Annotated in this window: 44 protein-coding genes (1 of these 44 cut by a window edge); 20 read left to right on the top strand and 24 right to left on the bottom strand. The window is 71.8% G+C overall.

The annotated features are described in order from the left end of the window. From ACZ6D7_RS02410 to ACZ6D7_RS02385, 6 genes are all read right to left on the bottom strand, one after another. Positions 1–81 carry the 5' end (the start) of an IucA/IucC family protein gene (locus ACZ6D7_RS02410; RefSeq protein ID WP_469482516.1) on the bottom strand. It extends 1,689 nt beyond the left edge of the window, so the window shows 81 of its 1,770 coding nt (coding positions 1–81); its start codon is at positions 79–81; the stop codon falls past the left edge of the window. Then, a complete protein-coding gene (locus ACZ6D7_RS02405; RefSeq protein WP_469482514.1) occupies positions 78–608 on the bottom strand; it encodes a GNAT family N-acetyltransferase in 531 nt (176 codons plus the stop codon). Before ACZ6D7_RS02405 ends, ACZ6D7_RS02410 begins: the two co-directional genes overlap by 4 nt. Then, the gene (locus tag ACZ6D7_RS02400; protein WP_469482510.1) at positions 605–1,888 is read right to left on the bottom strand and encodes a lysine N(6)-hydroxylase/L-ornithine N(5)-oxygenase family protein; all 1,284 of its coding nucleotides are present in this window, start codon (positions 1,886–1,888) and stop codon (positions 605–607) included. Before ACZ6D7_RS02400 ends, ACZ6D7_RS02405 begins: the two co-directional genes overlap by 4 nt. Then, the gene (desA, locus tag ACZ6D7_RS02395) at positions 1,872–3,314 is read right to left on the bottom strand and encodes a lysine decarboxylase DesA (RefSeq protein ID WP_469482508.1); all 1,443 of its coding nucleotides are present in this window, start codon (positions 3,312–3,314) and stop codon (positions 1,872–1,874) included. Before desA ends, ACZ6D7_RS02400 begins: the two co-directional genes overlap by 17 nt. A 253-nt stretch (positions 3,315–3,567) precedes the next feature. Next, positions 3,568–4,377 carry a siderophore-interacting protein gene (locus ACZ6D7_RS02390; RefSeq protein ID WP_469482506.1) on the bottom strand — a complete coding sequence of 270 codons (810 nt, stop codon included), beginning with the start codon at positions 4,375–4,377 and terminating at the stop codon, positions 3,568–3,570. Positions 4,378–4,513: 136 nt separating this feature from the next. Next, positions 4,514–5,563: an ABC transporter substrate-binding protein gene (locus ACZ6D7_RS02385; protein ID WP_469482504.1), complete on the bottom strand. Its 1,050-nt coding sequence runs from the start codon at positions 5,561–5,563 to the stop codon at positions 4,514–4,516. Positions 5,564–6,191: 628 nt separating this feature from the next. On the opposite strand from ACZ6D7_RS02385, the gene ACZ6D7_RS02380 reads away from it, so the two are divergent. The 3 genes from ACZ6D7_RS02380 (at position 6,192) to ACZ6D7_RS02370 (ending at position 17,090) form a co-directional block, all read left to right on the top strand. After that, positions 6,192–9,692 carry a LamG-like jellyroll fold domain-containing protein gene (locus tag ACZ6D7_RS02380; RefSeq protein WP_469483000.1) on the top strand — a complete coding sequence of 1,167 codons (3,501 nt, stop codon included), beginning with the start codon at positions 6,192–6,194 and terminating at the stop codon, positions 9,690–9,692. A 220-nt stretch (positions 9,693–9,912) separates the two neighbouring features. Continuing rightward, the gene (locus ACZ6D7_RS02375) at positions 9,913–16,548 is read left to right on the top strand and encodes an RHS repeat domain-containing protein (RefSeq protein ID WP_469482502.1); all 6,636 of its coding nucleotides are present in this window, start codon (positions 9,913–9,915) and stop codon (positions 16,546–16,548) included. Between the two features lie 86 nt (positions 16,549–16,634). Further along, positions 16,635–17,090, top strand: a complete 456-nt coding sequence (locus ACZ6D7_RS02370; RefSeq protein WP_469482500.1) for a hypothetical protein — start codon at positions 16,635–16,637, stop codon at positions 17,088–17,090. A 34-nt stretch (positions 17,091–17,124) separates the two neighbouring features. Here the strand turns inward: ACZ6D7_RS02370 and ACZ6D7_RS02365 are convergent, their stop codons facing one another. Genes ACZ6D7_RS02365 through ACZ6D7_RS02350 form a run of 4 tightly spaced genes read right to left on the bottom strand, consistent with a single transcriptional unit; the run spans position 17,125 to position 22,791 of the window. Further along, positions 17,125–18,285, bottom strand: a complete 1,161-nt coding sequence (locus tag ACZ6D7_RS02365; RefSeq protein ID WP_469482498.1) for an acyl-CoA dehydrogenase family protein — start codon at positions 18,283–18,285, stop codon at positions 17,125–17,127. 5 nt (positions 18,286–18,290) lie between these two features. Then, the gene (locus ACZ6D7_RS02360) at positions 18,291–19,232 is read right to left on the bottom strand and encodes a hydroxymethylglutaryl-CoA lyase (RefSeq protein WP_469482495.1); all 942 of its coding nucleotides are present in this window, start codon (positions 19,230–19,232) and stop codon (positions 18,291–18,293) included. After that, positions 19,229–21,160: an acetyl/propionyl/methylcrotonyl-CoA carboxylase subunit alpha gene (locus ACZ6D7_RS02355; RefSeq protein ID WP_469482493.1), complete on the bottom strand. Its 1,932-nt coding sequence runs from the start codon at positions 21,158–21,160 to the stop codon at positions 19,229–19,231. Before ACZ6D7_RS02355 ends, ACZ6D7_RS02360 begins: the two co-directional genes overlap by 4 nt. A 14-nt stretch (positions 21,161–21,174) precedes the next feature. Then, positions 21,175–22,791, bottom strand: coding sequence for a carboxyl transferase domain-containing protein (locus tag ACZ6D7_RS02350; RefSeq protein WP_469482490.1), 1,617 nt, complete (start codon positions 22,789–22,791; stop codon positions 21,175–21,177). Between the two features lie 96 nt (positions 22,792–22,887). Between ACZ6D7_RS02350 and ACZ6D7_RS02345 the strand changes: the two genes are divergently transcribed. The 3 genes from ACZ6D7_RS02345 (at position 22,888) to ACZ6D7_RS02335 (ending at position 25,734) form a co-directional block, all read left to right on the top strand. Next, positions 22,888–23,484 carry an SACE_7040 family transcriptional regulator gene (locus ACZ6D7_RS02345; RefSeq protein ID WP_469482488.1) on the top strand — a complete coding sequence of 199 codons (597 nt, stop codon included), beginning with the start codon at positions 22,888–22,890 and terminating at the stop codon, positions 23,482–23,484. A 175-nt stretch (positions 23,485–23,659) separates the two neighbouring features. After that, a complete protein-coding gene (locus ACZ6D7_RS02340) occupies positions 23,660–24,817 on the top strand; it encodes an acyl-CoA dehydrogenase family protein (RefSeq protein WP_469482485.1) in 1,158 nt (385 codons plus the stop codon). A 35-nt stretch (positions 24,818–24,852) separates the two neighbouring features. Further along, entirely contained in the window at positions 24,853–25,734 is an 882-nt protein-coding gene (locus ACZ6D7_RS02335) for an acyl-CoA thioesterase (RefSeq protein ID WP_469482483.1), read from the top strand. Positions 25,735–25,756: 22 nt separating this feature from the next. On the opposite strand, the gene ACZ6D7_RS02330 is transcribed toward ACZ6D7_RS02335, so the two are convergent. Both ACZ6D7_RS02330 and ACZ6D7_RS02325 read right to left on the bottom strand, forming a co-directional pair. Then, the gene (locus ACZ6D7_RS02330) at positions 25,757–26,545 is read right to left on the bottom strand and encodes a phosphatase (protein ID WP_469482481.1); all 789 of its coding nucleotides are present in this window, start codon (positions 26,543–26,545) and stop codon (positions 25,757–25,759) included. Between the two features lie 62 nt (positions 26,546–26,607). Continuing rightward, positions 26,608–28,074, bottom strand: a complete 1,467-nt coding sequence (locus ACZ6D7_RS02325; RefSeq protein ID WP_469482478.1) for a helix-turn-helix domain-containing protein — start codon at positions 28,072–28,074, stop codon at positions 26,608–26,610. A gap of 186 nt (positions 28,075–28,260) precedes the next feature. Between ACZ6D7_RS02325 and ACZ6D7_RS02320 the strand changes: the two genes are divergently transcribed. The 3 genes from ACZ6D7_RS02320 to ACZ6D7_RS02310 are packed head-to-tail and all read left to right on the top strand — an operon-like array spanning position 28,261 to position 32,434. Beyond that, positions 28,261–29,727, top strand: a complete 1,467-nt coding sequence (locus tag ACZ6D7_RS02320) for a sodium:solute symporter family protein (protein WP_469482476.1) — start codon at positions 28,261–28,263, stop codon at positions 29,725–29,727. 56 nt (positions 29,728–29,783) lie between these two features. After that, positions 29,784–30,752, top strand: coding sequence for an agmatinase (gene speB, locus ACZ6D7_RS02315; protein ID WP_469482474.1), 969 nt, complete (start codon positions 29,784–29,786; stop codon positions 30,750–30,752). Further along, positions 30,749–32,434 (top strand): thiamine pyrophosphate-binding protein, encoded by a 1,686-nt coding sequence (locus tag ACZ6D7_RS02310; protein WP_469482472.1) that lies wholly within the window; start codon positions 30,749–30,751, stop codon positions 32,432–32,434. The genes speB and ACZ6D7_RS02310 overlap by 4 nt, the downstream gene beginning before the upstream one ends. 7 nt (positions 32,435–32,441) lie before the next feature. On the opposite strand, the gene ACZ6D7_RS02305 is transcribed toward ACZ6D7_RS02310, so the two are convergent. Both ACZ6D7_RS02305 and ACZ6D7_RS02300 read right to left on the bottom strand, forming a co-directional pair. Next, complete coding sequence (locus ACZ6D7_RS02305; RefSeq protein WP_469482470.1) at positions 32,442–32,675, bottom strand: hypothetical protein; 234 nt, start codon at positions 32,673–32,675, stop codon at positions 32,442–32,444. A 28-nt stretch (positions 32,676–32,703) separates the two neighbouring features. Beyond that, positions 32,704–32,844: a hypothetical protein gene (locus tag ACZ6D7_RS02300; RefSeq protein ID WP_469482468.1), complete on the bottom strand. Its 141-nt coding sequence runs from the start codon at positions 32,842–32,844 to the stop codon at positions 32,704–32,706. A 186-nt stretch (positions 32,845–33,030) separates the two neighbouring features. Here ACZ6D7_RS02300 and ACZ6D7_RS02295 point away from each other — a divergent pair, with 186 nt between their 5' ends. After that, positions 33,031–33,687, top strand: a complete 657-nt coding sequence (locus ACZ6D7_RS02295; RefSeq protein ID WP_469482466.1) for a hypothetical protein — start codon at positions 33,031–33,033, stop codon at positions 33,685–33,687. A gap of 3 nt (positions 33,688–33,690) precedes the next feature. Here ACZ6D7_RS02295 and ACZ6D7_RS02290 read toward each other — a convergent pair whose 3' ends face one another. The 3 genes from ACZ6D7_RS02290 to ACZ6D7_RS02280 form a co-directional block, all read right to left on the bottom strand. After that, complete coding sequence (locus ACZ6D7_RS02290) at positions 33,691–34,041, bottom strand: peptidase inhibitor family I36 protein (RefSeq protein WP_469482464.1); 351 nt, start codon at positions 34,039–34,041, stop codon at positions 33,691–33,693. Positions 34,042–34,200: 159 nt separating this feature from the next. Beyond that, on the bottom strand, positions 34,201–35,004 hold the full coding sequence (locus ACZ6D7_RS02285) for an endonuclease I family protein (RefSeq protein ID WP_469482462.1): 804 nt from the start codon (positions 35,002–35,004) through the stop codon (positions 34,201–34,203). Positions 35,005–35,195: 191 nt separating this feature from the next. Beyond that, positions 35,196–37,520 (bottom strand): mannosyltransferase YkcB-related protein, encoded by a 2,325-nt coding sequence (locus ACZ6D7_RS02280; RefSeq protein WP_469482461.1) that lies wholly within the window; start codon positions 37,518–37,520, stop codon positions 35,196–35,198. A 157-nt stretch (positions 37,521–37,677) separates the two neighbouring features. Here ACZ6D7_RS02280 and ACZ6D7_RS02275 point away from each other — a divergent pair, with 157 nt between their 5' ends. The 5 genes from ACZ6D7_RS02275 (at position 37,678) to ACZ6D7_RS02255 (ending at position 45,471) form a co-directional block, all read left to right on the top strand. Then, positions 37,678–38,532, top strand: a complete 855-nt coding sequence (locus tag ACZ6D7_RS02275; protein WP_469482459.1) for a serine hydrolase — start codon at positions 37,678–37,680, stop codon at positions 38,530–38,532. 62 nt (positions 38,533–38,594) lie between these two features. Beyond that, on the top strand, positions 38,595–39,665 hold the full coding sequence (locus ACZ6D7_RS02270; protein ID WP_469482457.1) for an esterase-like activity of phytase family protein: 1,071 nt from the start codon (positions 38,595–38,597) through the stop codon (positions 39,663–39,665). 97 nt (positions 39,666–39,762) lie between these two features. Continuing rightward, a complete protein-coding gene (locus tag ACZ6D7_RS02265; protein WP_469482455.1) occupies positions 39,763–43,491 on the top strand; it encodes an ABC transporter ATP-binding protein in 3,729 nt (1,242 codons plus the stop codon). A gap of 82 nt (positions 43,492–43,573) precedes the next feature. Further along, positions 43,574–43,966 carry a hypothetical protein gene (locus ACZ6D7_RS02260; RefSeq protein WP_469482453.1) on the top strand — a complete coding sequence of 131 codons (393 nt, stop codon included), beginning with the start codon at positions 43,574–43,576 and terminating at the stop codon, positions 43,964–43,966. Between the two features lie 95 nt (positions 43,967–44,061). Then, entirely contained in the window at positions 44,062–45,471 is a 1,410-nt protein-coding gene (locus tag ACZ6D7_RS02255) for a S28 family serine protease (RefSeq protein ID WP_469482451.1), read from the top strand. A gap of 12 nt (positions 45,472–45,483) precedes the next feature. Here ACZ6D7_RS02255 and ACZ6D7_RS02250 read toward each other — a convergent pair whose 3' ends face one another. The 3 genes from ACZ6D7_RS02250 to ACZ6D7_RS02240 form a co-directional block, all read right to left on the bottom strand. Continuing rightward, complete coding sequence (locus ACZ6D7_RS02250; RefSeq protein WP_469482998.1) at positions 45,484–46,092, bottom strand: hypothetical protein; 609 nt, start codon at positions 46,090–46,092, stop codon at positions 45,484–45,486. A 96-nt stretch (positions 46,093–46,188) separates the two neighbouring features. Then, a complete protein-coding gene (locus ACZ6D7_RS02245) occupies positions 46,189–47,991 on the bottom strand; it encodes a glycoside hydrolase family 3 protein (protein ID WP_469482449.1) in 1,803 nt (600 codons plus the stop codon). Positions 47,992–48,269: 278 nt separating this feature from the next. Beyond that, positions 48,270–49,175: a LysR family transcriptional regulator gene (locus ACZ6D7_RS02240; RefSeq protein WP_469482447.1), complete on the bottom strand. Its 906-nt coding sequence runs from the start codon at positions 49,173–49,175 to the stop codon at positions 48,270–48,272. Positions 49,176–49,263: 88 nt separating this feature from the next. Between ACZ6D7_RS02240 and ACZ6D7_RS02235 the strand changes: the two genes are divergently transcribed. From ACZ6D7_RS02235 to ACZ6D7_RS02220, 4 genes are all read left to right on the top strand, one after another. After that, complete coding sequence (locus ACZ6D7_RS02235) at positions 49,264–50,232, top strand: EamA family transporter (protein ID WP_469482445.1); 969 nt, start codon at positions 49,264–49,266, stop codon at positions 50,230–50,232. 21 nt (positions 50,233–50,253) lie between these two features. Beyond that, positions 50,254–50,706 carry a DUF5707 domain-containing protein gene (locus tag ACZ6D7_RS02230; RefSeq protein ID WP_469482443.1) on the top strand — a complete coding sequence of 151 codons (453 nt, stop codon included), beginning with the start codon at positions 50,254–50,256 and terminating at the stop codon, positions 50,704–50,706. Positions 50,707–50,805: 99 nt separating this feature from the next. Next, the gene (gene aroA / locus ACZ6D7_RS02225) at positions 50,806–52,041 is read left to right on the top strand and encodes a 3-phosphoshikimate 1-carboxyvinyltransferase (RefSeq protein WP_469482441.1); all 1,236 of its coding nucleotides are present in this window, start codon (positions 50,806–50,808) and stop codon (positions 52,039–52,041) included. Beyond that, the gene (locus ACZ6D7_RS02220) at positions 52,038–52,673 is read left to right on the top strand and encodes a GNAT family N-acetyltransferase (protein ID WP_469482439.1); all 636 of its coding nucleotides are present in this window, start codon (positions 52,038–52,040) and stop codon (positions 52,671–52,673) included. The genes aroA and ACZ6D7_RS02220 overlap by 4 nt, the downstream gene beginning before the upstream one ends. A gap of 225 nt (positions 52,674–52,898) precedes the next feature. Here ACZ6D7_RS02220 and ACZ6D7_RS02215 read toward each other — a convergent pair whose 3' ends face one another. Continuing rightward, positions 52,899–53,843 (bottom strand): LysR family transcriptional regulator, encoded by a 945-nt coding sequence (locus ACZ6D7_RS02215; protein ID WP_469482437.1) that lies wholly within the window; start codon positions 53,841–53,843, stop codon positions 52,899–52,901. 50 nt (positions 53,844–53,893) lie between these two features. Here ACZ6D7_RS02215 and ACZ6D7_RS02210 point away from each other — a divergent pair, with 50 nt between their 5' ends. Next, positions 53,894–54,496, top strand: coding sequence for an RBBP9/YdeN family alpha/beta hydrolase (locus ACZ6D7_RS02210; RefSeq protein ID WP_469482435.1), 603 nt, complete (start codon positions 53,894–53,896; stop codon positions 54,494–54,496). A gap of 16 nt (positions 54,497–54,512) precedes the next feature. Here ACZ6D7_RS02210 and ACZ6D7_RS02205 read toward each other — a convergent pair whose 3' ends face one another. From ACZ6D7_RS02205 to ACZ6D7_RS02195, 3 genes are all read right to left on the bottom strand, one after another. Continuing rightward, a complete protein-coding gene (locus tag ACZ6D7_RS02205) occupies positions 54,513–55,856 on the bottom strand; it encodes an MFS transporter (RefSeq protein ID WP_469482433.1) in 1,344 nt (447 codons plus the stop codon). Between the two features lie 151 nt (positions 55,857–56,007). Further along, positions 56,008–56,802: a sugar phosphate isomerase/epimerase family protein gene (locus ACZ6D7_RS02200; RefSeq protein WP_469482431.1), complete on the bottom strand. Its 795-nt coding sequence runs from the start codon at positions 56,800–56,802 to the stop codon at positions 56,008–56,010. Positions 56,803–56,843: 41 nt separating this feature from the next. Then, entirely contained in the window at positions 56,844–57,653 is an 810-nt protein-coding gene (locus tag ACZ6D7_RS02195; protein WP_469482996.1) for a S1 RNA-binding domain-containing protein, read from the bottom strand. Positions 57,654–57,671: the final 18 nt, after the last annotated feature.

The raw sequence follows: 57,671 nt of genomic DNA, 5'->3' as shown, positions 1-57,671 counted from the left end.
GAGGGCCTTGCGGACCAGCTGGCGGTTGGCCTGCTCCCAGCGCTCGGGGGAGAGGTGGGCCACGGCGTCGGCGAGGCTCATGCGGGCACCCCCACGGCGTCGGTGAACTGCTCACGGGTGCAGAAGCTCAGCAGCGCCGGCTTCTCCGGCTTCTGGATCTCGCGCTCGGGCACGAACCCGACGGCCTCGTTCAGGGCGTGCACGGCCGTGTTGGACACATCGGGCTCGACGACGACCCGGGAGGTGGCCGGGTCCTCGAAGAGGCGGGCCATCACGGCGGTGATGACGGCGCGGGTGAAGCCGTGCAGGGGCGTGTCGGTCGCCGGCACCAGGAAGTGCATGCCGACGTCACCGGGCCGCGGCTCGTACAGACCGACCAGTTCGCGGTGGCGGGGGTCGTAGTACTCCATCAGGAAGGCGGGCTTCCCGTCGCGCAGCCCGAGCAGGGCGTGGTGGTGCTCGTCGGCGGCGATCTCCATGTAGGCGCGCTCGACGTCCTCCAGTTCGGCGTCCTGCATCATCCAGTACGCCGCCTTGGGGTGCGTGACCCAGGAGTGCAGCAGCTCGGCGTCCTTCAGGGGGTCGAGCGGGCGGAAGGTGAAGGTCATACGGAGAACTCCTGGAACGCGATGGTCTTCTCGACCGGGTAGTACTCGCTGCCGAGCAGCTCGCTGATGATGGAGCTGTTGCGGTACGGACCCATGCCGAGGTCGGGGGACGTGATGCTGTGCGTGTGCACACCGGCGTTCTGGAGGAAGACGCCCCGGCCCGTGGTGTCGATCGCGTAGTTGCGGGCCACGTCGAAGTTGCCCTGGGAGTCGCGGACCAGACGGTCCTGGATCGGGGCGAGGAACTCGGGCTCGGCGTAGTGGTAGCCGGTGGCCAGGACCAGTCCCTGGGACTCGAGGGTGAAGTCCTTCTCCTGCTCCTCCTGGCGGAAGGAGAGGGAGTAGGTGCCGTTGTCGTACGTCGCGCCTTGGAGCGCGGAGTTGGTCAGCAGCCGTGTGGGCACCGGACCGCCGAGGTTCTTCTGGTACAGCAGGTCGAAGATCTCGTTGATCAGGTCGCCGTCGATGCCCTTGAACAGGCCCTTCTGCTGGGCCGTGAGCCGGTAGCGGGTGGCCTCGGGCAGCGCGCGGAAGTAGTCGATGTACTCCGGCGAGGTCATCTCCAGCGTGAGCTTGGTGTACTCCAGCGGGAAGAAGCGCGGGGAGCGGGTGACCCAGTTCAGCCGGTAGCCGTGGACGTCGATCTCGCTGAGGAGGTCGTAGTAGATCTCGGCGGCGGACTGCCCGGAGCCGACGAGGGTGATCGAGTCCTTCTTCTGCAGCTCCGCCTTGTGCGCCAGGTAGCGGGAGTTGTGCAGGAAGTCCCCGCCGAGGTCGCGGCAGGTCGCCGGGACGTACGGGGTGGTGCCGGTGCCCAGGACCAGGTGGCGGGCGCGGTAGACGTCCCCGTCGGTGGTCCGTACGGCGTACAGCGCGTCGCCCTCGTCGTACGTCACCTCGGCGACGGTCGTCGAGAAGCGCACGCTGGTCAGCTTGTTCGCGGCCCAGCGGCAGTAGTCGTCGTACTCGACGCGCAGCGGGTAGAAGTTCTCGCGGATGTAGAACGAGTACAGCCGGCCCTTCTCCTTCAGGTAGTTGAGGAAGGAGTACGGCGAGGTGGGGTCCGCCAGGGTGACCAGGTCCGACATGAACGGCGTCTGGAGGTGGGCGCCCTCGAGGAACATGCCGGCGTGCCACTCGAAGTCCGGCTTGGACTCCAGGAAGACGCCGTCGAGCGCGTCGATCGGTTCGGTGAGGCAGGCGAGGCCGAGGTTGAAGGGGCCGAGCCCGATGCCCACGAAGTCGTAGGTGGTGCTGCTGGGCTCAGGAAGCGCGGTCAAGGGACTCTCCCAGGTACTGCTCGGCGTGGCCGGCGATCAGGTCGAGGACGGCGGCGATGTCGTCCGGCGTGGTCTCGGGGTTGAGCAGGGTGAATTTCAGGTAGTGGCGGTCGCCCACCTTGGTGCCCGCGACCACCGCGTCACCGGAGGCGAACAGGGCCTTGCGGGCGTGGAGGTTGGCGCGGTCGATCTCGGCCGGGTCCTTCACCGCCTGCGGGATGTAGCGGAAGACCAGGGTGGACAGCGTCGGCTGGACGACGACGTCGTAGCGGGGATCGGCGGCCAGCAGCCGCCAGCCCTCGACGGCCAGGTCGCAGACCTCGTCGAAGAGCTGTCCGATGCCGTCGGCGCCCATGGTGCGCAGCGTCATCCAGAGCTTGAGCGCGTCGAAGCGGCGGGTGGTCTGGAGGGACTTGTCCACCTGGTTGGGGATGCGCTCCTGCACCATCCGGCGCGGGTTGAGGTACTCGGCGTGGTAGGTGGCGTGCCGCAGGGTGGCCGCGTCCCGGACCAGCACGGCGGAGGAACTCACGGGCTGGAAGAAGGACTTGTGGTAGTCGACGGTGACGGAGTCGGCGCGCTCGATGCCGTCGATGCGGTCCCGGTACTTCACGGAGGCGAGCAGGCCGCAGCCGTAGGCGGCGTCCACGTGCATCCAGGTGTCGTACTGGGCGCACAGCTCGGCGATCTCGGGCAGCGGGTCGATGGAGCCGAAGTCGGTGGTGCCGGCGGTGGCGACGACGGCCATGGGGACGAGGCCGGCCTCCTTGCAGCGCTCCAGCTCACGGGCGAGCGCGACGGTCTGTATGCGCTTGTCGTGGTCCACGGGGATGGACACGACCGCGTCCTGGCCGAGGCCGAGCAGTTTCGCCGACTTCTTCACGCTGAAGTGGCTGACCTCGGAGGCGAAGATCCGCAGGTCGGCCAGGCTGTCGCTCTTGGCCTCCTCGCGGGCCAGCAGCAGCGCCTGGAGGTTGGACTGGCTGCCGCCGGAGGTGAACACGCCGTCGGCGGCCGGGCCGAGGCCGATGCGCTCGTTCGTCCAGTCGATCAGCTTGCGCTCGATGAGGGTGCCGCCGGCCGACTGGTCCCAGGTGTCCAGGGAGGAGTTGACGGCGGACAGGACCGCCTCGCCGAGCACCGCCGGTATGACGACCGGGCAGTTGAGGTGGGCGAGGTAGCGGGGGTGGTGGAAGTAGATCGCGTCGCGGAGGTACACGTCCTCCAGCTCGTCCAGGACCGCCGCGGTGTCGTGCAGCGGCTTGTCCAGGTCGATGTGCTCGATGCGGGGGGCGAGGGCGTCGACCGTGACGCCGGTGAACGGACGGTCGGTGGCGGCGAGTTTGGCCGCCACCCGCTCGACTCCTTCGGTCACGGAGCGGCGGTAGTGCTCCGCGGTCGTGTCATTGAGCAAGTGCGAGCGCATGGTGGGGGTCCTCCGGTGGGGACGGTCCGGTGCGGGACGGGCCAGGGCCGGAACCTCGGCTTCAACTTAGGTTAGCCTAACCTAAGGCGCGAAAGGTGGATCCTGGGCCTGCCGTGACTGTGATCACGCTTGCAACTGGGCGAGCGCGAAGGGGAGTTACGGGCGAAGGGGGTGCGTGCAAGGGGGGTACGGGCGAAGGGGGACAGCCGAAGGGGAGTGTGAAGGCGAGTGTGAAGGCGAGTGTGAAGGGGCGTCACTCCTGTTCGCGGAGCTGCTCCTCGGTCAGGCCCTCGCGCCAGTAGCCGACGAAGGTGACGCGCCGTCGGTCGATGCCGCGCTCGCCGACGAAGTGCCGGCGCAGCGCCTTCACACACCCCGACTCGCCCGCGATCCAGACGTACGGGTGCTCGGCGGACGGCAGGGCGAGTCCGGGCAGCAGCTCCAGGGCCGATCGCCGGACGAGCCAGGTGACCTGGGCGTCCGCGGCGGTCGTCAGCTCCTGGACGTCCCCGGCGTCGTCCACTTCCAGCCACGCCCGGACCGGCAGGCCGGCGGGGAGCGACTCCAGGATCGAGGTGATCGCCGGGAGCGCGGTCGCGTCCCCCCACAGGACCACCAGGTCGGTGTCCTGCGGCGGACGAAACCGGATGGCCCGGTTGTCGGCGATCGCCGGGCCGAGCAGCAGCACGCGGTCGCCCGCGCCGGCCTCGGCGGCCCAGCGGGACGCGGGACCGGCGGGGGTGTGCAGCACGAAGTCGATGTCGATCTCGTCGGGATCGCGCCGCAGGGCGCGCAGGGTGTACGAGCGCATCACCGCCCGTACGTCGTCGGGGAGTTCCCGCCAGCCCTGCCACCAGCCGTCGCCCAGATCGAGCGGAACGTGCGGCTCGCGCTGGCCCGGGTGCGGCAGGAACAGCGACAGGGACTGGTCGTACCCGTCGGAGAAGAAGTGCCGCAGCTCCTCCCCGGCGAAGGAGACCCGGACCAGCGACGGCGAGAGCCGCCGGGTCCGCACGACGTGGAGGGAGAAGAACCGGAACGGGGCAGTGACGGTCGCGTTCATGGGGGTGCGTTCCTCGGGCGTGGGGAAGGGCAGCTCACCAAGAGGCGCGGGGCTGCGTCGACATGCGGCTCCGCCGCGGGGGCGCGACCGGTCACCACCGGCCCGCAGTTCACCCGCGACGCGAGCCACCGCTCGGTCAGCTGACCTTCTTGGCGTTCTCGAGCGCCTCGGCGAGGTTCTCCAGAAGCGGCACACACTTGTCGTACGACAGGATCGGCTCGGGCGAGCGCGCGATGACCTGACCGGCCTTCACCGCGGGCAGCTTCTTCCAGGTCGCCTCGGTGATGTCGGCGGGCTGGATGGTCGAGGAACGGTCGTCCATCATGATGATGTCGACCGCGTACTTGTCGACGTTCTCCCAGCTCAGCGACTCGTACCAGCCGCCGCCCTCGGCCTTCGCGCTCTCCGGCGGCTCGACGAAGTTCACGCCGAGGGCCTTGAAGTACTCCAGGTCGATGGAGAGGTTGGTGCCGGAGACGTAGAACAGCTCGGCGCTCGCGGAACCGGCCATCACCTTGATCTCGGGCTTGGCCTTGGCAGCGGCGCGCAGCCGGGTGGCCGCGTCCTCGAAGCGCTTCTTGGCGTCGGTGACCGCGGCCGCCTTCATGTCCGCGCCGAGGGACTCGGCCAGCTCCCACATGCGCTCCAGCGGAGCGGTGAGCTGACGGTCGTAGACGGAGACGCCGACGCTCGGGGCGAGCTTGGCGATCTTGTCCTTGGAGGCCTCGGGGACGTACCAGAGGGTGCCGGCGTTGTCGAACATGGTGGAGATGAGGACGTCGGGCGCGAGCGCGGCGTACTTCTCGACGTTGAACTCGTCCCAGACGTTGCCCAGGATCTCGACCTTGGTGACGTCCATGTCGCCGGCCTGGACGTCGGCCTTGCCGTCGGCGGTCTTGGTCGGGCCGAAGACGCCCTTGACCTGGATGCCGTAGTCGTGGAGGGCGGCGCCGACACCGGTGAACGCGACGATGTTCGCGGGTATCTTGTCCAGCTTCACCGTGGTGCCGCGGTCGTCCTTGAAGGTCCAGGGACCGGACTTGGCGGAGGCGCTCGCGGACGATTCCGAGCCACTGCTTTTCGCGTCGTCGTCCCCGCAGGCTGCGAGGACGGCACCGAGGCCGAGGGCGCCACCAGCGGCGAGGATGCCGCGGCGGGTGAGGTGGTTGGCTCTGGCGTTGGACATGAGGGTGGCTGCTTTCGGACGTGCGGGATCACCGCCGGGACAAGTCGAAGGTAGGTTAGCCTAACCTCAGATCTTGTCCAGGCCTGGGATGCTGTGATCCGCAACCCTGTGAGATGTCTGTGCCGCCCCCACTTCAGTGAAATCACCTGATGTAAAAGGGGAGTTGGCTCCATATGACCCCCCGTGAGAACGGCGGCACATCCGTCTTTCATTCACCCTTCGCGCACCTTTCGTCACCAGCCGGACTTGCACCTTTCGCCCCGCAAAGAGGGTGCTCGGTCAAACGTGATCATCCGCACACTTGATCAGGGAACGCGAACACTTTTAACTGGCCCCGCAAATATGAAGATCGGATGAGGAAACCGGGGGATACGTGCGCAAACGCTCGCGCAACGGGGCCTGGGGGCACCGGAGAAGAAGACCCAGCACGCTCACCGCGTTCACGACCGGGATCACATCGTTCGCCCTGCTCGCGTCGCTTCCGACGTTCGCAGCAACCGCCACGGCCGCACCGGCCCGGACGTCGTCGACGTCCTCCACGACCACCCACGGCGGCGCCGCCGAACGCGCGGCGGCCACCGGCGAGCAGGTCGAGGTCACCGGCGAACGCACCGAGTACTCCACCACCATGGCCAACCCGGACGGCAGCTTCACGCTCGTGCAGTCCGCGGTCCCGCAGCGCGTCCAGGGCGACGACGGCTCCTGGCGGCCGGTCGACACCACGCTGGAACGCCGCCCCGACGGGTCCGTCGGACCCAAGGGCGCCGTCGTCGACCTCGCCTTCTCGGGCGGCGGCAGCGGCACCGGCCTGATCCGCCTCGGCAACGAGCAGGGCAGCCTCCGCCTCGACTGGCCGGGCCGGCTGCCCGAGCCCCGGCTCGACGGCGACAAGGCCGTCTACCCCGACGTGCTCGACGGCGTGGACCTGGAACTCACCGCCACCGCCGAGGGATACCGCGAGGTCCTCGTCGTCAAGTCCGCCCGGGCGGCGGCCGATCCGGCGCTCGAACACATCGCGCTCACCGCCTCCGCCACCGACCTCGACGTGCTGCCCGGCGCGGGCGGCGGTCTGCGCGCGGTCGACGCCGACGGCAACACCGTCTTCAAGGGCCCGGCGGGCCAGATGTGGGACTCCGCGAGCGGGACCGGCGAGTCCGGCGGCGCGAGCACCCAGCTGCTGACCGCCGACGCCGAGGACACCCCGGCCGGAATCCCCGACCCCGTCGAGCAGGGCACCCAGCCGCACTCCGGCGACGCCAGCGCGGTGATGCCGGTCCAGGTCCAGGGCGACACCGTCGCGGTCACGCCCGACCTCGGCCTGCTGCGCGGCGAGGACACCGTCTACCCCGTCTACATCGACCCGTCGGTGGGCCTCGGGGTGTCCGAGCGGACCGTGCTGTCCTCGGACGGCGACAAGTTCTGGATGTTCAACGGGGACTACGGCGTCGGACGCTGCAGCGTCTCGGGCCCGTACTGGTGCGGCAACAACTACACCAACCGCATGTACTTCGAGTTCTCGCCGGCCAAGCTGGCGGGCAAGTACGTCCTGGACGCGACCTTCCGCGCGTACGAGACCTGGTCGTTCAGCTGCGACCCCCACTGGGTCGACCTGGAGCGCACCAACAACATCTCCGAGGGCACCAGGTGGCCGGGCCCGGACCAGCTGGACCAGATGGGCGACCGCTACATCTCGGCCGGCCGCGGCTCCCAGTGCAGTCCCGAACAGCCCGACCAGTGGGTCGAGTTCAACGACAACCCGGACGAGGCCGACGAGAACCTCGCCTCCACCGTGCGCAAGTTCGCGGACGGCAAGATCAACCGGCTCACGTTCATGCTGCGGGCCAAGGACGAGTCCGACCCCGATGCCTGGAAGCGTTTCGACGACAACGCTGAGCTCAAGGTCAACTACGCCTTCAAGCCCGGCGTGCCCACCGACGTCGGCCTGATCCCCGGCGACGGCACCACCGCCTACTGCAAGACCTCGTCGTCCGACCCGCTGATCGTCACCCGCGTCGACCCGATGGTGCAGGCCCGGGTGCAGACCAAGGTCGAGCACAACCTGGGCGACGAAGAGGGCTCCCTCCAGGCCGAGTACGTCATCGAGCGCGGTGACGACGCCGCCTGGCACCAGGTGTGGTCCGACTACCGACCGGACTCCGGCTGGGACCCGGACGGCACCCTGGAGAAGATGCGCACCACCAACCGAGCCGACGGCGGCCTGTACCGGCTGCGCTCACGCACCCAGTCGCACTGGTCGTACGGCGGCAAGTCCGGCGACCTGTTCTCCTCGTACTCCTCCTGGTGCTACTTCAAGATCGACTCGACCGCGCCCAAGGCGCCGACGATCACCACCGGCACCCCGTACACCGAGTGCACCACCAACCTCTGCGAGGGCAAGGGCGGTCCGGGCGTCCCGGGCAGCTTCACCTTCAAGCCCAACGCCGTGGACAAGGACATCACCGGCTACCGCTGGCGGCTGCTGACCACCTCGGCCAAGGAGGCCAAGCCGGTCACCGGCACCACGGTCACCGTGCCCAACGTCACGCCCTCCCTCTCCGGCACCCAGGTGCTCTCCGTGGAGGCCAAGGACGTCCGCAACCGCTGGGGCGCCCCCGCCGAGTTCAGCTTCAAGGTCGCCCCGGCGGCCGGCGCCTCGGGCAGCTGGCACTTCGACGACGCCGCGCCCGGCTCGGGCGTGACCGTCGCCAAGGACACCGCCACCGAGGGCACCCGGCACGACGCCACCCTCTACACGGCCGGCGCCGGCTGGTCCTCCCTGGCCCGCCGCGGCGACACCGACTACTCGCTGTTCCTCGACAGCTCCGACCCGGCCAACCAGCAGGCGTACGCGGCCACCGCGACCCCCGCGGTGAACACCAAGGACTCCTTCACCGTCTCCACCTGGGCGTACCTCACGGACAACGCGTCCACGCACGTGGTGATGGCGGCCCCGGGCACCAACGCCTCGGCGTTCACCCTGTACTACTCGGCGTCGCTCAAGAAGTGGGTGTTCAACCGCACCGCGGCCGACGTCAAGGAAGGCCAGTCGTATCTGCGGTCGGTCGCGGACACCGCGAACCCGCCGCTGAAGGTCTGGACGCACCTGGCCGGCGTGTTCGACACGAAGAACGACGCCGACAAGACGAACGACACCATCCAGCTGTTCGTCAACGGCCGTCCGCAGGGCAAGCCCGTGGTCCTCAACGCCCTGTCGACCGCCTACACGCCGTGGGTGTCCTCCGGCGGCCTCCAGTTCGGCCGCTCGATGGTCGGCGGCGTGTACGGCGAGCACTTCCGCGGCCGCCTCGACGAGGTGAACGTCTGGCAGCGCATCCTGACCCCGGACGAGATCACTCAGCAGGCGCAGCTCCTGGAGAACGGCGTCGCCGCCAACGAACTGGTCGCCCACTGGGACGCCGCGAGCTCCACCGGCACTCAGGTCAAGGAGCTCACCGGGTACCCGGTGGGGAGCCTCGCCCTGTCGGCCTCCGGCGCGACCCTGGACGCCGAGAACAACGCCCTGGTCCTGGACGGCACCGCCGGCAACGCCACGGCCGCCGGACCGGTGATCGACGAGAGCGGGGCGTTCACCGTCTCCGCCCGGGTCCAGCTGGACTCCGCGAAACTGGCCGCCAAGCCGGTGGGCTACCAGGCCGTGGTCGCCGCCCAGCAGGCGTCCGCCGGTGAGTCCTCCTGGGCGCTGTGGGTGGTCAAGCCCGCCGACGGCGTCTACCAGTGGAAGTTCACCCGGACCGCCCTCGGCAGCGACGGCAAGGTCACGCAGAGCGCCGAGGTGCCCGGCGGCGACATCGCCGAGACCGACACCTGGGTCCAGGTCACCGGGGTCTTCGACGCCCAGGAGGCCTGGGAGTGGACCGACCCGGCCGACGCCACGAAGACCGAGACCCGCTACGGCAGGCTCCACCTCTTCGTGGGCGAGTTCGACCAGCCCGCCGAGACCGCCTCCGGGTTCACCGCCGTCCAGCTGGGCAGCGGCACCCTCTCCGCGGGCCGCGGCAGCAAGGGTGGCAGCACCGGCAACTATCTGCCCGGTGCCCTGGAGGAACTGCGGGTGTGGACCGGCGCGATGAGCGCCGACCAGGTCCGCTCCCAGGTCCTCGGCGCCTGACCGGCTGACACACCCTCACACCGAGTGACCGGCCCGGGGCCGCGGGAACTCCCGCCCCCGGGCCGCCTCGGCCTCCCGCGCGCCCGCCGGGCGCGCGCCCGGCGGCGGACCGCACGTGCCGCCGGCCCTCTGGGCGCCGGTGCGCCCGTCCCCCTTGCTCCTTCTCAGATCCCTCCCGGATCCTCCCGGATCCCTCTCGGACGAAGGGACTTCATCCTTCATGCGACCCAAACCCCCGGTCCGGCCCGCGCCGGACCGGACACGGTCCACCCGCGCCCCCTGGCTGCGGCGCGTCAGCACGGTGGTGAGCCTCGGGCTGCTGCCCGGACTGCTCGCCCCCGCCGCGGCGATGGCCGACGACCTCGACCCGCTGGGCCGGCCGAAGCTGTCCGCGCCGCGCGCCCAGAAGGTCGTGCCGTTCAAGGCGAAGACGGACGCCGAGGCCGCCGAGGCCATGCGCACCGCGGCCCGCGCCGACCAGACGGCCGCCGCCCGCGCCGTCAAGGACCAGGCCCGCAGGACCACGTGGCCGACCGGCGGCTCGGCCCGCCTCACCCTGCCCGCGTCCGGCACCGCGAAGACCGCGTCCGGCACCGAGAAGACCACCGCGCAGGCCGAGCCCGGCGCCCTCCCGGTCACCCTGGCCGCCCCGGCCGCGAAGAACGCCGAGCCCGCCCGGTCGGTCCAGGTCGACGTGCTGGACCAGAAGGCCGCCCAGCGCCTGGGCGTCAAGGGCGTGGTCCTGAAGGTGACCGGCCCCGCGGCCGGCGGCAAGGCCCGCCTCGGCATCGACTACTCGGCGTTCGCGGCGGCCTACGGCGGCGACTGGGCCGGCCGGCTCCAGGTGCTGCGGCTGCCCGACTGCGCCGCGAAGGACGCGGCGACCGCGAAGTGCCGCGCCGCGACCCCGGTCGGCTTCGTGAACACCCGCGGCGAGGAACGGATCACCGCCGACCTGTCGTTCGCGCGGAAGACGGCGACGCCCGCCGCGAAGCCGTCGGCGCCCGCCGCGAAGCCGTCGGCGACCGCCGCCGTCTCCGGCCAGACCATGACACTCGCCCTGGTCGCCGGCACCGCCTCCGCCGACGGCGACTACAAGGCCACCCCGCTCTCCGCCTCCTCCACCTGGGAGGCCGGCGGCAGCTCCGGCACCTTCACCTGGGCCTACCCGCTCAAGGCGCCCCTGCCGGCCGCCGGCCCGGGCGTCGACCTGTCGATCTCCTACGACTCCGGCAGCGTGGACGGCCGTACCTCCACCAGCAACAACCAGGGCACCCAGGTCGGTGAGGGCTTCGAGCTCACCTCGTCGTACATCGAGCGCAAGTACGGCTCCTGCGACGACGACGGCCAGGACGGCAAGCACGACCTGTGCTGGAAGTACGACAACGCCTCCCTGGTGCTGAACGGCAAGGCCACCGAGCTGGTCAAGGACGACACCACCGGCGAGTGGCGGCTGAAGAACGACGACGCCTCCAAGGTCACGCGCTCCACCGACGCCGACAACGGCGACGACAACGGCGAGTTCTGGACCGTCGTCACCGGCGACGGCACCAAGTTCGTCTTCGGCCTGAACAAGCTCGACGGCGCCGCCGACGGCGTACGCACCAAGTCGGTGTGGACCGTGCCGGTCTTCGGTGACGACGACGGCGAGCCCGGCTACTCCTCCGGCAGTGCCTTCGCCGACCGTGCCAAGAAGCAGGCCTGGCGGTGGAACCTCGACTACGTCGAGGACACCCACGGCAACGCGCAGAGCTACTGGTACGAGGACGAGACCAACAACTACGACAAGCTCGGCGACGACGACACCGGCACCTCGTACATCCGCGGCGGCTACCTCGAGGAGATCCGCTACGGGCAGCGCGCCGGCGCCCTGTTCAGCGCAGCCCCGGCCGCCTCGCACAAGGTCGTCCTCTCCTACGCGGAGCGCTGCCTGGCCTCCGGCACCGGCTGCGACTCGCTCACCGAGGACACCCGGGACAACTGGCCCGACGTGCCCTTCGACCAGATCTGCAAGGACGGCGAGAAGTGCCCCTACCTCGACAGTCCGTCCTTCTTCACCCGTAAGCGGCTGACCTCCGTCACCACCTACGCGTGGGAGGCGGCGGCCGCCACCCCCGCGTTCTCCCCGGTCGACACCTGGGAGCTGAAGCACCTCTACCTCGACCCCGGCGACACCGGTGACTCCACCGACCAGTCGCTCTGGCTCGACCAGATCAAGCACACCGGCAAGCGCGGCACCGACCTCGCCCTGGACCCGGTGAAGTTCTCGCACGTCTTCCTGCCCAACCGGGTGGACAGCCCGAGCGACGACATCCTGTCCTTCGAGCGGCCGCGCCTGAAGACGGTCGTGTCCGAGACGGGCGCGCAGACCATCGTCGACTACCTCGCCGCCGACTGCGTGGCCGGGCAGACCATGCCCAAGGTCGACGAGAACACCAAGCGCTGCTACCCGGTCTACTGGTCGCCCTACGGCCAGGACGACCCGATCCTCGACTGGTTCCAGAAGTACCCGGTCAGCGCGGTGCGCACCACCGACCCCCTCGGCGGTTCCGAGGCGGTCCAGCACACCTACCAGTACTCCGGCGGCGGCGCCTGGCACTACAACGAGGACCCGCTGACCCCCGCCAAGGAGCGCACCTGGTCCGAGTGGCGCGGCTATGGCAAGGTCACCCACCTCACCGGCCCGTCGGACGGCACCCAGACCAGGACGGTCTCGGTGTACCTGCGCGGTATGAACGGCGACCGCGTCCTCGCCGCCGACGGCAAGACCCTGGACCCGGACGCCCGTAAGACCGTCAAGGTCACCGGCGTCAAGGCCGCCGAGATCACCGACTCCGAGCAGTTCGCCGGCTTCTCCCGGGAGAGCGTCTCCTACGACGGCGCCACCGAGGTCTCCGGCACCGTCAACGACCCCTGGTCCCAGCGGACGGCCACCCAGCACAAGTCGTACGCCGACACCGAGGCGTACTTCGTCCGGGTCGGCGCCTCGCACGCCCGCACCCACATCACCAGCAAGCTCACCCCGTCCGACCGGGTGCGCACGACCAAGACCACCTACGACGACCACGGCCTGGCCGCCACCGTCGAGGACCTCGGCGACGACGCCGTCACCGGCGACGAGAAGTGCACCCGCACCTGGTACGCCCGCAACGAGGCGACCGGTCTGACCTCGCTGGTGTCCAGGACCCGGATCGTCGGCAGGGCGTGCTCCGTCGCCGACGCGTCCCTGGACCTGCCGGCCGACCACACCCGGCCCGGTGACGTGGTCTCCGACACGGCGACCTCGTACGACTCGCTCACCTGGTCCGCGACCCAGAAGCCCACCAAGGGCGACGCCCGGTGGAGCGGCCGCGCGAAGGGGTACGGCAGCGACGACCAGCCGCTGTGGCAGCAGACCGCCGTCACCGAGTACGACACGCTCGGGCGCCCCACCCTGGTGAAGAACACCGACAACGTCACCACGTCGACCACCGAGTACCTCCCGGTCGCCGCCGGCCCGCTGACCCAGACCACCGTCGGCAACGCCAAGGGCTACAAGACCGTCACCGTCAAGGACTTCGGCCTGGGCACGGACCTCAAGGTCACCGACCCCAACAGCCGGGTGACCGAGACGACGTACGACAGCCTCGGCCGTGTCACCGGCGTCTGGCTGCCCAACCGCTCCCGCGCGCTCGGCAAGACCGCCAACTACGTGTACGCGTACAGCGTGAAGGCGGGCGCGCTGCCCTGGGTCTCCAGCGCCTCCCTCAAGGGCGACGGCTCCGGCTACAACACCACCTACGAGATCTACGACTCGCTGCTGCGCACCCGCCAGGTGCAGGCGCCCTCGGCCGCGGGCGGGCGGATCATCGCCCAGACCCTGTACGACGGCCGAGGCCTCGCCGTGACCGCCCAGGCCGACATCTGGGACAACACGGCCGCGCCGTCCAGCTCGATCGTGCAGATCGACGGCGGCCAGGCGCCCAAGCAGACCGACACCGTCTTCGACGGCATGGCCCGCGCCACCAAGGTGACCACCAAGAGCTACGGCGTCGCCAAGTGGTCGGTCGACACCACCTACCAGGGCGACACGGTCCTCACCAGCGCCCCGGCCGGCGGCACGGCCGGCGCGGTGGTCACCAACGCGCTCGGCCAGACCGTCGAACGCCGCGACTACGCCGGCAGCAAGCCGACCGGCACCGACTACCAGACCACCCGCTACACCTTCGACGACGCCGACCGGCAGGAGACCATCACCGCCCACGACAAGTCCGCGTGGTCGTACACCTACGACCTCTTCGGCCGTCAGGTGACCGTGACCGACCCCGACAAGGGGACCACCACCACCGAGCACAACGGACTCGACCAGGCGGTCAAGTCCACCGACAGCCGCCCCGGCAAGGTGCTGCTGTTCGAGTACGACGTCCTCGGCCGCAAGACCGGCATGTGGCAGACGTCCAAGACCGACGCCAACAAGCTGGCGGCCTGGACCTTCGACACGCTCGCCAAGGGCCAGCAGGACACGGCCGTCCGCTACGACGGCGGAGTCGGCGGCAAGGCCTACACCCAGAAGGTCACCGCCTACGACCCGCTCTACAAGGTCACCAACAATCAGCTGATCCTGCCCGCCGACGACCCGCTGGTCACCGGTGGCGTGCCCGGCACCCTGTCCTTCTCCACCGGCTACAACCTCGACGGCACGGTGAAGCAGGCGGCCGCGCCCGCCGTGGCCGGACTCCCCGCGGAGACCGTGTCGTACACCCACGACGCGCTCGGCCAGGTGCAGACCGCCAAGGGCACCACCGGCTACCTCCAGGGCGTCGCCTACTCCCCGCTCGGCGACCTGCGCCAGCTGACGCTCGCCACCGACCCGAGCGCCGCGAAGAAGGTGTACGTCAACCACGACTACGAGGCCGGCACCCGCCGTCTCACCCGGTCGTACGTCACCGACGACGTGCACGGCTACATGCTCCAGGAGCTGAAGTACTCCCAGGACGACGCCGGCAACATCACCGCGGTCCACGACGGCACCACCCTCGGCGGGGCCGGCAAGGAGGACTACCAGTGCTTCGCCTACGACGGCTACCGCCGCCTGAGCGAGGCCTGGACCCCGAAGACCGCCGACTGCGCCGTCTCCGGCCGCACCACCGCCAACCTGGGCGGGGCCGCGCCGTACTGGACGAGCTACCGGTACAACGACTCCGGACTGCGCTCCCAGCAGGTGGAGCACAACGCGTCCGGTGACGTCACCACCGACTACAAGTACGGCACGGACAAGGGCCAGCCGCACGCGCTGTCCTCGACGGTCAGCGGCTCGACGACCGTGAAGTACACGTACGACGCGACCGGCAACACCGAGACCCGGCCCGGCACCCAGGCCGGCCAGACGCTGACCTGGGACACCGAGGGCAGGCTCGTCGGCGCGAGCGAACCCGCCGCGGACGGCAAGCCCGCCACCGGCACCGGCTACCTGTACGACGCCGGCGGTGAACTGCTCATCAAGCGGCCCACCACGACCGACGGCGAGACCGTGCTCTACCTGGGCACGACCGAGGTCCGGCTCAAGGTCAGCGGCAACGGCGCCACCAAGGCCCTCTCGGGCGCCCGCACCTACGCGGCGGGCGCCACGACGCTCGCGGTGCGTACCTCCGCCGCCGGGGTGTCCGGCACGAAGCTGACCTTCCTGGCCGGCAACCACCAGGGCACCTCCAGCCTGGCGATCGCCTCGGACACCCTGGCCTTCGTCAAGCGCTACAGCAAGCCGTTCGGTGCCCCGCGCGGCACGGCGGGCGGCAGCTGGCCCGACGACAAGGGCTTCCTCGGCAAGCCGTCCGACCAGACGACCGGCCTCACCCAGCTCGGCGCCCGCCAGTACGACCCGGCGACGGGCCGCTTCCTGAGCGTCGACCCGCTGCTCGAACCGGACAAGCCGCAGACCCTCAACGGCTACGCCTACTCGAGCAACAGCCCCGTCACCAACTCCGACCCGACCGGCATGTCCGACGGCCTCGACGGCCTCGGCGGGCTCCTCGGGCTCATCGGCGCGGCGATCGGCGGTGCCGTGGGCGCCGTCCTTAGCCTCGCCGGGGCCGCCATCAGCGCGATCGGCTCGGGAGGCGGCAGCGCCCCGACGTCCTCGTACGGTGTGACGGGCCAGCCCATCAACCAGTGGAAGCCCGGCGCGACGTACAACTTCATCACCAAGTCCTGGGACCTGCCGTTCGAGCCCAGGGGCCTCTCCCTGGAACTGGCGGCCTCCCTGCCCGACTGGGGCATCGTCAGCGACCCGAAGGCGGACAACGACTGGGAGACCTCGCGCGGCCTGTTCTTCGGCTGGCTGTGGGGCGGCGGCTTCCCGCTGGGGGAGCAGCAGGACTTCCGGGGCGGTGACGCGTTCACCTCGATCCTGGCGCAGGACGAGACGTTCGGCGAGTGGCGGTCGAAGCTGGTGGGCCAGGCCCGGGACAAGGGCATGCGGGCCCCGGCCGCCAAGGAGGCCCTGTCCTTCTCCTACCAGGACAAGGGTCCCGAGCCGGGCAGCCCCTGGTACAAGTTCAACTCCCTGCGCGGGGCGGGCAACGACATCCTCGGTGTGCTGACCAATGGCGGCCTCGGGACGGAGAACCAGGCGGACGCGTTCCTCGGCAGTTACTCGGGCACCGGCAGGATCAAGTCGATCAACAAGAAGGAGCAGACGGTCACGCTGAAGTTCACCGCGACCAACATCTCCGACTGGCGGTCCGCGACCCATGTCATTCCGCGGTCGTGGAACCCCGCCTTCGAGGACACCTTCGGCGCGGCCGTGACGGAGGACTTCTCGTGGGAGGAGAAGTGGCCGATCAATGAGTGCGTGAACTATTCGGACTGGCTCGAATAACGGCCACGCACAGGTAATCCGTGGGGCCGGGGCCGCGCACCGGCCCCGGCCCCACGGGCGTCCCACCCCACCCCTAGGATGAACGCGTGTTCAAGATCCCCCTGAAGACCGGCCGCCGGGCCGCCGCCGCCCTGATTCCCCTTCTGCTGGTGGCCGCGTGCTCCACCACCGAGGAGACGGCGAAGGTTCCGGCAGAGCGCATCGTGGGGAATTGGAAGGGACCGGACGGCGAAAGGATCTCCTTCTCCGCCGACCGGGAATTCACCGCGACGGGCCTCGATTCCCAAAAGCTCGCCACGGCCGACTGCCCCAGCGGGAAATCCGGCGGCGGCTGGGGCTTCTTCGTCGGTGACGCCAACGGAAGCCATATGTCGAAGACGGCGACGTCGGGCTCCTGGGTCGGTCTCGGCCTGGCCCGCGACTACTGGGACTGGAACTGCACGCTCCAGTTCGCGGTCGTCGACGACGGCACGACCCTCTGCGCCACCAACGACCCCGACCTCCCCTGCGGCCTCGAGGTCCGCTTCACCCGGGAGAAGTGAGGCACCTCTCCCAGGTGTTGAGCGGCGGCGGGTCTCAGCCCACCAGACCGAGCTCCCGCGCGATCAGCATGCGCTGCACCTCGCTCGTGCCCTCGCCGATCTCCAGGATCTTGGAGTCGCGCCACATCCGGGCCACCGGGTACTCGTTCATGAAGCCGTACCCGCCGTGCACCTGCGTGGCGTCGCGGGCGTTGTCGACGGCGATCGTCGACGAGTAGAGCTTCGCCAGCGCCGCCTCCTTCTTGAAGGGCTCGCCGGCCACCAGCCGGGACGCCGCGTCCCGCCAGGCCAGGCGGGCCGTGTGCGCCTTCATCTCCATGTCGGCGATCTTGAACTGGATGGCCTGGTTGGATCCGATCGGCCGCCCGAAGGCGTGCCGCTCGCGCGCGTACTTCACCGACTCGTCCACACAGCCCTGCGCGAGCCCGGTCGCCAGCGCCGCGATCGCGATCCGGCCCTCGTCGAGGATCCGCAGGAACTGCGCGTACCCGCGTCCCTCCTCGCCCAGCAGGTTCGCCGCCGGCACCCGCACATCGGCGAAGGACAGCTCACGGGTGTCCGAGGCGTTCCAGCCGACCTTCGAGTACGGCTGCGCGACCGTGAAGCCCGGGGTGCCGGACGGCACGACGATCGCGGAGATCAGCGGCCGGCCGTCGGGCCCCCGGCCGGTGACCGCGGTGACCGTCACCAGGCCGGTGATGTCCGTGCCGGAGTTGGTGATGAAGCACTTGGTGCCGTTGATCACCCACTCGTCCGTCTCGGCGTCCAGCCGGGCCGTCGTCCGGGTGGCCCCCGCGTCGCTGCCGCCGTCCGGCTCGGTCAGGCCGAACGCGCCCAGGATCTCGCCGGCGCACAGCCGCGGCAGCCACTCGCGCTTCTGCTCCTCGGTGCCGAAGAGATGGATCGGCATCGCGCCCAGCGAGACACCCGCCTCCAGGGTGATCGCCACGGACGAGTCGACCCGCGCCAGCTCCTCCAGCACGATGCCGAGGGCCAGATAGTCGCCGCCCATGCCGCCGTACTCCTCGGGGAACGGCAGTCCGAACAGGCCCATCCGGCCCATCTCACGGACGATCTCGTACGGGAACTCGTGCCGCTCGTAGAAGTCGCCGATCTTGGGGGCGACGACGTCGTGGGCGAACGCCTCGACCGTGCGGCGGAGTTCTTCCAGTTCGGGGGAGAGACGGTGGTCCATGCTGATCACTGGTCCTTGTGGGAAAGGGCGCGAACGGTACGGGACGGGCTGGGTCGGCCCAGTCGTTCGGCCATCCAGGCGCTTGTGGCGACAAGACGGCCGAGGTCGACGCCGGTGTCGATGCCGAGTCCCGACAGCATCCACACGAGGTCCTCGGTGGCGAGGTTGCCGGTGGCGGACTTGGCGTACGGGCAGCCGCCCAGCCCGCCGGCCGAGGCGTCGACGGTCGTGACGCCGTGTTCGAGGGCGGCGTAGGTGTTGGCGAGCGCCTGCCCGTAGGTGTCGTGGAAGTGCACGCCGAGCACGTCGGTCGGCACGCCCTCCTCGTTGAGCTGGGCGAGCAGCGCGAGGACATGGCCGGGGGTGGCGACGCCGATGGTGTCGCCCAGGCTCAGCTCGTCACAGCCCATGTCCCGCAGCGCCCGGCAGACCCGCACCACCTGGTGCAGGGGGACCGGGCCCTCCCAGGGGTCGCCGAAGCACATCGAGACGTAGCCGCGCACGTGCACGCCCGCGTCCTTGGCGCGCCGCACCACCGGGTCGAACACCGCGAGCGACTCGTCGAGCGTGCGGTTGAGGTTGGCCTTGGCGAAGGACTCGGTGGCGCTGGCGAAGACCGCGATCCGGCGGGCGCCGAGCGCGAGGGCGCGGTCCAGGCCGCGCTGGTTCGGCACCAGCACCGGGAGCGCCACCGGCAGGTCGGAGACGAGCGGGAACAGCTCCTCCGCGTCGGCCAGTTGGGGCACCCACTTCGGGTGCACGAAACTCGTCGCCTCGATCGTGGTCAGGCCCGCGTCGGCCAGCCGGCGGACGAACTCCGCCTTGACGGCCGTCGGCACGGTCGACTTCTCGTTCTGCAGGCCGTCGCGTGCGCCGACCTCGTGGATCCGCACGCGCGCGGGCAGATCCTGGGCCGGGACGGGCATGGGAAGTCCCGTAACGGTCATTCCGCGACCTCCTCATGAGGGGTGATGACGGCCAGGACCTGGTCCATGGCGACCGTCGCCCCCGGGGTGACGTCCAGCTCGGCGACCGTGCCGGCGTGCGGGGCGGAGATGACGTGCTCCATCTTCATCGCCTCCACCACCAGCAGGCTCTGGCCCGCGGCCACCTCGTCGCCGACGGCGACCTTCACCACCGTCACCGTGCCCGGCATGGGCGCGGTGAGCGAGTCGGCGCCCGCGTACGCGGCGCCGGTCAGGGAGGCGGCCACCGGGTCGTGGTCGCGCACGTGCCACGCGTCGCCGTCCCGGCCGAGCCAGTCGGCGGCGCGGTGGAAGGTGTGGCGGACGCCGTCGAGCGTCACGGACACCCGGTCGTGGGTGACGGTGTGGGTGCCGCGCGGGCTGTGCTCCACGGGGTCCTGGACCCGCAGAGAGAAACCGACGGGCCGGGGAGTGCCCCCGAGCCGCCAGCCGCTCGGCACCGCGAACGGGTCGGTCCAGCCGTCGCCCGTCGGCCGCAGCGCCTCCAGCCGGACGGCCGCCGCGGCCTCGTACACCTCCTCCGGCACCTCGGCCGGCACCAGCTCGTCGACGACCCGCTCGACCAGGCCCGTGTCCAGCTCGCCCGCCACGACCGCCGGATGCGCGAGCAGCCGCCGCAGGAACCCGGCGTTGGTCGCCACGCCCAGCGTGACCGTCTCCGCGAGGGCGGAGCGGAGCTTTCTGAGCGCGGTCGCACGGTCCGGGCCGTAGGCGATCACCTTGGACAGCATCGGGTCGTACAGGCTGCCCACCTCGGTGCCCTCGCTGAGCCCGGAGTCGGTGCGCACGCCGTCGCCCTGCGGTTCGCGCAGGGCGAGGACGGTCCCGCCGGACGGCAGGAACCCGCGCGAGGGGTCCTCGGCGCAGATCCGGGCCTCGATGGCGTGCCCGGTGAGCCGGACGTCCCGCTGTCCGAAGGACAGGGGCTCGCCGGCCGCCACCCGCAGCTGCCACTCCACCAGGTCGAGGCCGGTCACCAGCTCGGTCACCGGGTGCTCCACCTGGAGCCGGGTGTTCATCTCCATGAAGTAGTACGACGACGGGTCGCCGCCGGGGACGATGAACTCGACCGTGCCCGCGCCCACGTATCCGCAGGAGCGGGCCGCCTGCACGGCCGCCTCGCCCATCGCCGCGCGGGTGTGTTCGTCGAGCAGGACGCTGGGTGCCTCCTCGACGACCTTCTGGTGGCGCCGCTGGAGGGAGCACTCGCGCTCGCCCAGGTGCACCACGTTGCCGTGGGCGTCGGCCAGGACCTGGATCTCGATGTGGCGGGGCCGGTCGATCCACCGCTCGACGAGGAGCGTGTCGTCGCCGAAGGAGGCGCGGGCCTCGCGGCGGGCGGCGGCGATCTCCTCGGCCAGCGCGGACGCCTCCCGCACCAGGCGCATGCCCTTGCCGCCACCGCCGGCGGACGGCTTCAGCAGCACGGGGACGCCGATCTCCTCGGCGGCGGCCACGAGCTGCGCGTCCGTGAGACCGCTGCCGGTCGAACCGGGCACCACCGGCACCCCGGCGGCCTTCACCGTCTCCTTGGCGCGGATCTTGTCGCCCATGAGGGAGATCGCCTGGGCGGGCGGCCCGATGAAGACCAGCCCCGCGTCGGCGCACGCGCGCGCGAAGCCGGCGTTCTCGGCCAGGAAGCCGTACCCGGGGTGGACGGCCCGGGCGCCGGTGCGCGCGGCGGCCTCCAGCAGCCGCTCCACCGACAGATAGCTCTCGGCGGCGGGCGCCGGACCGATCCGTACGGCGGTGTCGGCCTCCCGGACGTGGCGCGCGTCGGCGTCGGCGTCGGAGAACACGGCGACCGAGCGCACGCCCATCGAGCGCAGCGTCCGGATGACGCGGACGGCGATCTCGCCCCGGTTGGCGACGAGCACGGTGTCGAACATCGTCTGCAAGTCCCTCACATCCGGAAGACGCCGAACTGGGGGTCACCCAGCGGCGCGTTGGCACAGGCGGTGAGCGCGAGGCCCAGCACCTGCCGGGTCTCCAGCGGCTCGATGACCCCGTCGTCCCAGAGCCGGGCGGTCGCGTAGTAGGCGTTGCCCTGGCGCTCGTACTGGGCCCGGATCGGGTCCTTGAAGGCCTCCTCGTCATCGAGGGGCCAGGTCTGGCCCTGGGCCTCCAGCTGGTCCCGCTTGACCGTGGCGAGGACGGAGGCGGCCTGCTCGCCGCCCATCACGGAGATCTTGGCGCCCGGCCACATCCACAGGAAGCGGGGCGAGTAGGCCCGGCCGCACATCGAGTAGTTCCCCGCGCCGTACGAGCCGCCGACCACGACCGTCAGCTTCGGCACGCGCGTGCAGGCGACCGCCGTCACCATCTTCGCGCCGTGCTTGGCGATGCCGCCGGCCTCGTAGTCCCGGCCGACCATGAAGCCGGAGATGTTCTGGAGGAACACCAGCGGGATCCCGCGCTGGTCGCACAGCTCGATGAAGTGGGCGCCCTTCTGGGCGGACTCGGAGAACAGGATGCCGTTGTTGGCGACGATCCCGACCGGGTGGCCGTGGATCCGGGCGAAGCCGGTGACGAGGGTCTGCCCGAACTCGGCCTTGAACTCCGCGAAACGGGAGCCGTCGACCACGCGCGCGATGATCTCCCGTACGTCGTAGGGGGTGCGGGAGTCGACCGGGACCGCGCCGTACAGCCCGTGCGGGTCGACCTTGGGCTCGACGGCCGCGGTGACCTGCCAGGGGAGGGCCCCGCGCGCGGGGAGCGTGGCGACGATGTTCCGGACGATCCGCAGCGCGTGCGCGTCGTCCTCGGCGAGGTGGTCGGTGACACCGGAGATCCGGGAGTGCACCTCGCCGCCGCCCAGCTCCTCGGCGGTGACGACCTCGCCGGTGGCGGCCTTCACCAGCGGGGGGCCGCCGAGGAAGATCGTGCCCTGGCCGCGGACGATCACCGCCTCGTCGCTCATCGCCGGGACGTACGCCCCGCCGGCCGTGCAGGAGCCGAGGACCGCCGCGATCTGCGGGATGCCGGCGCCCGACATCCGGGCCTGGTTGTAGAAGATCCGCCCGAAGTGCTCGCGGTCGGGGAAGACCTCGTCCTGCATCGGCAGGAAGGCGCCGCCGGAGTCCACCAGGTAGAGGCAGGGCAGGCGGTTCTCCAGCGCGACCTCCTGGGCCCGCAGGTGCTTCTTCACCGTCATCGGGTAGTACGTGCCGCCCTTGACGGTCGCGTCGTTCGCGACGATCACGCACGCGCGGCCGCTCACCCGGCCGATGCCGGCGATGACCCCGGCGGCCGGTGCCTGGCCGTCGTACATCCCGTCGGCGGCGAGGGGGGCCAGCTCCAGGAACGGCGACCCGGGGTCCAGCAGCGTGTCCACCCGGTCCCTGGGCAGCAGCTTGCCGCGCGCGGTGTGGCGGGCGCGCGCCTTCTCGCCGCCGCCGAGCCGGGCCGCGGCCAGCTTGGCGTGCAGCTCCTCGACCAGTGCGAGGTGGGCCCGTTCATTGGCCCGCCAGGCCTCCGACGCGGGGTCCGCCGCGCTCGTCAGCTCCGGTGCCTGCTCCATCCTGCGGTTCCCCTCACCCAGTGATCGCCTGTTAATGAGCGTTAACCATTTCCATCAGGTTAACGACCGCTAACCTCCCTGTCTAGAATTGTCGGCATGGCCACCAGAACCGACGCCCCCACCCGCCGTGAGCAGATCCTCAAGGAGGCCGCGCGCCTCTTCGCCGAACGCGGTTTCCACGGCGTGGGGGTCGACGAGATAGGTGCCGCCGTCGGCATCAGCGGCCCGGGGCTGTACCGGCACTTCCCCGGCAAGGACGCGATGCTCGCCGAGCTGCTGGTGGGCATCAGCGGCCAGCTGCTGACGGGCGCGCGGCGCCGGCTCGCGGAGGCCGACGGCGATCCGGCGGAGTCGGTCCTCGACTCGCTCATCGAGGGCCACATCGACTTCGCGATCGACGACCGCCCCCTGATCACCCTGCACGACCGCGAGCTGGACCGCCTCCGCGACAGCGACCGCAAGCTGGTCCGCCAGCTCCAGCGGCAGTACGTGGAGCTGTGGGTGCAGGTGCTGCGCGAGGTCTACCCGGACCTGGCCGAACCGGCGGCCCGCTCGGCCGTCCACTCGGTCTTCGGCCTCCTGAACTCCACCCCCCACCTCGCCCGCCCGGGCTCCCTCCCCGGCCGCACGACCACGGCGGAACTCCTCCACCGGATGGCCCGGGGTGCTTTCGAAGCGGCCGCGGGCGCCTGAGGGGCCGGGAGGGCGCGGCCAGGGGCGGCCGGGAGGGTGGTGAGCGTGACGGACGTTACGCCCCTTCCACCCTGGACGGGTGCTCCTACCCGCCGGTACGGTTGCGTCTGAGCAAGCGCTTAGACATGACAGAGTGCACGACGCGTGCACGACGCGTACCTGGAGGTGGCGGAGAGTGCGCCGTACGGTGTTCAACGAGGACCACGAGGCGTTCCGGGAGACTCTCCGGGCCTTCATCGAGGCCGAGGTCGTCCCGGTCTACGACGAGTGGTTCGCCGCCGGCCAGGCGCCGCGCGACTTCTACTACAAGCTCGCCGAGCTGGGCGTCTTCGGCATCCGCGTCGACGAGGAGTACGGCGGCGCCGGCATCGACTCCTACAAGTTCGAGGCCGTCCTGTACGAGGAGACCGCCCGCGCGGGTGTCAACTTCGGCGGCTCCGGCGTGCACGTGCTGCTCGGCCTGCCGTACCTCAAGCTGCTCGCCACCGACGAGCAGAAGAAGCGCTACCTGCCCAAGTTCGTCTCCGGCGAGGAGATGTGGGCGATCGCGATGACCGAGCCGGGCACCGGCTCCGACCTCGCGGGCATGAAGACCACCGCCAAGCTCTCCGAGGACGGCACGCACTACGTCCTCAACGGCGCCAAGACCTTCATCACCGGCGGTGTGCACGCCGACCGCATGATCGTCTGCGCCCGCACCGCCGCGCCCACCGCCGAGGACCGCCGCCACGGCATCTCCCTCTTCGTGGTGGACACCAAGGCCGAGGGCTACTCGGTCGGCCGCAAGCTGGACAAGCTCGGCCTGAAGACCTCCGACACCGCCGAGCTGGCCTTCGTCGACGTGAAGGTCCCGGTCGACGACCTCCTCGGCGAGGAGAACAAGGGCTTCTACTACCTCGGCCACAACCTCGCCTCCGAGCGCTGGGGCATCGCCTTCGGTGCCTACGCGCAGGCCAAGGCCGCCGTCCGGTTCGCCAAGCAGTACGTGCAGGAGCGGGTGGTCTTCGGCCAGCCCGTCGCCGCCTTCCAGAACACCAAGTTCGAGCTGGCCGCCTGCCAGGCCGAGGTGGACGCGGCCGAGGCCGTCGTCGACCGGGCCACCGAGGCCCTGGACGCCGGTGAGCTGACCCCCGCCGAGGCGGCCAGCGCCAAGCTGTTCGCCACCGAGGTCGCCCACCGCGTGATCGACCGCTGCCTCCAGCTGCACGGCGGCTACGGCTTCATGAACGAGTACCCGATCGCCCGGCTGTACGCGGACAACCGCGTCAACCGGATCTACGGCGGTACCAGCGAGATCATGAAGTCGATCATCGCGAAGGACATGGGCCTGTAAGGCTCCCGAAATTACCGGCCAGTAGAAAAGGTGCCATGAACGAGGCACTTCAGGATCTCCTCGATCTGCTCGACCTTGAGCAGATCGAGGAGAACATCTTCCGCGGCCAGTCCCGGTCCGCCGTCGTCCCCCGGGTCTTCGGCGGGCAGGTCGCGGCCCAGGCACTGGTCGCCGCCGGGCGCACGGTCCCCGAGGACCGGCACGCCCACTCGCTGCACGCGTACTTCCTGCGCATCGGCGACCCCGGGGCGCCGATCGTCTACACGGTCGACCGGATGAACGACGGCCGGTCCTTCACCGCGCGCCGGGTCGTCGCGGTCCAGCACGGACAGCCGATCTTCGCGCTGTCCGCCTCCTTCCAGCGGTACGAGGAGGGCTTCGACCACCAGACCCCCATGCCGTCCGCCCCGGACCCCGAGACCCTCCCCACCTCCGGCGAGCGCCTGCGCGCCTACGACCACATCGCGCCGGAGATCATCGAGCGGTTCCTGGAGGCCCGCGAGGCCGTCGACCTGCGCTATGTCGACGAGCCCCCGTACGGCGAGTTCGGCACACCGCGCGAACCGCACTCCCAGGTCTGGTTCCGCACCAACGGCAAGCTCGACGGCGCCGTCGACGAACCGCTGCTGCACGTCGTGCTCGCCACGTACGTCTCCGACATGACGCTGCTCGACTCGGTCCTCCTCGCGCACGGCCGCGGCGGCTGGGCCGTCGGGGACGTGGTCGGCGCCTCCCTGGACCACGCGATGTGGTTCCACCGGCCGTTCCGCGCCGACGAGTGGCTGCTGTACGACCAGGAGTCCCCCTCGGCCCACGGCGGCCGCGGCCTCGGCCAGGCCCGCATCTACACCCAGGACGGCCGGCTGGCCGTCTCGGTGATCCAGGAGGGCGTGGTCCGCGCCCCTCGCACGGGCTGAGGGGCGCGGTCGGTCCCGGCCCCTACTCCAGTCCGGCCTGCGCCAGCAGATACGCCGTCATGGGGTCGTAGTGGCGCGGGCTCTTCACATGGTCGTCGAGCGGGACCGTCACCTGGACGGTCCCCTCGGACTCGGCGAGGAAGAGCGCCGGGTCGTTGGAGTCGGCGTACCCGACGGAGTCGACGCCGTGCTGTCCGGCGTACCCCGCCCAGCCGTGGTCGGCGACGACCAGGTCGGGCAGCGGACGCCCCTCGCGTTCCAGCGCGGTCAGGATCGCCTTCATCGGCTCGCCCGAGTGGGTGTGCCAGAGGGTGGCCCCGTGCTCCAGGACCGCCACGTCCGCGAGCTGCCAGACGTACCCCTCGTCCGTCTGGAGCCCCTCCGGGATGACGACGATCTCGCAGCCGGCCGAGCGCAGCGCGGCGGCCGTGGCGCGGTGCAGGTCGAGCAGACCGCCCGGATGCCCGGTGGCCAGCAGCACCCGCTGCCGGTCCTCGGCCGCCTTGCGCAGCCGGCCCGCCATCCGTTCCAGGCCGTCGACCGTCAGCTGGGGGTCGATGGTGTCCTGGCCGTAGCGGTGTTCGGCGTCGTCGTTCACGCCGACCCGCTCCGCCATCACCGCGAGCACGTCCTGCTCGTCGGTCCAGCGGTCGCCGAATTCCAGGCCGAACCAGAAGTTGCGGTTGCCGTTCGCGAGCTGGCGGTAGTGGGAGAGGTTGTTCTCGCGCGGGGTCGCGACATCCCCGGCGATACGGGTCTTCACGAGGTGGTCGACAAGCTCGGCGCGGCTGGGAGTCCCGGGTATCGGCATGGTCTCCATTGTGGGGCAGCGCACGGTGACCGTCGTCACCGTTTTGAGCGCTGGGACGTGCGTCACTGGTCGACGCGGCGCAGCGCGAACCACAGTTCCATCCGGACGTCCGGGTCGTCCGGGTCCGTCCCGAGCAGGGCCGCGCAGCGGGCGATCCGCTGCCGCACGGTGTTGCGGTGCACGGACAGCGCCACCGCCGTACGGTCCCAGCTCCCGTGCAGGGACAGCCAGGTGCGCAGGGTCTCGGTGAGCGCCGGACTGTCCTCCAAGGGCGCGAGCAGCGCGCGGGCGTGCGCCTCCGCCTCGTCCGGCGGGACCAGGTCGGCGAGCGCCGCGCGTTCGCCGTACCGGACGAGCGCGGTCCGGGTGGCCCGGGCCCGGGCCAGCGCCCGCGCCGCCTGGGTGTCGGCGGCCGGCCACCGCCGCGGGGCCACGGCGGCGCTGACCCCGAGCGTCCAGCCGGGCTGCGGGCCCGGCTCACGGCCGGCCGGCACCAGCACCCGTACGACGTCCTCGGCGAGGTCGACCAGCGGCGACCCGAGCGCCGCGCCGAGCGCGGAGGCGGCCACCGGGTCCGGGGCGTGCGCCTGCGGACGCGCGTGCACCACGAGCCACCGTTCACCGCCCAGCAGCCCCACCACCTCCTCCGGCGGACTGCCCAGCAGCAGCCGCACCAGCGCGGAGGACCGGGCCGCCCCCGACCCGCTCTGCTGCTCACCGGTGAGGAGGGAGAGCAGTACGGCGGCGACGGAGGCGATCGTGTGGTCCCCGGGCTCCCGCCGCCCCGCCGCCACCCCGAGCACGAACCCCTGCCCGGCGCCCAGCGCGTAGGCGGCGAGCTGCACACCGGACGGCGTGGTGTCACTGGCACTGGCGGAGCCCCGCGCGGCGAGCAGCCGGGCGAGCGCGGACAGGGCGCCGCCGGACTCCTCCGCCACCGGCCGGCGCCCGGCCGCCGCGATCTCCGTGCCCTCCGGGCCGTACAGCACCGCCCGGCCGCCCAGGCGCCGGGCGAGCTGCCGCAGGACGGAGGGGACCGGGTCGGGGCGGGAGGCGGCGGCGGCGAGGCTCTGCTGGGCCTCGGTGACGCGGCGCAGTTCGGTGGTGCGGGCGCGTTCCATCAGCTGCCAGACCGCACGGCCGACGGCCGCGAAGGTGGTCTGCGGCGGTACCTCCAGGAGCGGCAGCCCGTACGTCTCGCAGGCGGCGACCAGCGCGCGCGGCACGGTGTCGTGCACCGGCGCCACCCCGAACCCCAGGGCCGCGCCGCCCGCCGCGACGATCCGGGAGACGTAGTCGTCGAAGTACGTCCCCGACCCGGCCGCCTCCGGGATGTGCACGCCCGCCGTCAGCAGCAGCTCGCCGCCCAGCAGATACGGGTACGGGTCGGCCATCTCCGAGGTGTGCGCCCCGTGCAGCACCGCGGGGGGATCGACGGGCCCGGCGATCTGCCGCAGCGCCAGGTCGTCGCGGGCCAGCAGGGCGGCGAGCGGCACCGGCGGGTTCAACGGAACGGACGGCTCCGGCATGGTGTGCGTTCCTTCCACTCCAGGGCCCTCGGATGGATGAAACGTACACTTCGCAGCCACTTTTCGGCCACCTAGTGTCGTTGCGGTCGGCGGCCGCGGGTACGGGCGGATGTCCCCGCGTCGAGCCGCCGCACATCTCCCATCCCCGCACGACACGCCACCGGAGTGAGCGAAGGAGGGCCCCGAATGGCCGTCGACTACACAGTGATCGTCGTCTATCTGGCCGGCATGCTGGCCATGGGCTGGTGGGGCATGCGCCGCGCCAGGTCCAAGAGCGAGTTCCTGGTGGCGGGACGCCGCCTCGGGCCCGCGATGTACTCCGGCACCATGGCGGCGATCGTCCTCGGCGGCGCCTCCACCATCGGCGGCGTGGGGCTGGGCTACCAGTACGGGCTGTCCGGCGCCTGGATGGTCTTCACCATCGGCCTCGGGCTCCTCGCCCTCTCCGTGTTCTTCTCGGCCCGCATCGCCCGGCTGAAGGTCTACACGGTCTCCGAGATGCTGGACCTGCGCTACGGCGGCCGGGCCGGGGTCATCTCCGGCGTGGTCATGTGGGCGTACACCCTCATGCTCGCCGTCACCTCCACCATCGCCTACGCCACGATCTTCGACGTCCTGTTCGACATGAACCGCACGGTCGCGATCGTCCTCGGCGGCTCGATCGTCGTCGCCTACTCGACGCTCGGCGGCATGTGGTCGATCACCCTCACCGACATGGTGCAGTTCGTGGTGAAGACGGTCGGCGTCCTGCTGCTCCTCCTGCCCATCGCCGTCGTCAAGGCGGGCGGCTTCTCCGAGATGCGGGCGAAGCTGCCGACCGAGTACTTCGACCCGCTGGGCATCGGCGGCGAGACGATCTTCACCTATGTGCTGATCTACACCTTCGGCATGCTGATCGGCCAGGACATCTGGCAGCGCGTGTTCACCGCCCGCAGCGACCGGACGGCGAAGTGGGGCGGCACGGTCGCGGGTACGTACTGTCTCGTGTACGCCCTCGCCGGAGCGGTCATCGGAACGGCGGCCAAGGTCCTCTACCCGAACCTGGCCGCCGCGGACGACGCCTTCGCCACGATCGTGAAGGACGAACTCCCCGTCGGCGTGCGGGGACTGGTCCTGGCCGCCGCGCTCGCCGCCGTGATGTCGACCTCGTCCGGCGCGCTGATCGCCTGCGCCACCGTCGCCAACAACGACATCTGGTCCCGGCTGCGCGGCATCGTCCGCCCCTCCGACGCGACCGAGCACGACGAGGTGCGGGGCAACCGCCTCTTCATCCTCCTCATGGGCGTCGCCGTGATCGTCACCGCGATCGCCCTGAACAACGTCGTCGAGGCGCTGACCGTCGCCTACAACCTCCTGGTCGGCGGACTGCTCGTCCCCATCCTCGGCGGACTGCTCTGGAGGCGCGGCACCGTCCAGGGCGCCCTCTCCTCGGTCGTCGTCGGCGGCGTCGCGGTGATCGTCCTGATGGCGACCCACGGCATCCTCGCCAACGAGCCCGTCTACTACGGCCTCCTGGCCTCCCTGGCCGCCTACGTGGCCGTCTCCCTGGCGACCCCGCCGACCGCCCCCGCCGTCCTGGCCGCCTGGCGCGCCCGCCTCGCCGGCCAGGAGGCGCCCGAAACCGCCCCCGCCCCCGTCCCGGCTCCCCAGTAGAGTCGTCAGAGAAGCAGTACATACGCGATGAAGCGTAAGAAAGAAGGCATTTGACCATGAGCAGCAACGAGACGCCCCGCGGCCCCGTCGACTCCTCCCGCGTCCCGCGGTACGCCGGACCCGCGACCTTCGCCCGGCTGCCCCGGCTCGACGAGGTCGGCCGCGCCGACGTCGCCGTCGTGGGCGTGCCGTTCGACTCGGGCGTCTCGTACCGGCCGGGCGCCCGCTTCGGCGGCAACGCGATCCGCGAGGCGTCCCGGCTGCTGCGCCCCTACAACCCCGCGCAGGACGCCTCGCCCTTCGCCCTCGCCCAGGTCGCGGACGGCGGTGACATCGCCGTGAACCCCTTCAACATCCACGAGGCCGTGGAGACGATCGAGGCGGCCGCCGACGACCTCCTCGGCACCGGCGCCCGGCTGATGACCCTCGGCGGCGACCACACCATCGCCCTGCCGCTGCTGCGCTCGGTGGCGAGGAAGCACGGCCCGGTGGCCCTGCTCCACTTCGACGCCCACCTCGACACCTGGGACACCTACTTCGGCGCGGAGTACACCCACGGCACCCCGTTCCGCCGGGCCGTCGAGGAGGGCATCCTCGACACCGAGGCGCTCTCCCACGTCGGCACCCGCGGCCCGCTGTACGGCAAGCAGGACCTCACCGACGACGAGAAGATGGGCTTCGGCATCGTCACCTCGGCGGACATCTACCGGCGCGGCGCCGACGAGGTCGCCGACCAGCTGCGCCAGCGCATCGGCGACCGCCCGCTGTACATCTCCATCGACATCGACTGCCTGGACCCGGCGCACGCCCCCGGCACCGGCACCCCGGAGGCGGGCGGCATGACCTCCCGCGAACTCCTGGAGATCCTGCGCGGCCTCGCGTCGTGCAACCTGGTCTCGGCCGACGTCGTCGAGGTGGCCCCCGCGTACGATCACGCCGAGATCACGTCGGTGGCCGCGTCCCACACGGCGTACGAACTGACCACGATCATGTCCCGCCAGATTGCAGAGGCTCGCGCGAAGTGACCCACGACCACGACCTGGTACTGCGCCCGACGGCCGCACAGACGGAGGCCGCGCTCAACCCGCCCCCCGGCCGCAACGGCGGAGACCTGGTCGTGGAGACCCTGGCCGGGCTCGGCGCCACCACCGTCTTCGGCCTGCCCGGCCAGCACGCGCTCGGCATGTTCGACGCGCTGCGCCGCTCCTCACTGCGGTACATCGGCCTGCGGGTGGAGAACAACGCAGGGTTCGCGGCGGACGCCTACGGCCGGATCACCGGCGAGGCGGCCCCCCTGCTGCTGTCGACCGGCCCGGGCGCGCTGACCTCGCTGGCGGCCCTCCAGGAGGCGGCCGCCGCGAGCGCGCCCGTGCTGGCGATCAGCAGCCAGATCCCGACGGCCGGCCTGGGCGGCGGCCGTCACGGCTATCTGCACGAACTCCCCGACCAGTCGGCCTCCTTCCGGGGCGTGGTGAAGTCCGTGCACACGGTCCGCACCCAGTCCCAGATCCCGTCGGCGATCGAGGCGGCCTGGAAGTCCGCGCTGAGCGCCCCGCACGGCCCGGTGTGGGTGGAGATACCGCAGGACGTCCTCCTGGCCCCGACGACGATCCCGGTCGTCACCGGCGGCGACGCCTTCCCCGACGAACTCCCGCCCCGCCCCGAACTCACCGCCGTGGCCGCCGACCTGCTGTCGCGTGCGGAGCGGCCCGCGATCATCGCCGGCGGAGGAGTGATCCGCGCGGACGCGGCGGGCAAGCTGCGGAAGCTGGCGGAACGGATCGGCGCCGCGGTCGTCACCACCCCCGGCGGCAAGGGCGCCTTCCCCTGGACGCACCCCCTCTCCCTCCAGTCCTGGCTGGAGGACCGCCACACGACGGACTTCCTGGAGGACGCGGATGTCGTCCTCGTCGTCGGCTCGGGCCTGGGCGAACTGTCGTCCAACTACCACACGTTCAAGCCGCGCGGCCGCGTCATCCAGATCGAGGCGGACCTCGGCAAACTGGAGGCCAACCACCCGGCCCTGGGCATCCACGCGGACGCCCGCCTCGCCCTCCAGGCCCTGCTGGAGACGGTGACCCCCCGCCAGGACCCGCACGCCCCGGACCGGGTACGGGCGCTGCTCGCCCGGGTCGCCGAGCGCCTGGCCGCCCAGGAACTCACCCTGGAACAGGACCTGTTGGCGTCGGTCCGCCGGGCCCTCCCGGCCGACTCCCCGTCCTTCTGGGACATGACGATCCTGGCCTACTGGGCCTGGTCCGCCTTCGACGCCAAGGGCCCCAACCTGCTGCACTCGGCCCAGGGCGCCGGCGGCCTCGGCTACGGCTTCCCGGCCGCCCTCGGCGCGGCGGTGGCGGACCCGACCCGCCCGGTCCTGGCCGTGTCGGGCGACGGCGGCGCGCTGTACTCCATCGCCGAACTGGCGACGGCGAAACAGTACGAGCTCGACGTCACCTGGCTCATCGTGGACGACGGCGGCTACGGCATCCTCCGCGAGTACATGACCGATTCCTTCGGTGAGACCACGGCGACGGAACTGACCCGCCCCGACTTCGTGGCCCTGGCGCGGTCCTTCGGCGTACCGGCCGCCCTGACCTCCCCGGAAGCGCTGGAGACCGACCTGACGAAGGCCCTCACCTCACCGGGCCCGTCGGTCCTCGTACTCCCGGCACTGGTACGGATGTTCGCACCGACGCATCTCGACTGATCCCCGGTCAGTCGGTGTCCGCGCAAATGGCATAGGCGTCGTAGCTGCCGAGGGCCTCGCCCTCGTTCACGACGAACACGATCCACGCCGTGTAGTTCGGTCCTTGCGGGAAGGAGCGGATGGTTTTGACCGCCCCGGTGTTCCCGAAGAATCCGCCTCCGATCACATGCTTCCCCTCCGGGCATTCGACGATGGTCTGTTCGGCGGATCCCGGCTGAACGAGTAGGTTCGTCTGGGCCACGACCTCGTAACCCTTGATGGCGGCGCTGTCACCGCCACCGCCCGTCTGGGTCGCGGTCGCGGTCGACCACGTCCAGGAGCGGAGCGTCCTGGGCCTGAACGGTGCCGGCGCCGAACATCAGGGCGATGGCCGACGACGCGACCACTGCGGCGAACCGGCGTGCGTTCATGGTGGATCCCTTCATTTGAGCTGCTGCCCCACTTCTCGTGGTGCTCGACACTTCGGACCGCTCGACGTTGTGCGGCGGACCCGGGTATGGAGCAGAACGAGATGTGCGGACCGTCGTCACCGCAGGGACGAGGCATGTGGCCCGATTGGCCCTGGCCGTTCCGAGCTCCTTTGATACGGTCCGGCCATGTCTGAAGCGCCCCTCATATCCGGCCCCGTCACCGCCGCCGACGTGACCCGTGCCGTCCGGCTGGCGGTGGGTGTGCTGCGGGAGGCGGATGCGGCGGTGGACTGGGACGCCAGGGCCGGTTCATTGGAGTGGAGTTGCTGGGAGACCGTCGAGCACCTGGCCGACGACCTGCTCGCCTACGCCGCCCAACTGGGGCCGGAGAGGCCGCCGTCGGACCGGGAGGTGCCCTTCGTGTGGCGTGCGGAGCGGCCCGGTGCGCCGACGAACGTCGTCTTCGCGGACCGGACGGCCGGGGCGGCCGGACTCGCGCAGGTACTGGAGGCCTGCGGGGCGCTGCTGGCCGCCATGGTGCGTACGACACCGGCGACCGTGCGGGCGCACCACGTCTTCGGTGTCTCCGACCCCGAGGGCTTCGCCGCGATGGGGGTCGTCGAGACGCTGGTGCATCTGCACGACGTGGCAGCGGGGCTCGGCGTCGACTGGACGCCGGACGAGGACCTGTGCGACCGGGTGCTCGCCCGGCTCTTCCCGCACGCCCCGACGGACACCGGCCGGTGGCCCACTCTCCTGTGGGCCACCGGCCGGGGCGAACTGTCCGGTCACGAGCGCCTCACACGATGGCGCTGGTACGGCGCTCCCGCGGGCGAACGGTAGAGGTCAGCAGGCCCCCACGCCCACCCCGTCGATCCGGCCGCCGAAGTCGCCCTGGTAGCGGGAGCGCCAGTCGCCGTTGAAGACGTCGCGCTTCTCGACCGGGCCCCAGTTGATGAAACAGGCCCGGGTGCTCGCGACGAACGAGCCGACATGGTCGTGGAGGAAGGGCGGCATGTCGCGGTAGCCGCTGCGGGCCGTCCACTCCCAGGAGCTGCCGCCGAAGTTCTCCCCGCTCCAGAAGCAGACGGAGCCGTCGTTGCAGGACGGCACGGCGGCGGCCGAGGCACCCTGGGCCGGCAGGGCGAGGGCGGTCAGGGCGAGGGCGGCGGCGAGGGACCAGGCACGAAGCTGCATGAGGATCTCCGGAACGGGAGGAGGAAGGGGATCGCCCCGGCGGCCCCGCCGAGGTGATCCCCATGCTTCCGGCCGGGCCGCGCGACATGCCCGGGGTGAAGATCCACATCACCGGTGTGAGCGAACTGGTCGTTCGATCGCACCGGAGTGTGCCGTGTCCTACCAGATCGCCTCGACCCACTCCGGGTGGTCGATGAACGGGTTGCGGTTGTGCTGGTACGTGTCGTAGATGACCTGGTTGCGGCGCTCCTCGAAGGCGTCCGGCGGGTCCTCGTCGTTCCACGCCTTCAGCACGGAGAGCCGCCCGTGGTAGGGGACGCTGCCGTTGGTGACGAGGTCGTTGGGCTCCAGGTTCGGCCAGCCGTCGTCACCCTCGTAGCGCACGGCCATGTAGAGGATCATGCGGGCGACATCGCCCTTGACGGCGTCACGCGGCTCGAAGGAGTTGGAGTCGGTGAGGCTGCCGCCGGAGTTGGTGAAGCTGCTGCCGCCGTTGTCGAAGTCCTTGTTGCCGCGGATCGAGTTGACCGTCACGTCCTCGGGACGGATGTGGTGCAGGTCGGTGCCGGGACCGGCGGAGGTGCCGAAGTCGCCGTGCGACTGGGCCCACACGTGCTCGCGGTTCCAGTTGCCGCTGGCGCCGCCGTTGAGCGACTTGCTCCGGGAGATTCCGGAGTACAGGAGCTTCACGTTGCTGCTGTTGTTGGGGTCCTGGTCGGTGACCTTCATCGCTTCCCAGAGGGCCGCGTACGACAGCTTGGTCTGGGGGGTGATGATCGTGTGCAGGGCCGACTTCAGACTCGTACCCGTCTTGCCGACCGCGTTCTTGTAGTACGTCGAGTCGTACGCCGTCGTGGTCGCCGCGGCGGGGGTCGCGGTGAGCGTGGGCGCGGTGAGACCGACCAGGACTGCAGCGGTGGCAAGCGCCACCGACTTCCATCGGTGTGTGCGTGTCGCCAGCATGTGGGGTGTCCGATCTACGCGGGTTGAGTGGAGGCGGCAATCGGGAGAGTGACATGCACATGCGGCCATGGCAATGAATCGGACATGTCCATCAGGTGACGGGAACCGGCAAATCTCCTCTTGTCTACGCGAGTTGACATGACAGAACGGCCCCTGACAGGAGAGTCAGGGGCCGTTGGGGCTGTACCAGGTCAGCTCACGTCCGACGCGTCCAGCCGGTAGACCGTCGACTGGTTGCTCTGCGCCGAGGTGTCGGTGTCGGTTCCCGTTCGGGTTCCGGTTTCGGTGTCGGAGTCGGTGCCGGAGGCCGCATCCGACGTGGAGCTGTACTCGCTCGCCTCCACCGCCGTCCCGTTCTCCTGCACCCAGGCGGTGATCTCCTGGTTCAGGCTGCTGTTGCCGCCCATTCCGCCGCCGCCGAGCTGGATGTAGTGCAGTTCGCCCTTCTTCACCAGCTCCTTGAGCCTGGCGAGGGTCATCGCCTGGTCGCTGCCGGTGAAGCCCCACATGGAGATGACGGGCTCACCGGTGCTGAGGATCATCTGGCCCGCGCTCTGCGAGTTGGACACCGCGATCAGCCACGTGGCGCCGTCCTGGTGCTTCTGCAGGTACGAGACGAGCTCGCTGTCGGCGCCGCCGCCCGTCCCGCCGCCACCGCCCATGCCGCCGCCACCGGGTCCACCGCCGGTCCCGCCCGGCGCGCCGCCGGTTCCGCCGCCCGGAGCCGTGCCGTTCGCACCGCTGCCCTGACCGCCGCCCTGACCGCTGGGCGCACCGCTGGGGGCGCCGCCGCCCTGCGGGAGTTCGCCGTTGCCGCCGCCCGGTGCCGCCTGGCCGTTGCCGCCGGGGAACTCGCCGCCCGCCTGGCCGCCTTGTTGCGTGCCGCCCTGCTGCGTGCCGCCCGGCATCTCGCCGCCCGGACCGCCGTTGCCGCCCCCGAAGCCGCCCCGGCCACCGCCGCCGGGCCCGCCCATGCCACTCCCGGTGGACGGACCGGCGGTCGGGTTGGTGCCGCCCATCATGCCGCTGGAGGAACCGAAGGCCGGCGAGGCGGCATACGCCGTCGGACCCGCGAGCGCCGCCACGATCGCCGCGGCGACGGACACCCCGAGCAGCCGGACCCGGGTGCCGGAGCCCGCCGACCGGAAGACGAACAGACCGACGACCGCGAGGACCATCACCACGCCGACGGCCGGCCACAGCCAGGTGTTCCAGCCGGTGGCGCGGCGCAGCAGCACGATCGCCCAGACGCCGGTGACCACGAGCCCGGCGGGCAGCACCCACGACCAGCGGGCGTCGCCACCGCGGAAGGCGCGCCACAGCATGACGCCGCCGCCACCGGTGAGCGCCGCGATGCCCGGGGCGAGCGCGGTCGTGTAGTACGGGTGCATGGTGCCCTCGGCCAGGGCGAACGTCAGGTAGTGCAGCACCAGCCAGCCGCCCCACAGCACCAGCGCGGCACGGGTGAGGTCGGTGCGCGCGGCCCGGCCGCACCGCACCAGGCCGGCCACGAGCGCGATGCCCGCGAAGGGGATCAGCCAGGAGATCTGGCCGCCGAGGACGTCGTTGAACATCCGGCCGATGCCGGCGGTCCCGGCGAAGGTGCCGCCCCCGCCACCGCCTCCTCCGCCGTTGCCCTCGCCGCCGAGGACCCGGCCCAGGCCGTTGTAGCCCATGATCAGGTCCCAGGCGCTGCCGTCGGTCGAGCCGCCGATGTAGGGGCGGTCGTCGGCGGGCACCAGGGACACCGCCGTCGCCCACCAGAAGCTGGAGACGGCCAGTGCCACGGCGGCCGGCGCCAGGTTCACGGCCTTCTTCTTCCAGCCCAGCTTCGACGCGTACACGTACACGGCGAAGACGGCCGGCAGGGCGATGTAGCCCTGGAGCATCTTGGTGTTGAAGGCGAGCCCGAAGCAGGCGGCCGAGCCGATGAGCGGCAGCAGCCGGTCGTCGCGCGTGGCCCGCAGCGCGAGGGCCGCGCCCGCCACCATCAGGAGCACGAGGATGGTGTCCGGGTTGTTGTCCCGGTTGATGGCGACGGTGATGGGGGTCAGCGCGAGGACCAGCGCGGCGATCGCGGCCGCCGCGTGTCCGAAGACCCGCTTCACGGAGGAGTGCAGGATCCAGATCGTGCCCAGCGCCGCCGCGATCTCCGGGGCCATCATCTGCCAGGTGCCGAAGCCGAAGACCCGGCAGGACAGGCCCATGATCATGAGCGCGAACGGCGGCTTGTCGACGGTGAGGAAGTTCCCGGCGTCCAGCGAGCCGAAGAACCACGCCTTCCAGCTCTGCGTACCGCTGTAGACGGCGGCGCTGTAGAAGCTGTTGAGGCCGCTGGACGACAGGTTCCAGCCGTAGAGCACGGCGGCCAGGGCCAGGATCGCGATCAACGCGGGCAGCGACCAGCGGGGTGCCTTGTCCGGCGGGGGTGCCGTGGGTGCCGTCTCGGAGGCCGCCGGCGGCGGCACGTCGGGGGACACGGTCGTGTGGGGGTGAGGATCGGTGGCAGATGTCACCCTGCGCATGCTGTACGCCGGTTGTGGGTGGTCGCTGTGCCGAACCTGGCCGCAGCCTGTGAAGACGCACAGGGGCCGGTAACGGGTTGCCCAGGCTTTGCCCAATACCTCAGGTCGCCCGTACAACCTTTCGTACGAACTGGTGCGTCAACGTGGCATGACTCACCGGACTTCCCGACGCAGGAGAGCACTGGTCGCCACGGCACTGGGCACCGGCGTCCTCATCACCGGCGTGGCCACCGCCGCGCCCGCCATGGCGGCCACACCCACGGTCGGCTGCACGTCGAACAACGCGGCCCTGGCCACCAAGCTGAAGAGGGACATCACCGCCGCCCTCGCCACCCGCAAGGGCACGATCGCGGTCGGCCTCTACGACCGCTCCACCAACACCACCTGCACCCTGCGCGCCTCCACCGCCTACGACTCGGCGAGCGTCGTCAAGGTCACCGTCCTCGCCGCCCTGCTGTGGGACGCGCAGAAGACGAACCGCGCGCTGACCAGCCGTGAGAAGTCGCTCGCCACCGCCATGATCACCAAGTCGGACAACGCCTCCACCACCACCCTGTGGAAGCAGCTCGGCATGACGAAGATCAAGGGCTTCCTGGCGGCCGCGAAGATGACCCAGACCAAGCCGGGCGCGAACGGCTACTGGGGGCTGACCCAGATCACCGTCACCGACGAGCAGAAGCTGCTCAAGCTGCTCCCCACGCACAACACGGTGCTCACCGACGACTCGCGGTACTACATCCGGCTGCTGATGGGCAAGGTCATCTCCTCGCAGCGCTGGGGCACCCCCTACGGCGCACCCTCCGGCGTCGGCGTGCACGTCAAGAACGGCTGGCTGTCGCGCGCCACCAACGGCTGGCGCGTCCACAGCGTCGGCACCTTCAAGGGCGGCGGCCACGACTACACGATGACCGTGCTCACCCATGGCAACAGCACCATGAACTACGGCATCACGACCATCCAGGGCGTCGCCAAGGTCATTCACAAGGACCTCGCGGCCTCCTGAACGGGGTGATCCTTAACGGTTCGTCCCACCGGACGTCACCGGGCCGCCCTACGGTGACGCCCATGCGCCTGCGAACCGTACTCGCCTCCCTCACGGCCGGCTTGGCGGCGGCCGCCAGCCTCACCGCCGCCGGGCCCGCCCACGCCACCGACGCCCGGGTGGACAACGCCTGTTCGCCCACGGTCTCCATCGGCCGCTTCTCCGACGCGCTCGACAAGACGACGTACGACGGCACCTTCGTCGGCAATTTCTCCGCCCTCGCCCTCGACCTCGACGGCTCCCTCGTCGCTCTCTCCGACCGCTCCTCCCTCTTCGGCCTGGATGCCAAGACCCTCGCGCCGGAGTCGGTCGTCCCGCTCGCCGACGAGAACGGCGCCGCGCTGGACTCCGAGGGCCTCGTGATCGACCTCCCCCACTCTCGGCTTCGCTCGAGCGGGGGGACCCCCATCGCCACCGGGACCCGCCTGATCAGCTCCGAGAGTGAGCCGTCGATCCGCCGCTACAGCGCCGACGGCACGATCCTCGACCGCCTCCCGGTCCCGGCCTCCCTCCTCGTCGCCCCCGCCGGGCGCGCCACCACCAACCAGACCTTCGAGGGCCTGACCCTGCTGCCGGGCGGCCGCACCCTGCTCGCCTCGATGGAGTACGCGATCTCCGGCGACAGCACCGGCATCGTCCGCTTCCAGACCTGGACCCGGACCAGGGGCGACCACTTCCGGCTCGCCGCCCAGTACGCCTACCGCACCGACACCGGCCTCGGCGTCCCCGAGGTCCAGGCCCTCCCGGACGGCCGCCTGCTCGTCCTGGAGCGCGGCTTCACCGCCGGTGTCGGCAACACGGTCCGCCTCTACCTGGCCGACCCGCGCCACGCCACGGACACCTCCGCCGTGGAGAACCTCACCGGCCGGTCCGGCGTCCGCCTGATCCAGAAGACCCTGCTCACCGACCTCGTGACCTGCCCGTCACTCGGAGCGACCGCCAAGCAGCCCCAGCCGAACCCGCTCCTCGACAACATCGAGGGCATGGTGGTCACGGGCCGCGCCAACGGCGCGTACAAGGTCCTCCTGGTGAGCGACGACAACCAGAACGCGGCACAGACGACGCGGTTCTACCACTTGCGGGTACGCGTCTGAGCCCTTGCCTCCGATTTTGTTTCGGAGGGATGAAATCCGGTTCTGTCCGCGTTGGTGCCTTCCGGTAGATCAGGCCGAAAAAACGGAGGGCACCGGCGTGAAGGAGCAACGGGGATGGGCGCGGCGACTGGCGGGATACGCCTGGCGGTATCCCATGGACGTCGTCCTGGCCCTCGGTTCCTCCCTGCTCGGCATGGCCGTCATGGCGCTGGTCCCGCTGGTCACCAAGGTGATCATCGACGACGTCATCGGCGACCACACCCGTGACATGGCCCCCTGGGCCGCCGCCCTGATCGGCGCCGCCGTCCTCGTCTACGCCCTCACCTACGTCCGCCGCTACTACGGCGGCCGGCTCGCCCTCGACGTGCAGCACGACCTGCGCACCGAGATGTACGGGACGATCACCCGGCTCGACGGCCGCCGCCAGGACGAGCTGTCCACCGGCCAGGTCGTCGGCCGCGCCACCAGCGACCTCCAGCTCATCCAGGGCCTGCTCTTCATGCTCCCGATGACCATCGGGAACCTCGCCCTCTTCGTGATCTCCCTCGTCGTGATGGCCTGGCTGTCCCTGCCGCTCACCCTGGTCGCGCTCGCCGTCGCCCCCGCCCTGTGGTGGATCGCCAAGCGCAGCCGCAGCAAGCTCCACCCCGCCACCTGGTACGCCCAGGCGCAGGCGGCAGCCGTCGCGGGGGTGGTCGACGGGTCCGTCAGCGGCGTACGCGTGGTGAAGGGCTTCGGGCAGGAGGAGCAGGAGACCGGGAAGCTCCGGGAGGTCGGCCGTCGGCTCTTCGCGGGACGGCTGCGCACCGTCCGGCTCAACAGCAGGTACACCCCCGCCCTCCAGGCCGTCCCGGCCCTCGGCCAGGTCGCGATGCTGGCGCTCGGCGGCTGGCTCGCCGTGGGCGGTCACATCACCCTCGGCACGTTCGTCGCCTTCTCCACCTACCTCGCCCAGCTGGTCGGCCCGGTCCGCATGCTGGCGATGGTCCTCACCGTCGGCCAGCAGGCCCGCGCCGGCACCGAGCGCGTCCTGGAGCTGATCGACACCGAGCCGTCGATGAGCGACGGCACCAAGGACCTCCCGGCCGACGCGCCCGCCACCGTCGAGTTCGACGACGTCTCCTTCGGCTACGACACCGAGCGCCCCGTCCTCGACGGGCTGAGCTTCGAGATCCGCCCCGGCGAGACCCTCGCGGTCGTCGGCTCCTCCGGCTCCGGCAAGTCCACGGTCTCCCTGCTGCTGCCCCGCTTCTACGACGTCACCCGGGGCGCCGTCCTGGTCGGCGGCCACGACGTCCGCACCCTCACCCTCGACTCGCTGCGCGCCGCGATCGGCCTGGTCCCCGAGGACTCCTTCCTCTTCTCCGACACGGTCCGCGCCAACATCGCGTACGGCCGTCCGGACGCCACCCAGGAGCAGATCGAGGCCGCCGCCCGCGCCGCCCAGGCCGACCGGTTCATCGCCGAGCTGCCCGACGGGTACGACACCACGGTCGGCGAGCACGGCCTGACCCTCTCCGGCGGCCAGCGCCAGCGCGTCGCCCTGGCCCGCGCGATCCTCACCGACCCGCGCCTGCTGGTCCTCGACGACGCCACCTCCGCGGTCGACGCGGCCGTCGAGCACGAGATCCACGAGGCGCTCAAGGAGGTCATGCGGGGCCGTACGACGCTCCTCATCGCCCACCGCCGCTCCACCCTCAACCTCGCCGACCGCATCGCCGTCCTCGACGCCGGCCGGCTCGCCGACCTCGGCACCCACGAGGAACTCCAGGAGCGCTCGGCGCTCTACCGCCGCCTCCTCACCGACCCGGACGAGCTGGGCGGTGTCTCGCCCGGCCACACCCGGCCCGTGCCGGCGGCCGAGGACACCTCCGTACGCGAGGAGCTGGACGCCGAGTTCGACGCCGAGCGCGGCATCACCCCCCGGCTCTGGGCGGGGGAGCGGGTGCCGCGGGACGCCGCGATGGAGGGCATGCCGGCCACCCCGGAGCTGCTCGCCGAGGTCGAGGCGCTGCCGCCCGCGACCGACACCCCGGACGTCGACGAGGCCCGCGCGGTCACCCCCGAGGAGTCGTACGGCCTGCGCCGGCTGCTGCGGGGCTTCGGCCTCCCGCTGCTGGTCAGCCTGGGCCTGGTCGCCGTGGACGCCGGGATGGGCCTGTTCCTGCCCGTGCTGATCCGGCACGGCATCGACCAGGGCGTCACCCAGGCGGCCCTGGGCGCCGTCTGGGCGGCCTCGCTGCTGGGGCTCGTGAGCGTGCTGGTGCAGTGGGCGGCGCAGACCGGCGAGATCCGGATGACCGGCCGGACCGGCGAGCGCGTCCTCTACACGCTGCGGCTGAAGATCTTCTCCCAGCTCCAGCGGCTCGGGCTCGACTACTACGAGCGGGAGCTGACCGGCCGGATCATGACGAGGATGACGACGGACGTCGACGCCCTCTCGACCTTCCTCCAGACCGGCCTGGTCACGGCGTTCGTCTCGGTCGTCACCTTCTTCGGGATCATGGGCGCCCTGCTGGTGATCGACGTCCAGCTGGCCCTCGTCGTCTTCGCGACCCTGCCGCCGCTGATCGTCGCCACGTACTTCTTCCGCAAGGCGAGCGTGAAGGCGTACGAGCTGGCCCGGGAACGGGTGTCGGTGGTGAACGCCGACCTCCAGGAGTCGGTGGCCGGGCTGCGGATCGTGCAGGCCTTCCGGCGGGAGCGGGACGGCGGCGCGCGGTTCGCGGAGCGCAGCGACAGCTACCGCCGGGCGCGGATCCGGGGCCAGTGGCTGATCTCGGTCTACTTCCCGTTCGTCCAGCTGCTGTCCTCGGTGGCGGCGGCCGCCGTGCTGATCGCGGGCGCGGGCCGGGTGGACGCGGCGACGCTGACCACCGGCGCGCTGGTGGCGTACCTGCTCTACATCGACCTGTTCTTCGCCCCCGTCCAGCAGCTCTCGCAGGTCTTCGACGGCTACCAGCAGGCGACCGTCTCGCTGGGCCGGATCCAGGAGCTGCTGCGGGAGCCGACGTCCACGAAGTCCGCCGACGAGCCGCTGGAGGTGCTCTCCCTGCGCGGCGAGATCGTCTTCGAGGACGTGCGCTTCGCGTACGGTCCCGCCGACGGGGCGGAGGAGGCGCTGGGCGGCGTCGACCTGAGCATCCCGGCGGGCCAGACGGTCGCGTTCGTCGGTGAGACCGGCGCCGGCAAGTCGACCCTGGTCAAGCTGGTGGCCCGGTTCTACGACCCGACCGGCGGCCGGGTCACCGTCGACGGCACGGATCTGCGCGCCCTCGACATCACCTCGTACCGGCACCGGCTGGGCGTGGTCCCGCAGGAGGCGTACCTCTTCCCGGGCACGGTCCGTGACGCGATCGCCTACGGCCGGCCCGAGGCCGGCGACGCCGAGGTGGAGGCGGCGGCGCGGGCGGTCGGCGCGCACGAGATGATCGCGACGCTCGACGGCGGCTATCTGCACGAGGTCGCCGAACGCGGCCGCAACCTCTCGGCCGGCCAGCGCCAGCTGATCGCCCTGGCCCGCGCCGAACTGGTCGACCCCGACATCCTGCTCCTCGACGAGGCCACGGCGGCCCTGGACCTGGCCACGGAGGCCCAGGTCAACCAGGCCACGGACCGGCTGGCGGGCCGCCGTACGACGCTCGTGGTCGCCCACCGGCTGACCACGGCGGCCCGCGCGGACCGGGTGGTGGTGATGGACCACGGCCGGGTCGAGGAGGACGGCACCCACGACGAGCTGCTGGCCCGCGACGGCCGGTACGCGCGCCTGTGGCGGACCTTCGTCGGCGCGGGCGAGCCCGAGGAGCCCGTCGGCGTCTCCCGGTGACGGCCGCGCAACCATCCGACATACGTCGTGCGTCCGTACATCAGTACGGTGAAAGACGGTGCGGCGGGGAGGGGCGGGGACCTTGGTTGTAGGTGCGATACGGCGGTGGGCGGCGGTCCTGCCCGCCGCGCTGGTCGTCGCCGTGCTGCTCGGCCTCGTGGCACCGGGCGCCGCCCAGGCCGCGCCCGTGTCCTGCGACGGGATGCGCAAGGTACGGACGGTGGCCTTCCCCAACGGCTCCGTGCAGGTCTACAAGACCGGCGGCCGGGTCTGCGCCCGCACCGTCGCGACGCGGCCCGGCGTGAAACGGAGGATGACCGTCAGCGTGCAGGCGCGCGGTCACGTCCCCGTGAAGAAGGGGCGCAAGCACGCCCGCACCTCCCCGGCGGTGCAGGTCTACGCCGGACACCGCTGTGTGTGGGTCAAGGGCTCGGTCGGCCGCGATTCGGGCAGTTCGGGCTGGATTCTCTGCTGAACGCCACGCCGTTGTCCCAACCCCCTCTGGTGTGAAGGGTGTTGCTCCGATAGCTTCCGGCGCACATCTGTCTCACAGGGGAAGGGTGCACGCGCATGCGCAAGGCGCTCAGATGGCTGCTCGCGCTCACCGTGCTCATAGGCACGCTGAGCACGGCGGGGGCGGCAACAGCCGCCGAGCCGGAGGCCGACATCAAGGACCGGCTGCTCGCGATACCGGGCATGAGCCTGATCCAGGAGAAGCCGTACCCCGGCTACCGCTTCTTCGTCCTGAACTACACCCAGCCGGTCGACCACCGGCACCCGTCCAAGGGCACGTTCCAGCAGCGGATCACCGTGCTGCACAAGGACGTCAGCCGCCCCACGGTCTTCTACACCGGCGGCTACAACGTCTCCACCAACCCCGGCCGCCGTGAGCCCACCCAGATCGTGGACGGCAACCAGGTCTCCATGGAGTACCGCTACTTCACCCCGTCCCGCCCCGACCCGGCCGACTGGTCCAAGCTCGACATCTGGCAGGCCGCCAGCGACCAGCACCGCATCTTCAAGGCCCTGAAGAAGGTCTACGACAAGAACTGGATCTCCACGGGCGGCTCCAAGGGCGGCATGACGGCCACCTACTACGAGCGCTTCTACCCCAAGGACATGGACGGCGTCGTCGCGTACGTGGCCCCCAACGACGTGGTGAACGACGAGGACTCCGCCTACGACCGGTTCTTCGCGGCCGTCGGCACCAAGGAGTGCCGCGACCGGCTGAACGCCGTGCAGCGCGAGGCGCTGGTGCGCCGTGAGCCGCTGGAGGAGATGTACGCCGAGTACGCGGCTGCGGAGGGCTTCACCTTCGACACCGTCGGCAGCCTGGACCGCGCCTACGAGGCCGTCGTCCTCGACTACGTCTGGGGCTTCTGGCAGTACAGCCTGCTGTCCGACTGCGACTCGATCCCGGCGGACGCGAAGAACGCGACCGACGACGAGATCTGGGCCTCGGTGGACACGATCTCCGGGTTCTCCTTCTACACCGACCAGGGCCTGTCCCCGTACACGCCGTACTACTACCAGGCCGGCACCCAGCTGGGCGCGCCCACGATCCAGTTCCCGCACATCGAGAAGCAGTACGTCCGCTACGGCTACCAGCCCCCGCGGAACTTCGTGCCCCGCGACATCTCCATGAAGTTCCAGCCGTGGGCGATGCGCGACGTCGACACCTGGGTGAAGCACAACGCCCGGCACATGCTCTTCGTCTACGGCCAGAACGACCCGTGGGGCGCCGAGCGCTTCCGGCTCGGCAAGGGCGCCAAGGACGCGTACGTCCTCACCGCGCCCGGCATGAACCACGGCGCGAACGTCGCCGGACTCGTCGCCGACGAGAAGGAACTGGCTACCGCCCGCATCCTGGAGTGGGCCGGAGTCTCCGCCACCGCCGTGGAGCGGGCCAAGCCGCTGGCGAAGTTCGACGCGAAGCTGGACGTGCGGGACGTGGAGCGCGAGCCGGCGCTGCGCCCGTAGGACCACCGACGCTCAGACCGGCCGCGCGCATCCCACCGGATCCGGGCCGCCGAGCTGGACGTAGAGGGCCGTGGACGCCGGGCACTTCGCCCGCGCGGCCACGGCCTTCACCACCTTGTACTGCGGTGCGCGCGTCCCCGACCCGTCGCACGCGGTCTCGCGAACCTGCCCGCCGCCCACGTCGTGGACGCAGTCGCCGACCGTCGTGCGCGGGCCGCCGCCGGCGCCCGGGTCACCGGGGTGCGGGGGCTGGAGGTTGCGCATACACGCGTAGCCCTCCGCGATGGTGCCCGTGCCGTCCTCGGCGGCCTGTTCGCCGATGTGCAGCACGAAGTCCGTGGTCGGCGGGCACAGCGGCCCCCGGCCGGCCGTCCCCTCGTGCCGCGCCACGACCCGGGCCGCCGCCCGCTCCCCGCCGCACGGCACCTCGGTGAACCGGGTCGTCCCGAACGAGCTGCACTCGCCCGTCCCGAGGAACACCGCGCCGAATCCGGAAGGGACCGTCGCCGGGGCGGAACCCGTCGGTCCGGCCTGCGGGCGCTCCTCCGCCCGGACCTGGCACCCCGCCAGGAGCAGCGCGGACAGCGCCCCCACGACCCCCGCCGACCGTCCGTAGTGCATCGTCATTCCCCCACCCGCACCCCGGACCAGCGTGACCCCCGCGAGCGGGGCACGCCAGCCGGGCGGGACGCTTTGCGCGTGGTGCGGGGGGCGTGATCAGCGGGCGGCGTACGCCGGATACGTCAGCCCGTGCCCGACCGGGTACAGCACCTGCGCCGGATCGTCCGCCCGGCGCACCGGCACCGGAAGCCGCCCGTGCGGCGCCGCGGCTCCCGCGATCACCCGGGCGGCGGCCCGCAGTTCGACATCGGTCCAGGAGTAGGCGGCCAGGAAGCCCTTCACCCGGGGCAGCTGGGCCACGTCGTACGGATTGCGCACCGCGACCGCCACCACCGGCCGCCCGGTCGCCACCAGCCGCTCCACCAGCGTGCGCTGCGCGCTGTCCGCGGTGACGTTGTACGTCGCCACCACCACCGCGTCGGCCGCGTCCGCCGCCGTCACCGCCCGCGCGATCGTCTCGGCCGACGGGGTCAGCCCGGTGGACAGGGCGCTCGCCGTGAAGCCCAGCCCGGTGAACGCGGCCGCCAGCACACCGGTGGGCGGGCCCGTGGTGCCCGACGGGGACGCCGGATCGGCGCCCACCACCAGCAGCCGGCGGTGCGTACGGGGCGACAGCGGGAGCGTCGGGCCCTCGTTGACCAGCAGGGTCGTGGTCCCCTCGGCGATCCGGTCGGCCGCCGCGCGATGCGTGCGCCGGCCCACCACCCGGGCGACGGCGGCGGTGTCGGCGTACGGCGCGTCGAGCAGCCCGAGCCGCTCCTTCAGCCGCAGGATCCGCAGCACCGCCGAGTCCAGCCGCTCCTCGGCGAGTTCCCCGTCCCGTACGGCCTTCAGGACGGCGTTCCAGGCGACGGCCAGGTCGGGCGGGTCCAGGAGCTGGTCCACGCCCGCGTTCAGCGCGAGCACCGGCACCCGGTCGTCGCCGTACTTGGTGCGCACCCCTGCCATGCCGAGGGCGTCGGTGACCACCACCCCGTCGTAGCCGAGGCGTTCGCGCAGGATGCCGGTGACGATCGGGCGGGAGAGGGTCGCCGGGTCGCCGGAGGCGTCGAGGGACGGGAACAGCAGATGCCCGGTCATGATCGAGTCGATGCCGGCCGCGATCGCCGCCCGGAAGGGGACGGCGTCCAGCCGCTCCCACTCCTCACGGGTGTGGGTGATGACCGGGAAGCCGGTGTGGCTGTCCACGGCCGTGTCGCCGTGCCCGGGGAAGTGCTTGGCGGTCGCCGCGACCCCGGACGCCTGGTAGCCGCGCACCTCGGCCGCGGCCAGGGTGGCCGCCGCCGTCGGGTCGGCGCCGAAGGAGCGCACGCCGATGACCGGGTTGGCCGGGTTCACGTTGACGTCCGCCACCGGCGAGTAGTTCTGCCGGATGCCCATCGCGCGCAGCTCACGGCCGGCGATCCGGCCCAGCAGCCGGGCGTCCGCACGGGAACCCCCGGCGCCGAGGGCCATGGCACCGGGGAAGAGGGTGGCGGGCGCGCCCACCCGGCAGACGATGCCGTGCTCCTGGTCGGTGGAGATCAGCACCGGCAGCCCGCGCGGCTGCGCCAGGGAGGCCCGCTGGATGCCGTTGGAGAGGTCCGCGATCTGGCGCGGGTCACGTGTGTTGTGCGCCCAGGTGAAGTAGATGATCCCGCCGACCCGGTACCGCGCGACCAGCTCGGCGGCCGAACGAACCCCCATCTCCTCGAGGTTGGCGTCGATGTCGGCCTGGTCGGGGGCGGTCGCCGAGTGGCCGTACACCCGGGCGACGAAGACCTGGCCGACCTTCTCCTCCAGCGTCATGCCGGAGACGAGGGCGCGCGGCCGGCGGTCGTCCGCGCGGGCCGGCCCGCCGACGGTGAGGGCCGCGGTGACGCCCGCGGTGGCGGCGAGGACGGTGCGTCTGGAGGGCACGTGCGGGCTCCTTCCGGAGGGGTTCGGTGGCGCACGGTACCTGGCGCGGGGCCGCCATCGGCGCATTGGAGGGGGGCGCGCCGATGGCGGCGGGGGCCGCCGGCCGCGGTGCGGCGGAGAGGGTGGGTCAGCGATCGCAGCCAGCAGCGAGGGCCGACACCGCACCGAGGTGACTCATCCGGCAGCTTGCCGGTTGGACGAGCCGGACGGCGGCCGGGTTCCCGGTCCGGACGGATTTCCGGAAGTCGGTACGGGAGGGGCGCGGGGGGTCGGTGGGGTCAGTCCGACACCCTGGGCCACCACTCCCGCAGCGCCCGTACCGTCTCCGCGATCGCCGGACGCCGGGCCGCCCCCGTGCGCCACAGGGCGTACAGCCGCCGTACGGGGGCCGGGTCGAGGGGCACCTCGACGGCACCCCCGGGGAGCGGGCCGCGGCCGAGGCGGGGGATGAGGCCGATGCCGAGGCCGGCCGCGACGAGGGCGACCAGGGTCGGGTTCTCGTCGGCCTGGTGGACGATCTCCGGCTCGTGCCCGGCCGCGCGCAGGGTCCGCACCAGCCAGTCGTGGCAGACCCGCCCCGGCGGCTGGCACACCCACCGCTCGCCGCCGAGTTCCTCCCGCCGCACGGACGCCCGCCCGGCGAAGGGGTGCCCCTCGGGGACGAGCAGCGTGCACCGGTCGTCCCCGATGACCGCCTGCTCGACGCCCGGCGGCATCGGCAGCGGCGCGATGTCCCAGTCGTGCGCGACGGCCAGGTCCAGCGCGCCCCGGGCGACCAGACCGACCGACAGATGCGGGTCGATCTCCGACAGCCGGGCGTCGAGGGCCGGATGCCGCCGGGCGAGGTCGGCCAGGACGGCGGGCATCAGCCCCCGCGCCGCCGACGCGAACGCGGCCACCGTCAGCCGCCCCGCCGGCACCCCGCGCCGCTCCTCCAGCGCGGTCTCCGCCCGCTCCACGATGGACAGCAGCTCCTGTGCGGTGTCGACGAGCTGGAGCGCCTCCGCGGTGAGCCGCACCCCCCGCCCCTCGCGCTCCAGCAGGACGGTCCTCGTCTCCCGTTCCAGCTTGGCGATCTGCTGGGAGACGGCGGAGGGCGTGTAGCCGAGTGCGGCGGCGGCCGCGCCGACGGTGCCATGGACGGAGACGGAGTGCAGGGCGCGTAGGCGCTGGAGATCGAGCACGGGACTCTCCTTCGATTAGCGTTGCTACATCCGACCGTGCAGCAATCATCGCTGGTGCTTCATGGTCCCGGGGCGTGATCCTCGACGCATGCGACCCGCCCACGTCTCCCTCGCCGTCCTCGTCGCCGCCGTCTGGGGCGTGAACTTCACCGTCGTCGAGATCGGCCTCGGACATTTCCCGCCGCTGCTCTTCTCCGCCCTGCGCTTCCTGGTGGCGGCCGTGCCCGCGGTGTTCCTCGTGGGCCGCCCGAAGGTGGCGTGGAAGTGGATCGTGGCGGTGGGTCTGGTGCTGGGGGTGGCGAAGTTCGGGCTGCTGTTCGTCGGGATGGACGCCGGTATGCCCGCCGGGCTGTCCTCCCTCGTCGTGCAGATCCAGTCGGTGTTCACGGCCGCCGTCGCCTTCGCCGTGCTCGGCGAACGCCCCACCCGCGTCCGGCTGCTGGGCATGGGCGTGGCCCTCGCCGGTATCGGGGTCGCGGCCGTGGACGAGGGGACCTCGGGCCCGCTCGGCGCGTTCGCGCTGGTCGTCGCGGCGGCGGCCTGCTGGGGCGTCTCGAACGTCCTCACCCGCAGGGCCGCGCCACCGGACGCCCTGAACTTCATGGTCTGGGTGAGCACGGTCCCGGTGCTGCCCCTGCTGGCCCTCTCCCTGCTGACGGAGGGCCCGGCGCGGGACCTGGCCGCTCTGCGGGCGCTGGACTGGCAGGGCGCGGGCACGGTCGTCTACGTCGCCTGGGTCACCACCGTCTTCGGCTTCGGCGCCTGGGGCTGGCTGCTGCGCCGTCACCCCGCGTCCACGGTCGCCCCGTTCTCCCTCCTCGTCCCGGTCTTCGGCATGACCTCGGCCGCCGTCTTCCTCGGCGAGCCGGTGACCGGCCTGCGCTGGTGCGCGGCGGCCCTCCTGGTCGGCGGGGTGGCGCTGGCGTCCGTGGGGTCGGGGCGCTCATGTCGGGTTACTCAGAGCCGAGTTGAGTACGAGCACTCATGCCCGGCCGACCCCGGCGCGGCGAGTATCGGTGCAGCGGCGCAGCACAGAGCGCCGACCCGATCCAGCTGAGACAGTTACGGAGAACCTCTCATGTCCCGACGTATCGCTCTGTCCGTGGCCGCCGGTGTCGTCGTCCTCGGAGGTGCCGGAGTCTTCGCTCTCGCCTACGCCGGGGAGCAGCCTCCGGCGCTGGCGCACAGCACGGCCCGCTACACCGCGCCCGACGGCGACCGCGCCGGCTCGTTGGCCTTCACCACCGACGTCGAGGCGTCCTCCGGTGTCAGGAGCGTGAAGGTGCTGGCCTGGCCGGAGAACTCCTCCCTCGCCAAGAAGGAGCTGACCACCAAGGACATGGCCGCCGCGGAGTCGGCCACCTGCAAGCCCTCCGGGGAGGACACCGTGCGCTGCGCCTACACCGTCGAGGTCACCGGTTCCGACACCGAGTCTTCCCCGCGCGGCCTCTGGCACGTCGCCGTCCTGGCCACCGCGAAGGACGGCACCACGACCCTGGACACCGAGGCGGCCGACTTCACCGTCAGGTAAACCGAACCCGGACCCGAACCCCGACGCGCACGTGATCCCCCTCGTCCATCCCGTGGACGTGGCCGCGTCCGGTGGGCACGGCGCGGGATCATGAGGGGTATGGCACTCGTCGACATCCCCGGTTCCAAGTCCATCACCGCCCGTGCCCTGTTCCTGGCGGCCGCCGCCGACGGCGTCACCACTCTCCAGCGTCCCCTGCGCTCCGACGACACCGAAGGCTTCGCCGAGGGCCTGGCCCGGCTCGGCTACCGCGTCGGCCGGACGCCGGACACCTGGCAGGTCGACGGCCGCCCGCAAGGGCCGGGGGTCGCCGAGGCCGACGTGTACTGCCGCGACGGCGCGACCACGGCCCGCTTCCTGCCCACCCTGGCCGCCGCCGGCCACGGCGTCTTCCGCTTCGACGCCTCCCCGCAGATGCGCCGCCGCCCCCTGCTCCCGCTCACCCGCGCCCTGCGCGACCTGGGCGTGGACCTGCGGCACGAGGAGGCGGAGGGCCACCACCCGCTGACGGTCACCGCGGCGGGCGTCGAGGGCGGCGAAGTGGTGCTGGACGCCGGTCAGTCGTCCCAGTACCTGACCGCGCTCCTGCTGCTCGGCCCGCTGACCCGCACCGGCCTGCGCATCACGGTCACGGACCTGGTCTCGGTGCCGTACGTCGAGATCACGATCGCGATGATGCGGGCGTTCGGGGTCGAGGTGGGCCGCGAGGGGAACACGTACGTCGTCCCGCCGGGCGGCTACCGGGCGACCACGTACGCGATCGAGCCCGACGCCTCCACCGCGAGCTACTTCTTCGCGGCGGCCGCGGTCACCGGCGGCGAGGTCACCGTGCCCGGGCTGGGCGAGGGCGCGCTCCAGGGCGACCTGGGCTTCGTGGAGGTGCTGCGGCGGATGGGCGCCCGGGTGGAGACCGGTGCGGACCGGACGACGGTCGCGGGCACCGGCGAACTCCGCGGCGTCACCGTCAACATGCGGGACATCTCCGACACCATGCCGACCCTCGCCGCCCTCGCCCCCTTCGCCTCCGGTCCCGTCCGTATCGAGGACGTGGCCAACACCCGGGTGAAGGAGTGCGACCGTCTGGAGGCCTGCGCGGAGAACCTCCGTCGGCTGGGCGTCGAGGTGGCGACCGGCCCGGACTGGATCGAGATCCACCCGGGCACCCCCCGGGGCACGGACATCAAGACCTACGGCGACCACCGCATCGTCATGTCCTTCGCGGTGACCGGCCTGCGCGTGCCCGGTATTTCGTTCGACGACCCCGGCTGCGTCCGCAAGACTTTCCCCGGTTTCCACGAGGCGTTCGCGGAGCTGAGGAAGGACATCGTCGGGTGAGTTTCATACTGCGGGGGCCGGTTCTCGAGGGCGCGCTGGTGCGCCTGGAGCCGCTGGAGCACCGGCACGCGGCCGATCTGGCGGAGGCGGCGGAGGAGGACCGGGGGACGTACGCGTTCACCTGGGTGCCGCGGGCCGACGAGGTGGGCGCCTACATCGACGCCCAGCTCGCCCGCGCGGCCACGGGCCGGCTCGCGCCGTACGCCCAGGTCAGCGTGGCCACGGGACGGGCGGTCGGCGCCACCTCGTACTGGGACCCGCGCTGCTGGCTGGCCGAGGACCGGCTGGACGCCGTCGAGGTCGGCTTCACCTGGCTGGCCCCCTCCGCCCAGGGCACGGGCGTGAACGCGGAGGCCAAGCTGCTCCTCTTCCGGCACGCCTTCGAGGAGTGGGGCGTGTCCCGGATCGACCTGAAGACGGACGCCCGCAACCGCCGCTCCCGCGCCGCCATCGAGAGCGTCGGCGCCCGCTTCGAGGGCGTCCTGCGCAACTGGTCCCGCTCCTGGGCCCCGGGCGAGGACGACCGCCTCCGCGACTCCGCGATCTTCTCGATCACCGCGCCCGAGTGGCCCGACAGCCGGACCCGCCTGGAGGAACGCGTGACGAGGTTCGCGACCGCCCGCCCCGCCTAGACCGTCACGGCGCCCGGGTCGTCACGGCGCCTGGGTCGTCACGGCGCCTGGGTCGTCACGGCGCCTGGGTCGTCACGGCGCCTGGGTCGTCACGGCGCCTGGGTCGTCACGGCGCCTGGGTCGTCACGCCGCCGGGGTCGTCACGCCGCCGGGGTCGTCACGCCGCCGGGGTCGTCACGGCGCCTGGGTTGTCACGCCGCCGGGGTCGTCACGGCGCCTGGGTCGTCACGGCGCCTGGGTCGTCACGGCGGCCGCCGCCCGGCGCAGTTCCTCCCGGACCGCCGCCAGCACCGGATCGCTCTCCGCCCCGGCCCGTACGGCGGCGAAGACGTTGCGGGACGGCGGTTCGCCCTCGGCCGGACGCAGGGCCAGGGCGCGGTGGGTGTACAGGGAGCGGACGAGGCGGGGGACCAGGGCCACCCCCTGGCCCGCCTCGACCAGACCGGCCAGCGCCGCCCAGTCGCTCACGTCGTGGCGGATGTCGGGGGTGAAGCCGGCCGCCGCGCAGACCGAGCGGGTCACCGCCCCGCAGCAACTGCGCGCGGACCCGACGATCCAGGTGTCCGCGGCCAGCTCGCGCAGCGGCACCGCGGCGCGGCCCGCGAGCGGATGATCGGGCGGGAGGGCGACGTCCAGGACGTCGGTGAGCAGGTCCTCGCGGGTGTAGCGGCGGTCGGTGTGCGGGGGAGCGGCCGCGAAGTCCACCGCCACCGCCACGTCCACCTGGCCGCCGTCCAGCGCGGTGAACAGGTCCGGCGGTTCGGCCTCCACGACGTCCACCCGGACCCGCGGGAGACGCTCGCGCAGCGCCCGCAGCGCGGCCGGCAGCAGCCCCAGGATGCCGCTGGAGAAGCAGCCGACGGTCACCGTGCCCCGGCCGCCCTCCCCGTACGCCGCGAGGTCGGCGCGGGCTCGCTCCAACTGGGCGGCGATGACGTCGGCGTGGGCGAGCAGCACCTTGGCCTGACCGGTGAGCCGTACGCCCCGGCCGTCGCGTTCCGTGAGCGGTACGCCCAGGTCACGGGCGAGGGCGGTGAGTTGCTGGGAGACCGCCGAGGGGGTGAGGCACAGGGCCTCGGCCGTCCGGGCGACGCTGCCCCGGCGCTGGAGTTCGCGCAGGACGGTGAGCCGGCGCAGATCGATCGTGAAGGCAGGGCTTAAGGAATCCACCCGGGAAGATTAACTGGACCTGCATGGCGAGGTCTGGCGATCATCGGAACATGACGACGACCTCGCGCGCCTTCCTCATCCTCCACGGCTGGCAGAACCACCGTCCCCGGGCCCACTGGCAGCACTGGCTCGCCGACCGGCTCACCGGGCTGGGCCACGACGTCACCTACCCGCAGCTGCCCGACCCGGACGACCCCTCCCTGGAACGGTGGCTGACCGACCTGGAGCGCCACCTGGACGCCTTCGGCGCCGGCGGTTCCGAGCGGGTGGTCCTCGCCCACAGCCTCTCCGCCGTCCTCTGGCTGCACGCCGTCGCCCGGAAGCTGCCGGGGGTGGCCGACGTCGACCGGGTCCTGCTGGTGGCCCCGCCGTCCGCCACGGTGCTCGCCCGGTATCCGGAGGTCACGGAGTTCGCGCCACCGCCGCTCGACGGGCTCACGCTCCCCGTCCCCACCCGGCTGGTCGCCGGCGACGACGACCCGTACCTCCCGGAGGGCGCCCGCGCGGCCTACGGCGATCCCCTGGGCCTCCCCACCGAACTCCTGCCGGGCGCCGCCCACCTCGACCTGGACGCCGGCTACGGCTCCTGGCCGTCGGTGCTGGAGTGGTGCCTGGACGCGACCACCCGACTCACGGTCCGGCCGGGGCGGTAGGGGCGGGGCGGTCGGGTCACGGTCCGGCCGGGGTGGTGGCGGTGGGGCTGTCGGGCTCAGGTGCGGTCGTCGGCGCCGTTGTCGGCCCCGTCGCAGGTGTGCTCCCGGTCGCAGTCTCCGGGGCCGTCCCCCGGGACGGTCTCCCGCCCCGCAGTTCCGGAGTCGTCACGCCCACCGCCGTCACCGCCGCCAGGCACATCAGACCGCCCGTGACCAGTGCGGTCGCCCCCGAGGACCAGCCGGCCAGGGCACCGCCGCGCAGATTGCCGAGGTGCGGGCCCGCCTGGCCGACGATCGTCTCGGCCGCCGTCACCCGGCCCAGCAGGGCGTCCGGGGTGAGGGTCTGCACGATCGTGCTGCGGGAGAGCACGGCCACCGAGTCCGCCGCACCGGCCACCACCAGCATCCCCAGCCCCGCCCAGGCACTGGTCGTCAGCCCGAACAGGGCGAGGGTCACGCCCCAGGTCGCCGACGCGCACAGCATCACCGGCCCGGGCCGGGCGAGCCGGGTGACCGGCCCGGAGAAGGCGGTCGCCGCCACCCCGCCCACCGCGAGCGCGGACAGGAACAGGCCGAGCGTGCGGGGATCGCCGCCGAAGCGCTCCGCGTTGACCAGCGGGAACAGACTCGTCGGCATCGCCAGCACGGTCGCGGCCAGATCCGTCAGCAGCGCCCCGCGCACCACCCGGTGCCCGGTCAGGAACCGCAGCCCGTCCAGGACGCCGTGCACCCCGGGACGGGACTTCCCGCCCTCGGGCGGCAGCGCGGGCAGCCCGTAGGCGCCGTAGAAGGAGAGGCCGAAACTGAGGGCGTCCAGCAGATAGCAGACGCCGAGGCCCCACCAGCCGAGCACCACGCCCGCGACGGCCGGGCCCAGCAGCATCATCGCCTGCCCGGTGACCTGGTTCAGGGCGAGACCGGCGGCCACCTGGTCCTTGGGCAGCAGCCGCGGCACGAACACCCCTGCCGCGGGCGCGCCGAGCGCGGCGAACGCCGACTGCGTCGCGACCAGCGCCAGCACCCCGGCCACCGGAACGTGCCCGGTGAAACCCTGCACGGCCAGCAGGAAGGAGCAGACCGCGGATCCGACGGTCGACAGCAGATAGGCCCGGCGCCGGTCCGCCCGGTCCACCCAGGCACCGGCGAACAGCCCGACGCCGATCATCGGCAGCGCCTGCGCGAGACCGACCGCCCCGCTCCACACGGCGCTGTGGGTCATGTCCCACACCTGGTACATGACGGTGACCATGGTCATGAAGCCACCGAGCGTGGACACCGTGCGCCCGATCAGCAGCCGCCGGAAGACGGGGGAGGTCCGCAGGGGACGGACGTCGAGGAGGGCCCGGGAGAGGGGGCTCATGACGGGACGACGGCGGGAAGACACGCCGGGAGCTGCTGCATCACGGCGCGGAGGCTAACCCGCGACCTCGCTGAACCGCCACTCGATATCCTCGCCGGTCACCGTCCACGCCCGTCGGCGACCCGGCCCCAGCCCCCGGTACCGGGGGCGTTCACGCGGAGTCGTTCAGCAGCCGGCCCAGGTGCTCCCGCCCGCGCCCCAGCAGCCCCTCCAGCGGCTCGGCGTCCGGGTACCACCGCTTCTCGTACTCCCAGGACAGCCAGCCTTCCCAGCCGTGCCGGGACAGCACCTCCACGCACTCGGCGAGCGGCAGCACCCCGGCGCCCAGCGCCAGCGGGGTGCTGTCCTCGACCGACGCGATGTCCTTGACCTGCACGTATCCGAGATACGGCGAGAGCGCGGCGTACGTCTCCTGCGGCTGCTCGCCACCCAGCCAGGTGTGCATCACGTCCCACAGCGCGCCGACCTGCCGGTGTCCGACCGGACCGAGGATCCGGATGGCGGCGGCGCCCGTGGGGTGCGAGTCGTGCGTCTCCAACAGGATGCGTACGCCGTGGTCGGCGGCGTACTCGGCGGCGGTGCCGAGCCGCCGCGCGGCGACCGCGTCGGCGTCCGGCTGGCCGTCGTCAGCGCCCGGGAAGACCCGGACGTAGGGCGCGCCGAGGTCGCGGGCGAGGTCGATCAGCGTCCTGACCTCCTCGACGACGGCCGCGTCGTCCGCGGGCGCCGCCACGCGCGCGTACCCGGCGATCCCGAGCACCTCCACCCCGGCCGCGCCGAACGCGGCGGCCACGGCGGCCCGTTCGTCCGGCCCCAGCCCGGGGTGAACCGGCTCCTCCGGATGGGCGCGCAGTTCGACGCCGTGGTAGCCGTGCGCGGACGCGAGCGCCAGTACCTCCGGTACGGGCAGCCCGGGAACACCGAGGGTGGAGAAGGCGAGCTTCATGTCTCGGACCCTACTCGTCACAGATCCAGCCGCCAGTCCAGTCACGCCCGCGCGAGAAACACCCTGCGCCCTTCCCGTACGACACGGGTGACGACGACCCTGATCTCGTCGCCCACCGAAACGGAGGCCGCCACCTCCGCCGCGTCCGCCGACGGGCCGAAGTCCCCGAGCGGAACCAGCCCTTCGACCCCGTCGGCGACCCGGACGAAGACACCGATGGGGGTGGGCTTGGTGACCCGCCCCCGGAACACCCGGCCCGCCCCGCCCGCCTCGACCGCCTCCGCGAACGCCAGGAAGGGGTCCGGCCGCGTGGCCCGCAGGGACAGCCGCGCCTCCCCGTTCCACGTGTCGAACTGGAGGAACACGCACGAGACCCGCTGGCCCACGCGAATGACGTCCGTGGCCGCCTCGAAGTGCCGCCAGGACAGCTCGGGGAAGGTGATGAAGCCGACCCCGGGGAAGACCGGGTGGTCCGGGCCCTCGTCCAGCGCCACGAACACGCCGAAACTCTCGATCGACGCGACCGTCCCGGTGAGGACCTTGTCCTGGCGCAGCCCGCTCAGGAACGTCCACAGCTCGGGGTGTGCCGTGGCGGCCAGGGAGAGCAGGACGCGCTCCTCGTCCGGTTCGACGGCCGTGACCAGGGCACGGATCCGCCGCCCGACCTCGACGGCCGTCTCCCGCCGGCGCCCCCAGGGCAGGTCCAGCGGCCCGACCTCGCCGAGCGGCCGCGCCGGAAAGCCGTCCAGGACCACCGTGACACGACGCCCCGCACCGGCCACGACCCCCTCGACGACGTCCCCGACACGCACCTCCGCCAGAAAGCGCTGAGCGTCGCGGCGGTCCGCCACCCCGTCCCGGCCGTCCGC

The organism is Streptomyces sp. NPDC041784, from assembly GCF_055591025.1.
The sequence above is the reverse complement of the archived record's forward strand: the minus strand, read 5'-3'. Positions and strand labels throughout refer to the sequence as shown.

Coding starts and splice junctions, on each gene's coding strand:
- ACZ6D7_RS02405 (WP_469482514.1), bottom strand. CDS start 608: ATGACCTTCACCTTCCGCCCGCTCGACCCCCTGAAGGACGCCGAGCTG.
- desA (WP_469482508.1), bottom strand. CDS start 3,314: ATGCGCTCGCACTTGCTCAATGACACGACCGCGGAGCACTACCGCCGC.
- ACZ6D7_RS02390 (WP_469482506.1), bottom strand. CDS start 4,377: ATGAACGCGACCGTCACTGCCCCGTTCCGGTTCTTCTCCCTCCACGTC.
- ACZ6D7_RS02385 (WP_469482504.1), bottom strand. CDS start 5,563: ATGTCCAACGCCAGAGCCAACCACCTCACCCGCCGCGGCATCCTCGCC.
- ACZ6D7_RS02380 (WP_469483000.1), top strand. CDS start 6,192: ATGGCCAACCCGGACGGCAGCTTCACGCTCGTGCAGTCCGCGGTCCCG.
- ACZ6D7_RS02375 (WP_469482502.1), top strand. CDS start 9,913: ATGCGACCCAAACCCCCGGTCCGGCCCGCGCCGGACCGGACACGGTCC.
- ACZ6D7_RS02365 (WP_469482498.1), bottom strand. CDS start 18,285: ATGGACCACCGTCTCTCCCCCGAACTGGAAGAACTCCGCCGCACGGTC.
- ACZ6D7_RS02360 (WP_469482495.1), bottom strand. CDS start 19,232: ATGACCGTTACGGGACTTCCCATGCCCGTCCCGGCCCAGGATCTGCCC.
- ACZ6D7_RS02355 (WP_469482493.1), bottom strand. CDS start 21,160: ATGTTCGACACCGTGCTCGTCGCCAACCGGGGCGAGATCGCCGTCCGC.
- ACZ6D7_RS02350 (WP_469482490.1), bottom strand. CDS start 22,791: ATGGAGCAGGCACCGGAGCTGACGAGCGCGGCGGACCCCGCGTCGGAG.
- ACZ6D7_RS02345 (WP_469482488.1), top strand. CDS start 22,888: ATGGCCACCAGAACCGACGCCCCCACCCGCCGTGAGCAGATCCTCAAG.
- ACZ6D7_RS02335 (WP_469482483.1), top strand. CDS start 24,853: ATGAACGAGGCACTTCAGGATCTCCTCGATCTGCTCGACCTTGAGCAG.
- ACZ6D7_RS02330 (WP_469482481.1), bottom strand. CDS start 26,545: ATGCCGATACCCGGGACTCCCAGCCGCGCCGAGCTTGTCGACCACCTC.
- ACZ6D7_RS02325 (WP_469482478.1), bottom strand. CDS start 28,074: ATGCCGGAGCCGTCCGTTCCGTTGAACCCGCCGGTGCCGCTCGCCGCC.
- ACZ6D7_RS02320 (WP_469482476.1), top strand. CDS start 28,261: ATGGCCGTCGACTACACAGTGATCGTCGTCTATCTGGCCGGCATGCTG.
- speB (WP_469482474.1), top strand. CDS start 29,784: ATGAGCAGCAACGAGACGCCCCGCGGCCCCGTCGACTCCTCCCGCGTC.
- ACZ6D7_RS02300 (WP_469482468.1), bottom strand. CDS start 32,844: ATGAACGCACGCCGGTTCGCCGCAGTGGTCGCGTCGTCGGCCATCGCC.
- ACZ6D7_RS02295 (WP_469482466.1), top strand. CDS start 33,031: ATGTCTGAAGCGCCCCTCATATCCGGCCCCGTCACCGCCGCCGACGTG.
- ACZ6D7_RS02290 (WP_469482464.1), bottom strand. CDS start 34,041: ATGCAGCTTCGTGCCTGGTCCCTCGCCGCCGCCCTCGCCCTGACCGCC.
- ACZ6D7_RS02285 (WP_469482462.1), bottom strand. CDS start 35,004: ATGCTGGCGACACGCACACACCGATGGAAGTCGGTGGCGCTTGCCACC.
- ACZ6D7_RS02275 (WP_469482459.1), top strand. CDS start 37,678: ATGACTCACCGGACTTCCCGACGCAGGAGAGCACTGGTCGCCACGGCA.
- ACZ6D7_RS02270 (WP_469482457.1), top strand. CDS start 38,595: ATGCGCCTGCGAACCGTACTCGCCTCCCTCACGGCCGGCTTGGCGGCG.
- ACZ6D7_RS02255 (WP_469482451.1), top strand. CDS start 44,062: ATGCGCAAGGCGCTCAGATGGCTGCTCGCGCTCACCGTGCTCATAGGC.
- ACZ6D7_RS02250 (WP_469482998.1), bottom strand. CDS start 46,092: ATGCACTACGGACGGTCGGCGGGGGTCGTGGGGGCGCTGTCCGCGCTG.
- ACZ6D7_RS02235 (WP_469482445.1), top strand. CDS start 49,264: ATGCGACCCGCCCACGTCTCCCTCGCCGTCCTCGTCGCCGCCGTCTGG.
- ACZ6D7_RS02230 (WP_469482443.1), top strand. CDS start 50,254: ATGTCCCGACGTATCGCTCTGTCCGTGGCCGCCGGTGTCGTCGTCCTC.
- aroA (WP_469482441.1), top strand. CDS start 50,806: ATGGCACTCGTCGACATCCCCGGTTCCAAGTCCATCACCGCCCGTGCC.
- ACZ6D7_RS02210 (WP_469482435.1), top strand. CDS start 53,894: ATGACGACGACCTCGCGCGCCTTCCTCATCCTCCACGGCTGGCAGAAC.
- ACZ6D7_RS02205 (WP_469482433.1), bottom strand. CDS start 55,856: ATGAGCCCCCTCTCCCGGGCCCTCCTCGACGTCCGTCCCCTGCGGACC.
- ACZ6D7_RS02200 (WP_469482431.1), bottom strand. CDS start 56,802: ATGAAGCTCGCCTTCTCCACCCTCGGTGTTCCCGGGCTGCCCGTACCG.